The sequence below is a fragment of the Streptomyces sp. 11x1 genome (assembly GCF_032598905.1).
Taxonomy (GTDB): Bacteria; Actinomycetota; Actinomycetes; order Streptomycetales; family Streptomycetaceae; genus Streptomyces.
The window spans coordinates 9,982,534-10,038,270 of the sequence record NZ_CP122458.1 but is presented as its reverse complement, the minus strand read 5'-3'; the positions used below and the strand labels follow the sequence as shown (position 1 = coordinate 10,038,270).

Here is a 55,737-nt window from a genome sequence, read left to right as displayed (position 1 = left end):
CGAGAACACCCTGCCGGCCGGGCTGACCGACTCGCTGGAGGGCCAGCTCACGCCGCACCGGATCCTGCTGTGGCGCGACGCGCTCGTCCTGGTCCACGACGACGCGTTGCTCGGCGCGGGACCGGGCCGCTTCGGGGAGCTCAGCCCGACGGTCGCCGAGTCGCTGTCGGCCGACGACCGGCCCCATTCGGCGCCCCTGCAGCTGGCCGCCGAGCAGGGACTCGTCGGTGTGGCGCTGCTCGCCGCCGTGTTCGGCTGGGTTCTGTACGTCCTGTGGCGGACCCCGCGCCCCACGCCGGTGGTGCTCACCGCGGGCGCCGCCCTGACGGCGGTGGCCGCGATCGCCGCCGTGGGCAACGCGCTGAGCTTCGCCACGGTGACGGCGGGCGCGGGCCTGCTCGCGGGCATGGCGACGGCGCGGCCTCTGCCGGAAGGGGAGACGGCGGGGCCGCCGGACCTCGACGACCGCTAGAAGCGTCCTGAAGATCTTGAAAATGCGCCCGGCTTGCCCTACTTGATGGCGATTGACATTTACCGGCGATCCAGGGTGAGTCGGGCGGCCAGAGCAAGATCTTCAGCGGTCTCCTAGGCGCTGTCGTCACCTTCCGGCCCGCCTCGCGACGCCACCCACACAGACTCTGCGCGACCGGAGCGGAGGTAGAGGGTGTCAGTGCGCGGCGTCGGTCGCCTTGGGGGTGAGCCGGGCGCGGATGACATCCACGGCCGTCTCCGCGTTGTCCACGGTGATCGTGAACGTGTGGCCGTCCCAGAGGCTCAGCACCACGGCCTCGCCACGTCGTACGACGACGGCGGTGCCCTTCTCGGGCCGCCAGCGGTAGCCCCAGCCACCCCACTGGTGGGGCGTGACGCACGGGGCGAAGGCGGCGTCGGCGACCTCGGACAGGGGAATACGACGGCGCGGCACACCGATGTGGCCGCAGCGGACCTCCAGGCAGTCCTCGTCGACCTTCACGGAGACGTGCACGAACGCGAGCGTGCCGAAGAGGACGAGCAGACCGGCCGCGATGCAGCCGACGACGGACATGACGAGCGGGGCGACACCGGACGCCCACGCGGAGTCGACCGCGAGTTCGACGCCCAGTGCCATGCAGGCGGCGCCGCCGAGTGCCAGCAGCCACTGGCCGCGGTTGGTCGCACGGCCGGTCCATACCTCGGGGTGCGGGCCCGCGGGGGTGCCCGGCTCGCCGTGGGGGTGGTCCCTCATGGCTTTGAGAGTACTCAGGTTCCGCTGCGCGGGCACCTGGTCGCGGAGCGTTACCGTTCGGCGATGACGGCCGTCGTCGCGCCGGCGGTCCTGAGGAGCCGGCCCTCCTCGTAGGCCAGTGCGGGGGCGGGCAGCGAGCCCTCGCGGCCACTGAGGATGACGGTCAGCGTCGACCCGGTCCAGTCGGCCTCGGGCTTGGGCAGTTCACCGATGCGGCGCAGTGCCTGCGCGGCCACCGCGCCGGCGGAGCCGTGCAGGACGAGGGGCGGCAGGCCGGGCTGCTGGACGGCCGCGCGGATGCGTTCGGCGACCAGTTCGTAGTGGGTGCAGCCCAGGACGACGGTCGTCACATCGGTGGGCGTCAGCGCGGCCGCCGCCGCGATGGCGGCGTCGATCGCGGCGTCGTCGGCGTGCTCCACCGCTTCGGCCAGTCCCCAGCAGGGCACCTCGGTGACCGGGACGCCGTCGGCGAACTCCTCGATGAGGCCGCGCTGGTAGGGGCTGCCGGTGGTGGCGGGTGTCGCCCAGATGGTGAAGGGACCGCCGCCGGACGCGGCCGGCTTGATCGCCGGGACGGTGCCGATCACCGGCAGACCGGGTTCGAGGAGGGCGCGCAGGGCGGGCAGGGCGTGCACGGAGGCGGTGTTGCAGCCGACGATCAGCGCGTCGGGCCGGTGGGCGGCGGCCGCCTCGGCGACGGCGAGCGCACGCTCGGTGAGGTCCTGGGGGGTGCGCGGTCCCCAGGGCATGCCGTCGGGGTCGGAGGAGATCACGAGGTCCGTGTCGGGCCGTAGCCGCCGTACCGCCGCGGCGGCGGGCAGCAGGCCGATACCGGAGTCCATGAGCGCGATCTTCACCCGGCCACGATAGACGATGGCCTCGGTACGGCCGCTGCCGTGGGGCAGACTGCGGGCGTGAGCGCCATCGCCTGGACCGCCGTCGGATCACTCGCCGCCTGGCTGTGGCTGCTGCTCGGCCAGGGTTTCTTCTGGCGCACGGATGTGCGCCTGCCGCCCCGCCGGGACCCCGGCGCATGGCCGGGGGTCTGTATCGTCGTCCCCGCTCGTGACGAGGCCGCCGTCCTCCCTGAGAGCCTGCCGTCGCTGCTGGGCCAGGACTATCCGGGCCGGGCCGAGGTCTTTCTGGTCGACGACGGCAGTTCGGACGGCACCGGCGAGCTGGCCCGTGAACTGTCCCGCCGGTTCGGCGGCCTGCCGCTGACCGTGTCCTCGCCCGGGGAGCCGCCCGCGGGCTGGACCGGCAAGCTCTGGGCCGTACGCCACGGCATCACGCTGGCACGCGCGCGGGAACCCGAGTTCCTGCTGCTGACGGACGCGGACATCGCGCATCGCCCGGACAGCCTGCGCGCGCTGGTGGCGGCCGCCCGGACCGGCGGGTTCGACCTGGTCTCGCAGATGGCCCGGCTGCGCACCGAGAGCGGGTGGGAGAGGCTCGTCGTGCCCGCCTTCGTGTACTTCTTCGCCCAGCTCTATCCGTTCCGGCGGATCGCCGTACGGGGCTCGCGGACGGCGGCAGCGGCGGGCGGCTGTGTGCTGCTGAGCGCCGGGGCCGCCGAGCGGGCGCGGATCCCGGACGCGATCCGGCAGTCCGTCATCGACGACGTGGCGCTGGCCGCCGCGGTCAAGAGGAGCGGCGGCCACATCTGGCTCGGGCTGGCGGAGCGCGTGGAGAGTGTGCGGCCCTACCCACGGCTGCGCGACCTGTGGCACATGGTGGCGCGCAGCGCCTACGCCCAGCTGCTGCACAGTCCGCTGCTGCTCGCGGGCACGGTCCTCGGCCTGGCCCTGGTCTATCTCGTCCCGCCGCTCGCGCTCGTGGCGGGCCTGGTCATGGCGGACCCGGCGACGGCGCTGCCCGGCGGGCTCGCCTGGCTGGTGATGACGGTGACGTACGTGCCGATGCTCCGTCATTACGGACAGCCGCCGGGCCTCGCTCTCCTGCTGCCGTTCACCGCGTTCCTGTATCTGCTGATGACGGTCGACTCTGCGGTGCGGCACCACCGGGGGCGCGGCGCGGCCTGGAAGGGCCGCACCTACGCGCGCCCGGACCCGGTGCCGGACGAGGGTTAGGGGTCCGACCGGAACCCGCCTCGTGTGCGGAACCCTTTCCTCACATGCGGACGGCTACTTCCGGCCGGGTGTCCAGTTCATGCCCCACCCGTAGGCGTAGTCGACCGTGCGCTGCGGGCTCACCCCGCGCTCGGGGACGAGGTAGCGGGCCTCGCGCTGGACGATGAGGTCGCCGCCCTGGTTGGTGATGAGGGCGAGGGCGCAGACGGTGGAGGGGACCGTGCACTCGTCGAGCGAGAAGTCGATGGGTGCGCCGTGCTGCGGCTGGAGGGTGACCGTGGCGTGCAGGTCGGCGAAGGAGCGGGCGCCCTCGTAGATGGTGACGAAGATGAGAATGCGCCGGAAGTACTGCTTGTGGTCGAGGTTGACGGTGAGGTTCTCGCCGCTGCTGACGGCACCGGTGCGGTCGTCGCCGTCGAGGTGGATGAAGGGCGGCTGGTGCAGGGAGCCGAAGGCATTGCCGAGTGCCTGGACGACGCCCTTGCTGCCGTCGGAGAGTTCGAACAGGGCGCACAGGTCGAGGTCGAGGTCCGCGTGCATGGCGACGGCCCGGCCCAGTTTGCTGCCCCACCCCTTGAACTGCTTGCGCACCTCCCAGTTGAGGTTCACGCGCATGGCGCCGGATGTGCCGCCCTGTTTGGCCAGGGAGACCGCCGGAGCTTCCTTGGTGAGCGTCACCTTGGTCAGACGGACCGGGGCCGGGGGCGCCACGGGCGGGGCGGGAGGCGGGGGCGGGGCGGTCGTCACGGGCGGCGGCACGGTGACGGGAGCGACGGGCGCGGGCGTGGGCGTCGGTGCCGCCGCCTGCTGGGGCTCGTCCACCGTGATGCCGTAGTCGGTGGCGAGGCCTTCGAGCCCGGTGCTGTAGCCCTGGCCGACGGCGCGGAACTTCCAGGCGCCCTGGCGACGGTAGAACTCCCCGAGGACGAAAGCGGTTTCGACGCCGGCGTCCGCGCTGTCGTAGCGGGCCACCTCGGTGCCCGCCCGCTCGTCGAGCACGCGAATGTGCAGTCCGGGCACCTGTCCGAAGGTGCCGCCGTCCGCCGAGGCGACCAGCACCACGGTCTCGATGGCGGGCTCCACGCGCGCGAGGTCGACGAGGAGCGCGTCGGTCACCTGTCCCCCGGCGTCGCGCTTGCCCTCGTGCCGGACCGCGCCGGAGGAGTGCGCGGGCTGGTTGTAGAAGACGAAGTCGGCGTCCGAGCGCACCTTCCCGCCGACGAGCAGCAGCGCCGAGGCGTCCGCGTCGGGCACACCCGGTCCGGAGCGCCAGCCCAGTTCCACGCGCAGCGCGGTCGTCGGCACCGCCGTGTTCGATCCTTTCGGCATTGACATGTCCGCCCCCATCAGATGGTCATCCAGAAGGTCGTCACCGGGCCGCGTCCCACACAGTCCGTCGGATCCGGCCGGATCCGTTGTCGGCCCAACCTATTCCCCCGGGGCCCGGATGCCCCAGGACCCGTACCGAAAGATCCTTGGTCAACCGCCGGTAACCGGCCGGGAACTCGGCCTTTACACGATCAGAACGCGCTTTGCTGCCCTTTTTCGCCGAGTTCGCTCGCATTGGGGATCCGGCGTCACTGCCGACACGGAAAACAACCCTCTTATCGGTCTCCCCAACCAGCACATCGTGGGCTTAACTTATGTGCCATGACCTCCCCCCGCTCCACCTACGGCGGCGGTTACTACTCCGCCTCGTCCTTCGCGGACACCCCGATCTACGACTCTCTCGTCGCCGAGCGGGGAACCCCTCAGATCGCCCCGATCCGGGTACCCGCCGCGTACGACACGCCGGGCAGCAACCTGCCCGCCCTCCCGTCCGCGCTGCCCGCGCTGCCGGCCGGCCCCTCCCAGCCCGCCTACGGTTATCCGCAGGCCCAGCAGCCTTCGCCGCTCCAGCAGGCGCCGAACGCGTACATCCCGCAGCAGGCCGCCGGCCCGCGCGGCTACCCCGGCGCCCAGCCGCCGCCGCAGCAGCAACGTCCGATGGCGGGCTACGAGGCCATGCGCCCGGCGGCCCCCCGCCCGGCCCCCGCGGTCCCGTACCAGCAGGACCCGTACAACGGCCAGCAGTACCGCGGGTACTGACGCATCTGGAACCTTTCGCGTGGGGTTGTCACAGCCTGCTGGCAGGATGACCCCATGGGGAATCCGTCACTGCACTCGATCCATGTCCACCCGCTGAAGGCGGCCCGGGGCTTCGCCCCCGACGAGGCCGTCGTGGAGCCTTGGGGGCTGGCGGGCGACCGCCGTTGGGTGCTGGTCGACGACTCGGGCAAGGTCATCACTCAACGTCCGCATCCGCGTATGGCGTTGGCCGCCGCCGGGCAGCAGCCCGGCGGCGGCCTCTTGCTGTCCGCGCCCGGCCGCGGGCCCCTCACCGTCCCGGTGCCCTCCCCCGCCGACACGACCACCGTGGAGATCTGGCGGGACAAGGTGGAGGGCGTCCCCGCCGACGCGGCGGCGCACACCTGGTTCAGCGACTACCTGGACCTCCCGGTCCGGCTCGTGCACCTCGACGACCCGGCGACCCGCCGACCGATCGACCCGGAGTACGCCCGCCCCGGCGAGACCGTCAGCTTCGCCGACGGATATCCGCTGCTGCTCACCACGCTCGCCTCGCTGGACGCGCTCAACGACCTGATCGCCCGGGGCGACCACGCCGAGGAGGGCCCGCTGCCGATGAGCCGCTTCCGGCCGAACGCCGTCGTCGACGGCACGGACGCCTGGGCCGAGGACGGATGGCGGCGGGTCGCCATCGGCGAAGTGAGCTTCCGGGTCGCCAAGATGTGCGGCCGGTGCGTGGTGACCACCACCGACCAGGACACCGCCGAGCGCGGCCGTGAGCCGCTGCGGACCCTGGCCCGCCACCGCCGCTTCGGCGACAAGCTGGTCTTCGGACAGAACCTCGTCCCGGAATCCCCGGGCACGGTACGGGTCGGCGATCCGGTCCGGGTGCTCGAATAGCGAGTTCGATCCCGATGGGTTCTGGGCGGTCGTGAGAGAACCCCCGATCTCCCCTTGAAAATTCAATCTCCTACGATTCGGCCTACGATTCGGTTCGTGCGGGGAACACACGCCGCGGGTCCGGCCGTTGGGTCATTGTGAGAAGTTCATGAGAAGGCCGGTCGGAGGGTGATTTCCCTTCTCTTGACCGGGATCGCGCGTGGACGGCTCCGCCCGGGGCTATCACGGACGCGTAAGGGGGTGTGGGGCGAGTGCGGGCAATCGGTGGACTACGGGCGTTCGGCGGGCTGTGGCGCTGGCGTCACAACCCACTGCGACGGCCGACCGATCTGGTCGAGGCCTGGCTGGCGTTCGCCGCCCTCGTACTGATCCTGGTCGCTGCGCCGCTGATCGGCGCCGTCGTCGGCACCAGCGCCCAGAGCGCCCTGCAGCAGTCCGTGCGGGACCAGCAGCTGAGCCGCCACCGGGTCACGGCCACGGTCGTCAAGAAGGTCGACGGCTCCCCGCTGGACCCGGATCCGGAGACCGCGACGACCCGGGACCGGCAGAGCCGGGTCGTCGCCGACTGGACCGGCCCGGACGGCACCGCCCGGCACGGCACGGTCATGGCGAACCTCAAAACCCCTCGGCCCGGCGACCACTTCACGCTGTGGACCGACGGCCAGGGCCGCACGGTGGGCCGCCCCCTGGACACCGCCACCGCGACCACCCACGCGGTGCTGGCCGGATTCGGCTCCACCGTGCTCGCCGCGGGACTCGTCGAGGGGATCCGACGGCTGATCGTCTGGCGCATGATCCGCCATCGCTACACCCGTTGGGACCAGGCATGGGACAAGGCCGGGCCGGACTGGGGCAGGACGGGCACGGGCAGCTGACCGCCTTCTCACTCCGGTCAACTCCCCCTGCCCGCGCACGCTACGGTGGACCGACCAGCCGAACTGTTCGGCATCGACCCGCGTTCCACGAGGTGGGGGCACAGCAACGCCATGGCACAGGGCACGGTCCAGGTGACGCACACCGGTACATCGCGGTGGCGGCGCCGCACGGGTGAGTACTCGTCGCTCGCCGCGGCCCTGGAGGCCGCGAGCGACGGCGACGTGCTCACCGTCGCTCCGGGCACGTACCGGGAGAACCTCGTGGTGCGGCGCGGGGTCACGCTGCGCGGCCCGGAGGGTTCGCCGGGCTCGGTGCGCATCGCGCCCGTGGACGGTGTACCGCTGACCGTCTCCGCCTCGGCCGTCGTGCAGGACCTGCATGTGGAGGGGCAGGACGCGGCGGCGCCCGCGCTACTCGTCGAGGACGGCACCCCCGAGCTGCTGGACCTGCGGATCGTCACCCGCTCCGCCGCGGGTATCGAGGTGCGCGGCGGCGCCCGCCCCACGGCCCGGCGCTGCACGGTCGACAACCCGGCCGGCATCGGCATCGCCGTGGTCGACGGCGGCGGGGGCGTGTTCGAGGAGTGCGAGGTCGTCGCGGCCGGCCAGGCCGGGGTCGCGGTGCGCGGCGGCGGCCACCCCCGGCTGGAGCGCTGCCGCATCCACCACGCCTCGGGCTCCGGCCTGACGGCGACCGGGGAGAACTCCGCGCTGGAGGCGGTCGGTTGCGAGATCTACGAGGTCCGCGGCAGCGGCGTACAGATCACCGGGCGGGCCACGGCCCATCTCACCGACTGCGATGTGCACCGGACCACGGCCGACGGGGTCACCCTCGACACCGACGCCGTGCTCACCCTCGCGGACTGCCGCATCCACGACATCCCCGAGAACGCGGTGGACCTCCGCTCCCGCTCGGTCCTCACCCTGACCCGTACATCGGTCCGGCAGTTCGGCCGCAACGGCCTGTCGGTGTGGGACCCGGGCACCCGGGTGGACGCCAACCAGTGCGAGATCTTCGACAGCACCGGCGACTACCCGGCGGTCTGGGTCAGCGACGGCGCGACGGCGGTGCTGGAGTCCTGCCGGGTGCACGACGTACCGGACGCGCTGTTCGTGCTGGACCGTGGCTCCCGCGCGGACGTCGTCGACAGCGACCTGTCGCAGGTGCGCAACACGGCGGTGTCGGTGAGCGACGGAGCCATCGCGCAGCTCGACGACTGCCGTATCCGGGACGCCGCCACGGGTGCCTGGTTCCGCGACCACGGCAGCGGCGGCACTCTCAACAACTGCACGGTGGACGGCACCCAGACCGGTGTGATCGTCACCAAGGGCGCCGACCCGACCATCGAGCGCTGTACGGTGACCTCGCCCGCCGAGGCGGGCTTCTACGTCTCCGCCGAGGGTCGGGGCAGCTTCCTCGACTGCCGGGTGACCGGCAGCGGGGGCTACGGCTTCCACGTCATCGACGGCTGCCGGGCGACACTGCGCAAGTGCCGTACGGAGCGCTGCGCGCGCGGTGGCTACGAGTTCGCGGACGGTGGCCCCGGCACGGCCGGCGGTGGGCCGGTGGTCGAGGACTGCACCAGCGACGAGAGCGCGGGCGTGCGCACCCCCGCCGCGCAGGAGACGGCCACCCGGACCACCGCTCGGACGACCGGCGTGCTGGGCTCGATCCCGGCTCAACGCCCCGCCGAGCAGCCGCCGACCGCCGTGCCCGCCATGGCGCCCGAGCCGCCGGCGCGGACCTCGAAGGCCGTCCTCGGCGAACTCGACGCACTGGTCGGCCTGGACAGCGTCAAGCGCGAGGTCCGCGCCCTCACCGACATGATCGAGGTGGGCCGCCGCCGTCAGCAGGCCGGCCTCAAGGCTGCCTCGGTCAAACGGCACCTGGTGTTCACGGGCTCCCCCGGCACCGGCAAGACCACGGTCGCCCGTCTCTACGGCGAGATCCTGGCCTCGCTCGGTGTCCTGGAGAAGGGGCATCTCGTCGAGGTGTCCCGGGTGGACCTGGTCGGTGAGCACATCGGCTCCACCGCGATCCGCACCCAGGAGGCGTTCGAACGGGCCCGCGGCGGTGTGCTGTTCATCGACGAGGCGTACGCGCTGTCGCCGGAGGACTCGGGCAGGGACTTCGGCAAGGAGGCCATCGACACCCTGGTGAAGCTGATGGAGGACCACCGCGACGCGGTCGTGGTCATCGTCGCGGGCTACACGGCCGAGATGGAGCGGTTCCTCACCGTCAACCCCGGTGTGGCGTCCCGTTTCTCACGGACCATCACCTTCGACGACTACGTCCCCGACGAGCTGTTGCGGATCGTGGAGCAGCAGGCCGAGGAGCACGAGTACCGGCTGGCGCCGGGCGCGGGCGACGCCCTGCTGAAGTACTTCACCGCCCTCCCCAAGGGCCCGGCCTTCGGCAACGGCCGTACCGCTCGCCAGACCTTCGAGGCGATGGTGGAGCGGCACGCGAGCCGAGTGGCCCAGGTCGACGAACCGAGCACGGACGACCTGACGTTGCTCTACGCGGAGGACCTGCCGGAGCTGCCGTAGGCCGCGGGCCGGGGGTTCGCGGGCCGATGGCTGGGGGGCAAACCCCACCCCCGGGTGACCTGGCTGCCGGATGGGGCGGCAGTGGCCCCTCGGACAGCATGGGGCCATGACAGCTCGCACCCGGAACGCCCTGGTCCTCGCTCTCACCGCCTCGGTCGTCGGCGCCGTGCTGACGGCCACGCCCCCGGCCCTCGCCTCCTCGTCCTCACCGTCGCTCGACTGGCGCCCGTGCGCGCAGCCCGGCGGTCCGGCCGGGCAGGAGTGCGCCGAGCTGGCCGTACCGATCGACCACCGGGCCCCCGACGGCCCCCGGTTGAGCCTCGCCGTGTCCCGGCTGCCCAGTGAGCGCCCCGAGGCACGGCGGGGCACCCTGCTGGTGCTGCCCGGCGGCCCCGGCGGCTCCGGCATCGCCCGACTCACGCGGCAGGGCGAGGCGCTGCGCCGGGAACTCGGCGGCACGTACGACATCGTGAGCCTCGACCCGCGCGGGGTGGGCGCCAGCACCCGGGCATCCTGCCGACTCCCCGCCGCCGACCGGCACTTGGTGACCCTCCGGCCCTGGCCCGCGCCGGACGGCACCATCGCGGAGAACGTCGCCCGCTCCCGCCGCACCGCCGAGTCGTGCGCCCGCAACGGCGGTGCGCTGCTGCGCAGCTTCAGCACCGCCAACGAGGTACGCGACGTCGACCTCCTGCGCCGGGCCCTCGGCGAGGAGAAGCTGTCGGCGTACGGCGTCTCGTACGGGTCCTATGTCGGCGCCGTGTACGCGCAGAAGTACCCGGAACGCACGGACCGTTGGGTGCTGGACAGCAACGACGACCCCGATCCTCGCCGGGTCGAGAGGGCCTGGGTGGCGAACATGGCCGTCGGCGCGGAGGACCGCTTCCCGGACTTCGCGGCCTGGGCCGCCGATCCTGCCCGGGACGCGGAGGGCCTGCGGCTCGCCGCGCGGACCGAGGAGATCCGGCCGCTGTTCCTCTCCCTGGCGTCGGCGCTGGATCGCACCCCGAAGGAGTCGACGACACCCGGTGTGCCGCTCACCGGCAACTTGCTGCGGCAGGTCATGTACGACTCCCTCTACAACGACGCCGCCTTCCCCCGGCTGGCGGGACTGATGCGGGCGGCCCTGACGCCGGGTGCGACTCCGGTGCTGCCGCCGGAGGTCGCCGGACCGCTGAGTGACGAGGACGCCGCGGTCACGCTGGCCGTGATCTGCAACGATGTCCGCTGGCCGAAGTCGGTGGCCGGGTACGAGCGGGCGGTGGCCGCGAACCGGGCGCGGTACCCGCTCACGGCCGGGCTGCCGGGGAACATCTTCCCCTGCGCCTTCTGGAAGGACGCCCCCGCCGACAAGCCCACCCGGCTCACCGACCGGGGCCCGTCCAACATCCTGATGATCCAGAACCGGCGGGACCCGGCGACCCCGTACGTCGGCGCGCTGCGGATGCGTACGGCCTTCGGTGACCGGGCGCGGTTCGTCACCGTCGAGCGGGGCGGTCACGGCGTCTACCTGGGTACGGGCAACGCCTGCGGCGACCGTGCCGTGACCGCGTTCCTGACCACGGGCGAGCGTCCCGCGCGGGATGTCAGCTGTCGGGACTAGGCGAGGTCCGGGGCCCCGGCAGCTCCGTGCCGAGCCGGTCCAGCAGGTGCTTGCGTTCGGCCACGAAGGCCGGGTCGGCCTGGTAGTCGGAGTGGCCGAGGATCGGGGCGGGCAGCGGGTGGGCGCCGGTGCGGCCGTAGGCGAGCGGGTCCGAGAAGGGCTCGGCGTCGACCTGCGGTCCGTGCCGGCTCGTCAGCCGCACGGGGCCGCCGATGGGGTCGGTGCGGCGGTACAGGTTGCGCCAGCAGTCGACCTCGCGGTGCAGGGCGGCGAGCGACTCCGGGCCGAAGTGGGCCGGGAACCAGCGCCCGTACAGCCGCTCCAGCGGTGATCCGTAGGTGAGCAGCGCGACGCGTCGGCGCACCGACGGGGTGAGCTGCCATGCGGCGGCCGCCGCGAGGACGCTGCCCTGGGAGTGGCCGGAGATGACGAGCCGGCCGCCGGTGGAGCGGGTCCAGGTGGCCATGCGCCAGGTCAGGTCGGGTACGGCCCGCTCGGCGTAGCAGGGCGGTGCGAACGGGTGTGCGGCTCGGGGCCAGAAGGTGCCCACGTCCCAGAGGATGCCGATCGTGCGCCGCGCGGAGGCGTCCTTGTAGGCCCGGCGGCCCCAGGTGACGAACAGCAGGAAGCCCACGCCGATCAGCCAGGATCCCAGTGCCTGCGCGGTCTCGGCGGCGCCCGCGACGATGTCGTACGAGCCGTGCGCCGCCCCCGCCGGTGTCTCGCCCGTCACCAGGGCACCGGTGAGGGCCGCCGCGCCGAGCAGCAGAGTCACGGTGGAGGTGACGGCGACGATTCGGGGCGCCCGGTCGGTGAGGGCCGCCATGGCGCGGGTCCGCGCGATACGACGGGTGCGACCGGCGTCCTGTGCCTCGTGCTCCCCGTTCAGCGCCGGGCCGGAAGCTCCGGGTGCCGAGGGCTGCTGCGGCTCCTGTGGCTCCTGTGGCGGTTCTCCCAGCAGGCCGTACTCGCGCTCCACCGCCGTCGTCTCCGCCTCGCGCAGGACCCAGGTGCGGCGGGTCAGCCAGGCCAGGAGGGCGAGGAGGACCAGGAGGAGGGGCGGGATGACGGAGGCCTGCCAGGTCAGAAGGACGGGCGGGCCGGAGAGGGCGTCCTCCGTGCCGCCCAGCCAGTCGGCAACCCGCTGGGCGACACCGGCGGACATCACGCCCCCGAGGGCACAGGCGAGCATCGCGACGGCGGGGCCGGCCAGGCCGTACATGGCGGTGCGCGGGTCGGGGCGGGAGCGGTGGAGGGCGTGGGCGACCACGCCGAGCGCGACGACGAGGAGGCCCTGCACCAGGGTGATCCCGCCGAAGGCCAGGTCGCCCGGCAGTCGGCCCGTCGACCTCCAGCCGGGGCGCGACCACCCGGCGTACACCACGGCGAGGACGAGCACGGCGATCGAGCAGGCCGGGAGGAGACGGACCAGGTTCTCGTCGAGTTCCTTGTCGAGGCGCCGCTCGCTGCGGCCTCTGCGGCAGACCACCCAGACCACGCTCACCGCCAGCAGCACGAGCGCCGAGTTCAGCAGCCAGCCCAGGAGCTCCAGGAGGGCCGGTCCGCCCGCTCGGCGGTCGTGGCGGGCCGCCGAGGTGCCGACGGCCGCCGCGACGGTGAGGAACCCGGCCGCCGCGTGGGCGGCGCGCAGCCTGGCGACGAGACGGCGCCCGTACCAGAACCCGGGCCGGCCGAGCGCGATACGGGCCGTGTCCTCGGCATCGGCTGCGCTGTGGGTCGCGGCGTCGCCCTCGGCTGCGCTGTGGGTCGCGGCCTCGCCCTCGGCTGCGTCCGGGGCCGGCTTCTCGTCCTCGGCGCGGCCACCGCGGTCCATGGGGCGCTGGGACTCGTACGCGCTCCAGGTGCGGTGGGAGAGGTACCACAGCAGGCCGGTCAGCGCGGCGGGCACCACGGCCGCCACGCCGAGGCGGCGGCCGGGCCGGCTCCACCAGCCGTCGTCCGAGACGGCGGGAGAGAGGAAGCCGAGCCAGGTGTGCGCCTCCGCGCACGCGCGTGCGCCGGCGCACTGCCAGGCGGTCAGGTCGAGCGCGACCTCACAGGCCGCCGCGACGAGCAGCACGGTCAGGGTGAGGCCGACCAGCCGGACGAGGAGCCCGTAGAGGCGTACCGTGCGTCGGCGGCCGCGGGTGCTGGGGCGCATCCAGTGCGCGAGGTTGACGACCATGAACGGCAGCAACAGCAGCCACAGGGCCCGTGAGCTGTTCCCGGAGGTGAGGTTGCACCAGACATAGGCCTCGGGGACGGGCTTGCCGCGATAGTCGGCGGGACGTTTCTCCGCGTCGGCGTCGTCGATGCGCCGGAAGACCGCGGCCGTGTCGTCGCCGGTGACACGGACCGTGCGCGGATCGTCGAGCATGTGTTCGGGGGTGGTGCCGCCGACGCCGTGGACCAGGAGTTCGAGGGCGGTCCCGTCCGTCGTGGAACGGCCGGAACAGGGGTGTCGGCCCCCGTCCCGCGATGCCGGCTGTTCCCTGGGTTCCGTATGTGTCGTATGTTCCCTCGCACGATCCACTGTTCCGCTTCCCCCGTGACGCGCCACAAGTCGGTGTGATGTGCAGGCACTGATGATCGCCCCAGATCGGACGTCATACACCTGTGATCACCGAATCTCCCCGATCCATGTGATAGTGGCGGGCGCGAGGAACGCAGCGTGACGTGCACGCGACTGTGCGGGGAATGGCGTCACCTGTGGTGGAGCGTGCGAATATGGAACGTCCTCGGGACCGGGGACGGGGGAATGTCCTCGTCAAAGGGGGTAGGGAAGGCGTGTCGGGCGTGATGGGGCGAGAGGACCGGAGCGAACGTGAGTGAGAACCAGAACCTCCTCGCGGAGCAGCGCCGAGCCCTGATCCTCGACGAGGTACGACGGCGGGGCGGGGTCCGGGTCAACGAGCTGACGCGGAAACTCGGTGTCTCGGACATGACCGTCCGCCGCGATCTGGACGCGCTGGCCCGTCAGGGCGCGGTGGAGAAGGTGCACGGCGGCGCCGTGCCGGTGGCCGAGGCGAGCACCCACGAGCCGGGGTTCGAGGCGAAGTCCGGGCTGGAGCTGACCGCCAAGGAGGACATCGCACGGGCGGCCGCGGAGCTGGTGGCGCCGGGCTCGGCGATCGCCCTGTCGGGCGGCACGACGACATACGCCCTCGCGCACCGGCTCGTGGACGTGCCGGATCTGACCGTGGTCACCAACTCGGTGCGGGTGGCCGACGTCTTCCACGCCGCCCAGCGCACGACCGGCCCCCGGCAGGGTGCGGCGACCGTCGTGCTCACCGGTGGGGTGCGGACGCCGTCCGACTCGCTGGTGGGGCCGGTGGCCGATCAGGCGATCGCTGCGCTCCACTTCGATGTGCTGTTCCTCGGCGTGCACGGGATATCGGTCGAGGCGGGCCTGTCGACGCCGAACCTGGCGGAGGCCGAGACGAACCGGCGTCTGGTGCAGTCGGCGCGGCGGGTCGTGGTGGTGGCCGACCACACCAAGTGGGGGACGGTGGGGTTGAGTTCGTTCGCCGCGTTGGAGCAGGTCGACACGTTGGTGACCGACGCGGGGCTGCCCGCGCAGGCGCGGGCCGAGATTTCCGAGCATCTGCGGCGGCTGGTGGTGGCCGGGGAGGACGAGGACGACGGCGCGGACGTCTGAGCGCGCGGACCTTCTGAGCACCGCCACGGATGAGGTCGGTTCGAGGCTGGGGGTCGTTCGTGGCTGGTCGCGCAGTTCCCCGCGCCCCTGACGGGGCGCGGACGTGCACGGCGGGGACAAGCGCGCCTCAGTCCGTCCAGACGCCCGTCGTCAGCAGCCTCTCGATCGCCACCGCGTACGGCTCGATGTCCAGGCCCTGCCGCCGGAGCCACTCGTCGGAGTAGTACTTGTCGAGGTAGCGGTCGCCCGGGTCGCACAGGAGGGTGACCACGCTGCCCTGACGGCCCTCGGCCACCATCTCGGCGACGATCTTGAGGGCGCTCCACAGGCCCGTGCCGGTGGAGCCGCCGGCCTTGCGGCCGATCGCGTTCTCCAGGGCTCTGACGGCGGCGACGCTGGCGGCGTCGGGCACCTTCATCATGCGGTCGACGGCACCGGGGACGAAGCTGGGCTCCATGCGGGGGCGGCCGATGCCCTCGATGCGGGAGCCGCAGTCGCAGGTGACGTCGGGGTCGCCGGTGGTCCAGCCCTCGAAGAAACAGGAGTTCTCCGGGTCGGCGACACAGATGCGGGTGTCGTACTGCATGTAGTGGACGTAGCGGGCGATGGTCGCTGAGGTGCCGCCCGTCCCGGCAGTGGCGACGATCCAGGCGGGCTCGGGGAAGCGCTCCAGACGGAGCTGGCGGAAAACGGATTCGGCGATGTTGTTGTTGCCGCGCCAGTCCGTGGCCCGCTCGGCGTACGTGAACTGGTCCATGTAGTGGCCGCCGGTCTCCACCGCGAGGCGGGCCGACTCCTCGTACATCCTGCGTGAGTCGTCGACGAAGTGGCAGCGTCCGCCGTGGAACTCGATCAGACGGATCTTCTCGGCGCTGGTCGTGCGGGGCATGACGGCGATGAAGGGGACGCCGATCAGTTTGGCGAAGTACGCCTCGGAGACGGCCGTGGAACCGCTGGAGGCCTCGATGACGGGGCGGCCCGGCCGGATCCAGCCGTTGCACAGGCCGTAGAGGAACAGGGAGCGGGCGAGGCGGTGCTTCAGGCTGCCGGTGGGGTGGGTCGACTCGTCCTTGAGATACAGGTCGATCCCCCAGCTCTCGGGCAGCGGGAAGCGCAGCAGATGGGTGTCGGCCGAGCGGTTGGCGTCCGCCTGGACCTTGCGGACGGCCTCTTTGAGCCAGCCGCGGTACTCGGTGTCGCTGTGATCGACGTCGAGGGTGGCGCCAGGACGGGTGGGGTGGGCGGTGCTCACGGCGTGCTCCTCACGCATTGCGCCGACGGCGGATCGCGGCGTCGGACGTCCCGATGATAGACACCTTCCGCACGCTTCTCACCTGCATAAACATGCCTTTGAGTCCCTCAAAGAGACTCCTGTGGCAAGGATGCGCGGGGCGCATGGGGGGCGCATGCCGCGCATGCGCCGGAACCCCGCCCCCCGTCCACCGTGCGCACTGGTGCTCGACGCGGGGGACGGGCAGACTTCACCGCACGGGCCGGGTCGACACCGCCGGAGCCGTCCAGGGGGAGACGATCTCGGGCACACTGGATCACGGTCCGCGACGGATCAGACGACAGGGCACAGTCGGAGCGCACGAGGGGGCGGGGTACATGGCCGAGCCGGAGTTCACGGCCACGGGCGTGCGGATCGGGAAGAGGTTGCGGCAGCTCACCCGGGCGGGGCAGGTCCGGATCGAGGACGGCCGACTGCAACTGCTCACCAGTTACGGCAGCGAGATCGACAGCGCGCCGGTGCAGGCGGTGCGGGCCTCGAAGCCCTGGTTCGCCAACGAGGACCGGGCGTTGGCCGATGTGAACGGCACCCGCTACACGCTCACGCTGAACGAGCACGACCCCGCTCCGGGCAAGCCCGGTCCACCGTCCGCGCGCCGGTTCATAGAGGCGGTGCGCAGGGCGGCCGGTCGCAGCGGCTGACGAACCGCGAGTTGCGGGACCGGGCCCCCTGGGTCACTCTGGTGTCACGTCACTCTGGGTTTACCGGCGATAACGCTGCGAACCAGCCCGCCGGCCACGTCAGCGGGCGGCGGTCGTCGACAGCCACCCCACGAGCAGGCGGCGGCTCATGCCTCCGCCCCAGGCGGCAGTCGTAGGCGGCCGCACCTCAGCAGGCGGCGTTTTTCGCCCAGCCACCTCGCTGGATCCGTACTCCGATCTTCTTCCGGACTCAATTCGGGGAGTCGCAGCCGTGATCAGCCAGCAAAGCAGGCACTGCACGGTGGAGCTCCAAGCCCTGCCGTCGCGGATCGGCCAGGTCCGCAGAATCGTATCTGCGCAATTGCGCTACTGGCATCTGGATCCCTTGATAGAGCGGGCCGCACTCGGGGTTACCGAGCTGCTGTCCAACGTCCACCGGCACGCGGAACCGGACAAGACATGCACCGTGGAGATGGAATTGCTCCTCGACCGGCTCACGGTCTCGGTGCACGACCACGACCCCCGTCTCCCGGTCGTCCAGGACGCGGACCCCTTCGCCACCTGCGGCCGAGGGCTCGCGATGGTCGCCGCGGTGAGCGAGAGCTGGGGTGTGCGGCCGCACAGCGAGACGGGGAAGGTCGTGTGGTTCACCCTGCCGGCATCCTCGGCCGCGGTACCGAAGATCTCACCGTACGACACTGGCCTGACGCTCGACACCGGGCTGACGCTCGACACCGCTCCGCCGTACGACACCGGACGCAGGCCCGCCGCGCGTGGGCACAGGCCCGAACACGCTCCCGCCCGGTCGGCCGTCGCAGGCTGACCGGGCGGTGACCACCCTTCAGGCCCTTCAGACCACCGAGATGTCCACCGGCGGCCGGAGCTTCGCCGCCGCCGCCAGGGCGCGGTGCACGGGGTGGGCGGTGAAGGAAGCCAACAGAGCCTCGTCGGCGGGGTGTTCGGCGGCGGGGTAGGCGATCTGCGTGTAGGCGGCCTCGAAGCGGGGGCCCCAGCGGCGGGCACCGAGGCGGGCCGTGCGGGAGCAGTTGTCGACCATGTGGGCGACGTCCCGGGCACGCATGTAGGGCAGGAGGGAGTCGACGGCCTCGATGACGGACTCGTTGACGATCTCCGACCAGGGGTGGCCGCGCTCGACGAACTCGTCGATCTGCGCGGTCATCGTGGCGATGAAAACCCCTGCGGTGAACGGGTCGACGGGCAGGTCGCATTCTCCCCGGCGGGCGTGTGCCCGGGCGCTCACCGACCACATCGGTGAACCGCCGATCTCGCTCATCGGGCGGGCACCGAGGCGGCGTTCGGCCAGGACGACGCTGCGCAGCTCGGTGCCGTCGGCCACCTCGTCGTAGATCTCCGCGACGATCTCCCGGGCGGGCCCGTAGGTGGCGGTGTAGGCCCGGTCGAAGACGCCCCGTCCGTCCGTGTCGAGGTTCTCACGGACCGCGCGCAGGCCGGCACCGGAGATGGTGCGGGCGATCGGACCGGTGATGTTCTCGCAGGAACGCTCGTACGCGGTCACCTCGTCGTCGTCGGCGAGCCGGTGGCGGGTGTAGAGGCTCTCCACGATGCCGTGCACGGCGCCGAGCAGGATGGCACGCTCGCCGACGATGTCGGAGAGGTACTCGCTCTCCAGGGTTGTGCGGAAGGTGTACGGGGAGCCGAGGGCGACCGACCAGGCGAGGGCGCGGTCGGTCGCGTGGCCGTCGGGATCGGCGTGGACGGCGTAACTGCTGTTGATCCCGGCGCCGTTGATCTCGGCCCCCTGCTCGTAGAGGCGGCGGACCGAGTCGCCCATCCCCTTCGGGCAGACGGCGATGACACCGTGGCCGGGCGGGAAGTCGCCGCCGGTCGCCCGGAGGTGGCCGAGCAGGAAGCCGTGGGAGAGGCCGATGGTGGCGCCGGGCTTCAGGGCGGCGAAGATCTCCCGGCGGTGGGCGGCGAGTGCCGCGTCGGCGATCAGCAGGATGACGAGGTCGCTCTCGGCGGTGACGGCGAGCCAGTCGCCGAGGGTGCCGTCCGCCTCGGTGAAACCGTGGGCACGGGCGTCGGCGGCCGAGGCCGAGCCGGGGCGCAGGCCGACCGAGACGGTGATCCCGGTGCCGGAGAGGGAGTCGCGCAGGTTGCGGGCCTGGGCCCGGCCCTGCGGTCCCCAGCCGACGACCCCGATGCGCCGGACCCCGGCGAAGGCCCGCGGTAACAGGGGGAAGAGGTGGCGGCCGCCACGCAGGACGGTCTCGGTACCGCCGGGCACGTCCATGGTTTCGAGGGAGAAGACAGTGGAGGTGGTCATGGTGGAGTTGTAGGGTCCCGGCGAGCGTTGCGACAAGCGCAACCTTCGCAGCGGGGCGTTGCAGAAAGCGAAAGGCACAGGTGGCAGTGTGCGGGACGACCATCGCGAGCTTCGGCTCTTCCTCCATCTGGCCGGGACGCTGAACTTCGGGCGGACCAGCCTGGACTGCCATGTCAGCCCGGCGACCCTGACCCGGACCGTGCAGCGGCTGGAATCCGACCTCGGGCACCGGCTCCTCGACCGGGGGCCGAGGAGTGTCGCACTGACGGCCGAGGGGCATCGCTTCCGCGAATACGCCGCCCAGGCGCTGGAGTTGTGGCGGGCGTACCGGGAGGAGCACCCGGACCCTGCCGAACTCACCGGGCGGCTGACCGTGTTCGCGACGGTGACCGCGTGTCAGGCGCTGCTGCCGAAGCTGCTGACGCCCTTCCGTGCGGCCCATCCCCAGGTCCGACTCGACCTGCGCACCGGAGACGCGGCGACCGCGCCGGCGCGGCTGGACGAGGGCGAGGTGGACGTGGCGGTCGCGGGCCTCCCGACGCGGTTGCCGGAGCCGCTGGTGAGCCGGACCGTGGCGACGACGGACCTGGTGTTCGTCACTGCGCACCACCGCCCCGACCCCGGCCTCGACGGGCCCTTCGTGCTTCCCCACCGAGGGGCGGTGCGCGACGCGGCCGACCGGTGGTTCCGCGCCCGCGGCACCGCCCCCGACCTGGCGGCCGAACCGGAGGGCCACGAGGCGCTGTTGACCCTCGTCGCGCTGGGCTGCGGCACGGGCGTGGTCCCCCGCCTGGTGCTGGACCACAGCGCCGTACGCGACCGGCTCACGGTGGTACCGACCCACACGCCTCCGCGGCCGTTCCTGATCGGGCTGTGCGTCCGGCGGGCGGATCTGCGGCGGCCCCAGGTGGCCGCGCTGTGGAGTCTCACGGCCGAGTTCACCCGTCGATCACCTGGATGACAACTCCCGTATCCATCAATTCAATTACCCCTCTCCCCTCCCCCGCGCCATTCGGAACTATCGCTTTCACTTTTCCTCGGCGGCACAACCTTCAACGAGCCACGAGCCTCAGATCCGGCGAACCGAAAGGAAGGTCCGTCGGAAAATGAAGTGGGTAGTTCAGCGGAACTCGGTGTGCCGAGCGGACAGGGTCGGGGTGTGAAACCGAAAACCCGTTCCGCGGCGGGAGTTCGACCGCGGAGAAAAGCCGCGCTGCTCGCCACCGCGTTCACCCTCGCCGTGCTCTACGCCGCCGATGTCGTGGCCCGCAGTCACCCCTTCGGCCGGCGCACCCGGAGCGGCCTGCTGCGCACCGCCGCCGCCCGCCTGTACCACCGGCTGGTGAACCGGCTCGTCGACGTGGAACTCGTCGACGGCGTGGGGGACTTCCGGCTGCTGTCACGCCGGGTCGTCGACGCCGTCCTGGACCTGACGGAGTACAACCACTTCTCCAAGGGGCTATTCGCCCGGGTCGGTTTCCCCGGGACGACCTTCGAGTACGAGAACGCCGCGCGCCGGCACGGGCGCAGCTCCTGGAGCTTCCGGTCGCTCCTGAACTACGGACTGGACGGGCTGCCCTCTTTCAACAACCGTCCGCTGCCTGCTGCCCTCCACCTCGGTCTGTGGCTGCTGGTGTGCACGGGGCTCCACGCGGCCTGGATCGTGGGTGACGACTCGTCAACGACGTGGAGACGCCGGGCTATGTCACCATCGTCATGGCCGTGACCGCCCTCGCCGGAGGACAGATGATCATGCTCGGGGTGATCGGGGAGTACACCGGCCGGATCTATTACGAGGTGAAGGGGCGCCCGCACTTCCTGGTGCAGGCGACCAACGCGGAACAGACGGAGGGGCACGCCGCGTGCGGCACGACGAAGGACCTCATTCGCTGATGGGGACGGCGACGCGTACACCGCCGCACCCCGCGGCCCGCCCGGCACCCGAGCGTCGCATATCGAGACAGATCATGGCCTTCGCCCTGGTCGGAGTCGTCAACACCGGGGTCTATTACGGCCTTTATCTGTTGTTCCTCAATGCGCTCCCCTATCTCGCCGCGCATGTTCTCGCATTCGCCCTGAGCATGACGGGCTCTTTTTTCCTCAACGCGCGGTTCACTTATCGCACCCGTCCGACCTGGCGTAAATTCCTGTTGTTCCCGCTGACCAACGCCACGAATTTCCTGCTCACGACGGCGGGTGTGTACGTGATCGTGGGCGTGCTGCACGCGGGCAACAGGTTCGCGCCCCTACTGGCGTCCGGGGCGGCGATCCCGGTGACGTTCCTGGTGTCCCGCATGATCATGCTGCGGGGTTCCGGGCCCGGCTGAGTCCCCTCAGGCCAGCGCGCCCAGCGGGTCGTCGAGCACCGGCTGCCACGCCAACTCGGCCGCTCCGACCAGGCTGTTGTGATCCAGGGTGCAGGCCAGGATCGGGGCGACCCCGCTCTGCCGTCCCCACAGACTGCGCTCGGCGACGACCGCCCGCAGCCGGTCGGGGTCGGCGTCGAGCAGGGCGCGGTGCATGCCGCCGAGGATGATGCGGTCGGGGTTGAGGATGTTGACGAGCCCGGCGAGCCCGAGGCCGAGGCGGTCGATGACGGCCTCGGCGGCCGTACGGACACCGGGGTCACCGTACTGGGTGCGGATCAGTTCGTTCGCCTGTTGCAGCAGCGAACCCTCGGGGCCCGGATCGCGGCCCACGGCGGACAGGAAGGCACGCGGGTCGGCCTCGACGTCGAGGCAGCCTCGGCTGCCGCAGTGGCAGGGGCGGCCCTCGGGGTTGACGGTGAGGTGACCGACCTCCAGGGCCAGGCCCGAACTGCCCGTGTGCAGACGGCCGTCGAGGACCAGCGCGCCGCCGACGCCCCGGTGCCCGGTCGCCACGCACAGCAGATCGTGGGAACCGCGCCCGGCGCCGTGCCGGTGTTCGGCGAGGGCGGCGAGGTTGACGTCGTTCGCCGCGAACGCGGGTCCCGCGATCCCGGCCGCGCGGACCCGCTCGGCGAAGATCTGCCGGACCGGCGCCCCGGCCGGCCACGCAAGGTGCAGCGGGTTCAGGGCCAGCCCCGCCGGCTCGGCGACGGCCGACGGCACGGCCAGGCCCGACCCCACGCACCGGCGCCCGGTCTCCGCCAGCAGCTCGGCGCCCGCGTCGACGACCGAGCCGAGCACCTTCGCCGGGTCGGCGTCCACGATCTCGCAGGCGGGTGTGGTGGCGACGATCCGCCCGCCGAGCCCGACCAGCGCGGCGCGCCAGCCGTCGGAGTGCACCTGGGCGGCGAGCGCGACGGGTCCCTCCTCGTCGACTTCCAGGCGGTGGGAGGGCCGGCCCTGGGAGCCGGCTGCGGCCCCCGGGTGCGCGTCGACCCGGATCAGCCCCAACGCCTCCAGCTCGACGGCCACGGCACCGGCGGTGGCCCGGGTGACGCCCAGTTCGGCGGTGAGCACGGCCCTCGTCGGGGCCCGCCCGGTGTGCACCAGCTCCAGCGCCGGACCGAGCGCGCCCCTGCCCCGGTCCAGCCGCGTCCGTGCCGTCGTCCCTTCGCCCGCCGCCTTGGGGGCCGCCTTCCCGTCCATGAGGGCGAGTCTCCCATGATCCGCTCGGCGTCGAACCCCGCCCGGCGGGCCTCAGCCGTCGTCGAAGCCGCCGACCCGCAGGGTGATGTTCAGCCGCCCGACCAGCCCCAGCCCGGCCGGCGCGGTCCCCGCATACACCCGGGGCACCCCGTGGTGGGCGGACCGGGCCGGCCCGCCGAACACGAAGAGGTCACCGCTGCGCAGCTCCACGTCCGTGTAGGGCCGGGTCCGTGTCCGCGTGTTGCCGAAGCGGAAGAGACAGCTGTCACCGAGGCTCAGCGACACCACCGGCGCGTCCGACTTCTCGTCGGCGTCGCGGTGCATCCCCATGCGCGCGTCACCGTCGTAGAAGTTGATCAGGGCGATGTCGTACGCGGCGGTCGCCGCCTCCGCTCCGAGGGTGTCCTCGACGGCGCGCCGGCCCAGCTCCCCCAGCCAGTCCGGGAACGGCTTCACGGGCGCGCCGTCGCCGTCGACGACGGTCCTGGCGTAGGCGTACGGGTACCAGTGCCGGCCGAGGCAGACCTGCCGGGCGGTCATCGTGCCGCCGCCCGGGGTGCGGACGGTGCGGAGCCCGGCGGGCGGGCGGGCCCACACGCGGCAGGCGTCCAGGAGGTGGCGCTGCTGTTCGGCGTCCAGCCACTCGGGCACATGGACCGCGCCGGGCGCGACCTCCGTCCGGCTCCGGGGGAACAGCTCGGCGTCCATGCAACCATCGTCCCGCACGGCGGCCCGGTGCCGGCGGGGCCCTCGCCCCCACGGCTGCTCGGCGGCCGGGAGCGGGGCCGTGCTCGGTTAGCCTGGGCGCACGATGAGCGACCGTATGACCGCGCCCGAGGGCGAGTACGACCTGGCCCGCTTTCCCGAGGACCCCCGTGACCCGCTGCGCGCCTGGGACGCGTCCGACGCGTATCTGCTGCGCCACCTCGCGGAGAGCGGGACGCGGCTGGACGGGACGGTCGTGGTCGTCGGGGACCGCTGGGGCGCGCTGACCACCGCGCTCGCCGCGCACCGGCCGACGCAGATCACCGACTCGTTCCTGGGCCGGCAGGCGACGCGGGCCAACCTGGAACGCAACGGCGTCGAGGCGGACGCCCTGCGGCTGCTCACCACCCGGGACACTCCGCCGGACCGCGTCGACGTGCTCCTCGTACGGGTCCCCAAGAGCCTCGCGCTCCTGGAGGACCAGCTGCACCGGCTCGCGCCCGCCGTGCACGAGGGCACGGTCGTGATCGGCACCGGGATGGTCAAGGAGATCCACACCTCGACGCTGAAGCTCTTCGAGCGGATCCTCGGCCCGACCCGCACCTCGCTCGCCCGGCAGAAGGCGCGGCTGATCCACTGCGCCCCGGACGCGGCGACGCTCAAGGCCCGGGGGGACGATCCGTGGCCGTACACCTACCGGCTGCCGGACGACATCGGTGTGCTGGCCGGACGCCCCGTCGTCAACCACGCGGGCGTGTTCTGTGCCGACCGGCTCGACATCGGCACCCGGTTCTTCCTGCGGCAGCTGCCGCAGGCGCCGCGTGGCGGGCGGGTCGTGGATCTGGGGTGCGGCAACGGGGTGGTCGGTACGGCGATCGCGCTGGCCGATCCGGGCGCCGAGGTGGTGTTCGTCGACGAGTCCTACCAGGCGGTCGCCTCGGCGGAGGCAACGTACCGGGCGAATCTGCCGGACGCCGACGGGAAGGGCGGCACAGCGGTGCGTCGTACGGCACCCGGTGCGGCCGAGGGAAGGGCCGGCGGGTCGGCCGAGTTCCTGGTCGGTGACGGGCTGGAGGGGTTCGCGCCGGGCAGTGTCGATCTGGTCCTGAACAACCCGCCGTTCCACTCGCACCAGGCGACGAGCGACGCCACGGCGCGGCGGATGTTCACCGGGGCACGGCGGGCGCTGCGGCCCGGTGGCGAGCTCTGGGTGGTCGGGAACCGTCATCTGGGCTATCACGTGACGCTGCGGCGGATCTTCGGCAACAGCGAACTCGTCGCGAGCGACGCCAAGTTCGTGGTGCTCAAGGCGGTCAGGCGGACTTAGCGACACCCGCCGCGAAGGTCGCCCCGCGCAGGGCGCGCGGCGAGGCGCCCAGTTCACGGCGGCAGGCCTTGTTGAAGGCCTGGAGGTCGGGGATGCCGACGGAGGCGGCCACGGCGGGGATGGAGAGGGTCGTGGCGCGCAGCAGATGGTGGGCGCGTTCGAGTCTGCGGCGGCGGATGTAGGCGACGACGGTGCCGCCCGTCTCGGCGTGGAACAGCCGGGTCAGGTGGTTGTGGGAGACGCCGGCCACGCGTGCCACCTCCGGGATGGTGAGCGGAGCGGCCAGGTGGGCCTCGATGTGGGCGATGGCGGTGGTGACCGCCGGGTGCGGTCCGGGAGCGGCCGCGACGGGCGGGGTCAGCTGGGCCACCCGCCACAGGGCGGTCCACAGTTCGGCCCGGGTGCGGTCCGGCTCGCTCGGCGCGGCGGCCACCGCCTGGAGCAACAGGTCGGTGAGCGCAGGGAGTTCGGCGCCGGCGTCCTGGACGACCGGCACCGTGCGGCGCGGTCCGGACGGGGCGATGCGCAGATGGGCGAAGAGGTGTTCGGAGCGGCCCCGGTAGCGGTAGCGGACGGTGGTGTCGGGCGGGACGAGGCTGACCCGGCCGGGGCGGATGGTGTGGGTGGTGCCGTCGACGGTCAGTTCGGCCTCGTACTGGTAGAGGTGCAGCTGCCACAGCTCCGGCAGCCGGAACACGTCCGTGCGGCTCGCGACGCCGTGCACGCCGACACCGGTGAGGGCGACGTGCGGTGGCTCACCGAGGTGGATCTCCGTCTCCCGCATGACCGGAAACGTACCAGTGACGGGCGTCACACTTCGCTCCCGGGGAGGGGCGCTACGCGAGACGGTCACATTCCCACGCGGGACGGACGCGTACGGGCCCTGCTACGCGGGCGGAAGCGTCTCTTCCGTCCGCAGGACGCCGATCAGCCGGGCCACCGTGTCCGCCATTGCCGTCCGGCCCGCCGTGAGGTACGTGCGCGGGTCCACCGCGTCGGGGCGGGCGGCGAGGTGGTCCCGGATCGCGCCGGTCAGGGCGATGTTGAGCGCGGTGCCGATGTTGACCTTGGCGATGCCGCCCGCCACGGCCGCGCGCAGTTCGCCGTCCGGGACTCCGGAGGAGCCGTGCAGGACGAGGGGGACGTCGAGGGCGGCGGCCAGCCGTTTCAGCAGGACGTGGTCGAGGGCGGCGGTGCGGGTGGTCATCGCGTGGGAGCTGCCGATGGCGACGGCGAGCGCATCCACACCGGAGTCCGCCACGAAGGCCCGCGCCTCCTCGGCGTCGGTGCGCGCGCCGGGCGCGTGCGCGTCGAGCGGCGGGGCACCGTTCTTGCCCCCGACCTGCCCCAACTCGGCCTCGATCCAGAGCCCTTGGCCGTGCGCCCACTGAACGGCGGCGTGGGTCGCGGCGAGGTTGTCCAGGTAGGGCAGGCGGGAGGCGTCGTACATCACGGAGCTGAAGCCGGCGTCGGCCGCCCGGCGCAGCAGATCCTCGCTCCGGATGTGGTCGAGGTGGAGCGCGACGGGCACGGCCGCCCGCTCGGCGGCCGCGGACGCGGCGCGGGCCAGCGGCAGCAGGTCCCCGTCGTGGAACTTGACGGCGTTCTCGCTGACCTGGACGACCACGGGCGCGGCGACGGACTCGGCGCCCGCGACGATCGCCTCGACGTGCTCCAGGGTGATGGCGTTGAACGCGGCCACGGCGGAGTGCGCGGCGGCCGCCTCGGTGATCAGCGCACCGGTCGTCGTCAGGGGCACGGCTCCTCCTGGTTCAGCGGTCGTTCGCGTCGAGGATCACCGAACGCGTCAGGTGGCGCGGGCGGTCGGGGTCGAGGCCGCGGGCGGCGGCCACGGCGACGGCGAGCCGCTGGGCGCGGACCAGTTCGGCCAGCGGATCCAGCCCGCCGGCCACCCAGGTCGCGCCGGTCTCCCGCACCTGCGCGGCCAGGCCGTCGGGCGCCTCGCCGAACATCCAGGTCACCGTGGAGCGGGTGGTGATGCTGATGGGGCCGTGCCGGTACTCCATCGCCGGGTAGGCCTCGCTCCACGCCAGGGCGGCCTCGCGCATCTTCAGGGCGGCCTCGTGGGCGAGGCCCACGGTCCAGCCCCGGCCGAGGAAGGTGAACTGGGCGCTGTCGACAAGCCCTTCGGGCAGCGGCGCCTCCAGCGCGGCACGCGCGTCGGCGACGGCGGCCTCGGGGTGCAGGCCGAGGTGGGCGCGCAGGAGGGTGAGGGCGGTGGTGGCGAAGCGGGTCTGGACCACGGACTTCTCGTCGGCGAAGTCCAGCACGACCAGGTCGTCCGCGGCCGTCATGGCGGGGGTGTCCGGGTCGGCGGTGACCGCCGTGGTGCGGGTACGGCCGCGCAGCGCACCCAGCAGGTCCAGCACCTCGGTGGTGGTGCCCGAGCGGGTGAGGGCGACGACGCGGTCGTAGGCCCGCCCGCGGGGGAACTCCGAGGCCGGAAAGGCGTCGGTCTCGCCCTGCCCGGCCCGCTCGCGCAAGCCGGCGGCGGCCCGCGCCATGAAGTACGAGGTTCCGCAGCCGACGAGCGCCACCCGCTCCCCCGGTGCCGGCAGGGCCTCGGCGTGTCCGGGCGCGTCGGCGGCGACGCGGGCCCAGCACTCGGGCTGGCTGTGAAGCTCGTCCTCGACATGGGTCATGCGGGAACCCTCCCCTGGATACGCGAGGCTCATGCTTACTTCTGCACGATAGAGTCATCTTTCGAGCATCTTCAAGCACGAGGAGACGGATGTCCCGCGACGAACGCTGGCAGACACTGCTCGAACTGCTCGTCGAACGGGGGCGGCTGGACGTCGAGGAGGCGGCCGCCGAGCTGGGGGTGTCCGCCGCGACCATCCGGCGTGACCTCGACGGGCTCGCGGAGCAGCAGATGCTCGTGCGCACCCGGGGCGGGGCGGTCGTGCACGGCGTCTCGTACGAGCTGCCGCTGCGCTACAAGACGGCCCGGCGTGCCACCGAGAAGCAGCGCATCGCGAAGGCGGTGGCGGATCTCGTCGCGCCCGGCGAGGCGGTGGGGCTGACCGGTGGCACGACGACCACGGAGGTGGCGCGGGCCCTGGCCGTGCGGGGCGATCTGGCGTCCGGCGCGCCCGCGCTGACCGTCGTCACGAACGCGCTCAACATCGCGAGCGAGCTGGCGGTGCGCCCCCAGTTCAAGATCGTGGTGACGGGCGGGGTGGCCCGCGCCCAGTCGTACGAGCTCGTGGGCCCGCTCGCCGACGGGGTGCTGGACCGGATCACCCTGGACATGGCCGTGCTCGGTGTCGTCGCCCTCGACGTGTCCCATGGTGCGGCCGCGCACGACGAGGCGGAGGCCGCCGTCAACCGGCTGCTGTGCGAGCGTGCCGAGCGGGTCGTCGTCGCGGCCGACTCCAGCAAGCTGGGTCGGCGGGCCTTCGCCTGGATCTGTGCGACGGAGGCCGTGGACACGCTGGTCACGGACTCGGCCGCCGCGCCCGCGACGGTGCGCCGCTTCGAGGAGGCCGGGATACGGGTCGTCACCGTATGAGGGCCGTCACCGTCTGAAGGCCGTCACCGTCTGAGGGCCGCCGCTCTCTCCCCGGCACGGCGTCGGGTCAGTCCTGGAGCCAGGGGGCCGGCATGCCGCCGCGTTTGAGGGTGGTGAGGACCAGGGAGACGTCGATGGACGCCACGTCGGGGAGCCACGGGGAGCGGGTGACGAAGGCGTGGAGGGCGTCCTCGTCGGGGAAGGCGGTGAGGACGAGGAGTTGACGCGCGCCGGTGACGAAACTCGCGTAGCGGACGTGGGCGGACCCGGCGAGTGCCGCCGTCACGGTGTCGACCCGGGCCGGGGGCGTGCGGACCCAGAGGACGGCCTCGACGGGGAGCCCGAGCACCGCGGGCTCGATCACGGCCCGGATGCGGACCTTGCCCTCGCGCCGCAGCGCGCCGAGGCGTCGTCTCGCGGTGGCCTCCGACACGCCCGAGACGCGCGCGAGTTCGTCGTAGGTGCGGCGCCCGTCGTCGGCGAGGGCATGGAGCAACAGCCGGTCGGCGCGGGAGAGTTCCGGGGGTGTCTCGCCGGTCGGCAGGGGATCGGTGACCGGCCCTGACGCGCCGTCGGCGCCGGCCTCACCCCTCAGGGCGGCGATCTCGGCCTCGGTGAGCAGGCCCGCGTGCCACTCACGGATGGTGCGGACATGCCGCAGCACGGCGAGGGTCCGGATCTCCACCACCCCCGGCAGACCGGCGAGTTCGTCGAGCACCAGTCCCGCCAGCCGTTCACGGGGCCACCGTAGTTCCGCGAGGCAGTCCAGGGTTCCGGTGAGCACGTGGGCGAAGACGCAGTCGGGCCTGCGAGCCAGCGCGGTGGCGGTGATCCGGGCCTGGCCGGGGGCGCAGCGCACACCGACCACCACACTGCGGCCGCGCATCGGCAGCGCGCCGATCCGTACGAGGCCGGACTCCAGCAGCCGGGTGCCGCGGCGGACGACGGTGCGTTCGGGCTCGCCGAGGGCCGCCGCGATGCGGTGCCAGGCGGCCCGGCCGTCGATCTGCAGCGCGCTGATGATGCGCCGGTCCAGTGAATCCGTCACGGGGCCGGTCCGCGGTGCGTCCATCGGCCCCAGACTATGGCGGATTCCGTCAATTCCGCAGGGGTTCTTGTTCCCTTCCGTCGCCGTGGCCCAGCCTGCCGGGAAGCGGAATCGCTCGGTCCCACGCGGTCTCCCCGCTGCGCGGGCCACGCCCCGTCCCCCTCGGCCCGCACGGGCCGCGCGCACCGTGACTCCCGTGACTCCCGTGACTCCCCGATCTACGGAGATGGTCGACGTGACCGTGACTCCCGGCAGTCCCCCACGTTCCCCGGCCGCCGACGCCGCCCCACAGGTGCCGCCGCGTCCCGGCGGCTCCCGCCGGGGTCGGTCGGCGCTCCTGGGTCCCGGGCTGGTGCTTGCGGCCGCCAGTGTGGGCGCCGGGGACATGGTGACCTCGCTCGCGGGCGCGGCCGGGTACGGGATGGCGCTGATGTGGGCCATCGTCATCGGGGTCGTCCTGAAGTACGCGCTCACCGAGGCGGTCGGCCGGCTGTACCTGGCCACCGGACAGACCGTGATCGCGGGTCTGCGGTCGGCCGCCCGCTGGCTTCCGGCGGCGTTCATGCTCTTCGTCCTGGTCATCGGGCTGCTCTACGGGGCGGCGCTCGGCTCGGTGGCGTCCTTGGCGCTGTCCACGCTGTTCCCCGTGCTGCCCGTCCGGCCCGTGGCCGTCGCCATCGCGCTCTCGGCGGCGGCGCTCGTGTACGTCGGGCGGTACGCGCTGTTCGAGCGGGTGATGAGTGTCTTCCTGCTCGCCAAGTTCCTCGGCATGGCCGTCCTGGCGGTGCTCATCCTCGCGACCGCCGACGATCTGTCCGGCCTGCTCGGCACGCTGCGGCCGAGGCTGCCGGAGGGCGACGTGGTGACGGTGCTGGCTCTCATCGGCGGCGTGGGCGGGACGGCCGGGATCGCCTCGTACAGCTACTGGGTGCGGGAGAAGGGCTGGGCGGACCGGAGCCGACTGCGGCTGATGCGTACGGACTCGGCGGTGAGTTACGGAGTCACCCTGCTGTTCGTGCTGTGCACGACGGTGGTGGGCACGGGCCTGCTGTACGGCACGGGCGGCAGCATCACCGGCAACGACGGGCTGGCCGCGCTCGCCGATCCGCTCGGCGCCGATCTGGGGTCCGTGGCCCGGGTGCTGTTCCTGGGCACGTTCTTCCTGGTGACGCTGAGCGCACTGGTCGGCGGCTTCAACGGCCTGTGCTATCTGCTCGCCGACTCGCTGCGGGCGCTGCGGGGCGTCCCGGACGCCGAGGCGGAACCGCACATCGCGCAGCACGGCCGTCCGTTCCGGCTGTTCGTCCTCTACTGCGCCGTCGCCTCGGTCGCCGTCGTCTTCCTGGGGCGGCCGGTGCCCCTGGTGCTCACCTACGCCGCGGTCGGCTCGCTGATCCTGCCGCTGCTCTCCGGCGCGCTGCTGGTGCTCCTCAACCGCCGGAGCATGGAGCCGGCGCTGCGCAACCGGACCGTCTCGAACACGCTGCTGGGCGGCTCCTTCGTGCTCTTCGGAGTGCTCGCTGTCGTCCAGCTCAAGGAGTCCCTGGGAGGGGCGTGAACCACCTCGTGCGTCAACTCGTCGACCACCCCGCCAAGTACCCCGTGAACCCGACGGGCGACACGGACCCGTCGGACGACCTGTGCTTCCGGACCGCGTACGAACTCGCCGTCGCGCTGGCGCGCCGGGAGATCTCGGCGCGGGAGGTGGTGACCGCGCATCTGGAACGCGTCGAGCGGGTCGATCCGGCGGTGAACGCGATCGTGACGCTCGTGGCCGACCGGGCGCTGGAGCAGGCCACCCGGGCGGACGACCGGATGGCGGCCGGGGAGCCGGTCGGCCCGCTGCACGGGCTGCCCGTCGCGCACAAGGACCTGCACGACACAGCGGGCATCCGCACGACCTCCGGTTCGCCGGTCTTCGCCGAGCGGGTGCCCGACCGTGACCACTTGGTCGTCGAGCGGCTGCGGAAGGCGGGCGCGATCACGCTCGGCAAGACCAACGTCCCCGAACTGGGCCTGGGTTCGCACACCGTCAATCCCGTCTTCGGGGCCACCCGCAACCCCTACGACCTCTCCCGCAGCGCGGGCGGCAGCAGTGGTGGGGCGGGCGCGGCCCTGGCGTGCGGGATGCAGCCCATCGCCGACGGCAGCGACACCGGCGGCTCGCTGCGCAATCCCGCCTCCTTCAACAACGTCGTCGGACTGCGCCCGTCGCCGGGCCGGGTGCCGTCCTGGCCCGACAAGGCGCCCTGGGGACAGCTGTCGGTGAAGGGGCCGATGGCCCGGACCGTGGCGGACGTCGCGCTGACCCTGTCCGTGCTGGCGGGCCCGGATCCCCGCGATCCGCGCTCCCTGCAGACGCCGGGCTCCACCTTCGCCTGGCAACTCGACGGGAATCTGCGGGGGTTGCGGGTCGCCTTCTCGCCCGATCTCGGTGGGGCCGTGCCCGTCGATCCGGAGGTACGGGAGGCGCTGCGGCCGGCGCCCGAGGTGTTCGCCGCGCTGGGCTGCGAAGTGGAGGAGGCCTGCCCGGATCTGCGCGGCGCGGACGAGGTGTTCCTCACCCAGCGCGCCTGGCAGATGGAGCTCTCCTACGGGAAGCTGCTCGACGAGCACCGCGACCTGCTGGCCCCGGACGTCGTCTGGAACATCGAGGAGGGCCGCAGGCTCGGCGGCCCCGACCTCGGACGGGCCCAGACACTGCACGGCGCGCTCTTCCACCGGGTCCGCGAGTTCTTCGAGCGGTACGACCTGCTGTTGCTGCCGGTCAGCCAGGTCGCGCCCTTCGACATCGGGCTGGCGCACCCGACGGTCGTGGACGGCACCCCGATGGAGACCTATCTCGACTGGATGCGCTCGGCGTACCTGATCTCCGTGACGGGCTGTCCGGCCCTGTCCGTCCCGGCCGGGTTCACTCCGGGAGGGCTGCCGGTCGGGCTGCAGATCGTGGGCCCGCACCGGCGGGACTGGTCGGTCCTGAAGGCCGGGTACGCCTTCGAGCGGGCGACGCGGGTCGGGGAGCGGCGGCCTCCGGTGGTGACGGCCGCCGGCTGAGAGCCGGGCCGCGGCGTCAGTGCGTGTGTTCGGCCGGCGGTTCCTCCGCCGGGCTCGGTGCGGCCGCTCCCCCGGCCTCGACCGTGAACGCCGCCGTGTGGACCCTGCCGTCGTGCTTGAAGTCCAGGAAGAGCCGGTAGCTGGGGGCGGTGGCCGTGAAGGAGATGTCCGGGCCGGGAGCGGTCGTGCCGTCGCCGGGCTCGCCGTTCGGGTGGACGTGCAGGTAGGCGAGGTCACCGGAGCGCAGGGCCACCAGGTGGCCGTACGCGCCGAGGTAGGGCTGCAGATCGGTGACGGGCCTGCCGTCCCGGGAGACCTTCAGTTCCAGCTCGCTCGCGGCGCCCGGGCGCAGGCCGCCCTCCAGTTCGACCTCGTAGCCGTTGACCTCGGCGGTGTCGGCCGGTGCCGGGAGCTCGCGCGGCTTGTACGTCCCCGAGACGGCGAGGTCGGCGCCGAGGGTGAGGTTCTCGGCGTCCGCGCCGGCCGGGGTGAAGTCGGCGAAGGCGCGGTAGTCACCGGCCTCGGGCAGGTCCACGGGGGTGCTCCAGGTTCCGTCGGCGGCACGGGTGGGGTGCAGATCGCGATAGGTGACCAGGTCGCGCGAGGCGAGGATCAGGTGGAGTTCCTTGTCGTGCTCGCGCTGGTACGCGGTGACGGCGCGGCCCTTCGCGTCCCTGATCACGAAGCGCAGGTCGGAGCGGTCTTGGGCGGTGACGCTCGGGGTGCGCAGGTCGAGGCTGTAGCCGCCCTCGGAGATCTGCAGTCCGCCGGCCGGGGCGGCCGCGTGCGCACCGGCGCCCTCTCCGGGCTCCGGTGACTTCCCGGTGTGGCCGTCGCGGCGCGCGGGCTCTTTCTTCGCCGTGTCCGAGACGACGGGTTCGACGCCCTTGCCCACGCCGTAGGCGGCGCCGAACGTCGCGGCCAGCGCGGCGGCGAACGCGGTGATCCTCAGTCCGGTGTTCATGGCCGTCTCCTTCGAGGTTCAGGTCTTCACACAGATACCCCTAGGGGGTATGTAGGCAGCAGTGGGCAAGGATACCCCCGCCCTGTATCCGAGAAGATCGCTACCCATCACGTACGAGGGAGCAGCCATGACCGTCACCACCACCGGTACCGGGACCGCCGCGGAGGTGGAGCTCACCATCGGCGGCATGACCTGCGCCTCCCCGTGACCCTCGTACGGGGCGACCTGCGCGCGGCGGCCGACGCCATCCGCCCCGCCCGCCGGACCCTCGGCACGATCCGGTCCAACCTGTTCTGGGCGTTCGCCTACAACGTGGCCGCCGTGCCGCTCGCGGCGGCCGACTGAATCGACCGGCCCGGGCCGTGGGGCCGTTCCCCCGCCGGGCGTGACCTCGCCGAATTCGCGACCTTCGCCAATTCACCGAGGTCACGCCCGGACGGGGTCGCCGAGCGATTCAAGGCGACGCCCGCGCCCCTTCGACGAAATCGCCGCCGAATTACCGGCTCCGGTTCAACCGGGCGGCAAATCGCGGAACTGTGCCGTGAATCACAGCGGTTAGGGCCGGGAGATCACGCTCGAATACCACGCCCTTGCCGAATTCCCCGCCGGGGCCACGGAAAGCCGTCAGGACCGCTGATCGAATTCGACGCGAGCGATCACTGAGGGTGACGGGCGCCAAGCCAGGCGAGGGTGGCGTCACGGCCGGGGTGTTCTCCCGGAGGGCGCATGCCATGCGGCATGCGGCGGGTGCCCACCCTGATCGGGCGGGCCCCCGCCTTCGGAGTCGCGGGACGACCGCCCCGGGTCAGCCCGCCCGCGGACCGTCGAGCATGGCTCGGTGAGTGAGGGGTTCACGCAGGCCGAGTGTTCGCGGAGCCTCGTCCCCGTGTACGCGGTGCGGTAGACGCCGCGTTCCTGCAGTTCCGGGATGAGCAGATCGACGATGTCGTCCAGCCCGTCGGGGATCAGGTACGGCGTGACGTTGAACCCGTCGACGGCACCGTGCCGCACCCAGGGGGCGAACCGGTCGGCGAGGCCGGCGGGGGGTGCCGGCACGGCCGCACTGCGGGCCGAGCGCGATGACGGTCTCGCGCAGCGACCAGCCGTCCGCCTCGGCCTTCTCCCGCCAGCCGGCGACCACCTTGTGCGGATCGGCGACGCGGCCGGGCGCCGAAGGAACCGTCGTTCTCGACCACGACCGGGTCCTCCTTCGGCAGCGGCCCGTCCACGTCCCGGTCGGAGAGGTCCCGGTTCCACAGAAGCCCGGCGATACCCAACGCCGAGGCGGGGGTGACCTGTTGGCGGCGGATCCAGCGCTTCTTCTCCTGTGCCTCCTCCTCGGTGGCCCCGATGATGATCTCGGTGCCGGGGAGGATGCGCAGATCGCCCTCGGGCCGTCCGGCGGCCGCCAGGCGGGCCCGGACGTCCTCGGCGAAGGCGAGCGCGTCGTCGGAGTCCTCGCCGTGCGCGGAGAAGATGACATCGGCGTCGCGGGCGGCGAAGTCCCGCCTCTCGGCCGAGTCTCCGGCCTGGAAGATCACCGGATGCCCCTGGGCGCTGCGCGGCAGGGTGGGCACCAGGTCGACGTCGAACTGCCGTCCCCGGTGGCTCAGTCGGCGTACGGCACCGGGCGCCGCAGGTGGAAAGGCACCGGGCGAGCCGGAGGCGGCGCCGTCCATCCAGCCGTCCCAGAGGGCCCGGGCGACGGTCAGCGGAACAACGGGAGCGACGCCGACGACGACGGCGGTCGACGCGGCGACGAACGCGGCCCGTTCCACCGCGCCGATCCGGCCGACCGTGTCGGGCGCGGCGGCGGGTGGGAGCAGGCCGTCGTCCCGGGTGAGCGGGGTGAACCCGGCGCTCTCCGCGGCGACGGCCACCCGGGCCACGCCTCGCGGGGTGAGCACTTGGTCGGGAGCGTGGGCGGCGCGGCGCCAGGCCGCCGGGGGGCGCCTCGCCGTCGAGTTCGACGGCGAGGCGCAGGGCGGAGCCGGACATGGGGGTTCCTTCCGAGGACACGACGAGAGGTCCGGCCCTAGTGATGTAGCCACTGGGTGCCGGCCGGGGGTCAGAGGCGTGCGGAAGGACAGACGGCGGAGGCGGTACGGCAGTAGTCCACGTGCCGTCGGGTGATCAGCCGCGCACCGGCGCCGGCACCGTGTGGTGCCGCGTCACGTACGCGCATCAGGGCCTCCACCCGTTCAGTACCGGCCGCTTCAACCTACGTCGTCCGCACGGGAAGACGGCAAGCACATTAGTTGTACACGCATATGAAATCATCGAGCACGAGCGGGAGCGGCGCCCTGCTTTCGTACGCGAGTCGCAGTTCAGGGCGCCGCCACCTTGCCCACGGGCACCGCTTCCGGGCGCCGCCCCCCTCCCCCGCCCCACCGGCTCAGGGCGCCGCCCCGCCCCGCGGACCACCTTGTCCCAGCCTCGGCCCCCACTTAGCCTCGTTTTGTGCCGCGAATAAACAAAACCCGATCGCACAACGCCGTGCCGGGCCACCCCGCCGGACCCTCACACCTGCGAACCCTCCGTATCGCCATCACCGCCTTCTTCGCCCTCGACGGCTTCGTCTTCGCCGGCTGGGTGGTCAGAATCCCCGCGATCAAGGAGCAGACCGGCGCCTCGCCCGGCGCCCTGGGGCTCGCCCTGCTGGGCGTGTCCGCCGGAGCGGTGATCACGATGATGCTCACCGGCCGCCTCTGCCGCCGCTTCGGCAGCCACCCGGTGACGGTCGCCTGCGCCGTGCTGCTGTCCCTCAGCGTGGCCCTGCCCCCGCTCACCCACTCGGCGCTCGCCCTGGGCGCGGTGCTCCTGGTGTTCGGCGCGGCCTTCGGCGGGATCAACGTCGCCTTCAACAGCGCCGCCGTCGACCTGGTGGCCGCGCTGGGGCGGCCCGTCATGCCCGGTTTCCACGCCGCGTTCAGCCTCGGCGGCATGGTCGGGGCCGGGCTCGGCAGCCTCGTCGCGGGCTCACTCTCCCCCACCCGCCATCTGCTCGGCATCACCGTGATCGGCCTCCTGGTGACCGCCGTCGCCGCGCCCGCCCTGCTGCGCCACGAACCCCCCGCACCCCTCGACCGCGCTCCTGGCCTGCCCGCCCGGGAGACCGGCCCGCGGGTCCCCGGCCGCCTGGACGGCCGTACGCGCGCGCTGGTGGTCGTCCTCGGCCTGATCGCCGGCTGCACGGCCTACGGCGAGGGGGCGCTGGCCGACTGGGGCGCCCTGCACCTGGAGGCGGACCTGGACGCCTCACCCGGTGTCGCGGCGATCGGTTACTCGTGTTTCGCGCTCGCCATGACCGTCGGCCGACTCACCGGAACCACCCTGCTCGAACGTCTGGGCAGGTCCACCGTGCTCGTGGCCGGCGGGGCCACCGCGACGGCCGGCATGCTGCTCGGCTCCCTCGCCCCCTCGGTCTGGGCGACCCTCCTCGGCTTCGCGGTCACCGGTCTCGGCCTCGCCAACATCTTCCCGGTGGCCATCGAACGGGCCGGCGCGATGGCCGGTCCGGGCGGTGTCGCGACCGCCTCCACGCTCGGCTACCTCGGCATGCTCCTCGGCCCGCCCGCGATCGGTTTCATGGCCGAGTGGTTCTCGCTGCCCTCCGCACTCACCAGCGTCGCCGTACTCGCCGCGTTCGCCTCCGTCATCGCCTTCGCCACGCGCCACTCGGCCGCGAGTTGACCACTCACCGTTGCCTCTTGACCCCTCGCGGTGCATGAAGTCAGCCCTCCGAGAAGATGAGGCAACCATTCAGTCGTTCGATTCGTATAACTCCCTGGAGACACTGCGACCCGGCCGAACAGAGGGAGGCCGGAGCGTCACCATCCGCTTTCCGGATGGTCCCGAACAAGGAGAAACGATGCGACTGTTCGTGCTCAACTACGCTCGCTCCACTGAGCAGTTGGAGTTCAGCGCTCCGTACACCTACGACTCCGGGCTGCAGTTGAACGTGCTCGCCGATGGGCGGATAGCCGCTCACGACCAGGGTCTTATGCGGGAATTGGGGGCGACGACGTCCACCGCGGGTTCGAAGACCCATTTCGACGACTGAACGCGGACCAGCGACGATGACGGTGCTGATCCTCACCAGCGAACAGGATGTGACGGCGGACCTGGTGGTGGCACAACTGAACAGGACCGGCGTCCCGGTGGTCCGGCTCGACCCCGCCGACCTCCCAGGCGGGGTGGCCCTCTCCGGCGAGTATGTGCACGGCGCCTTCCGCGGACATCTGTCCGCCGGCGGACGCCTGGTGAGCATGAGCGGGCTGCGCTCCATCTGGCTGCGCCGGCCGGGCGTCCCGGCCAGCCGGGTCGGCGAGCCGTCCGCCTGGCTGACCGAGGAGTCCTCGCAGGCCCTGTACGGCATGCTGCGCGGCACGGGGGTCCGCTGGATGAACGACCCGGACGCGGCCCGGCGGGCCCGCCACAAGCCGTGGCAGCTGCGGCACGCCCAGCGCTGCGGCCTCCCCGTCCCGGCCACGCTCATCACCACGTTCCCGCAGGCCGCCCGCGACTTCGCCGAACGCTTCCCGGACCTGGTGGTCAAGCCGGTCTCCGGCACCCACCCGCAGGAGCCGGCCCGCACAGTCCCCACGAGTCGGGTCGCGCCCGGCACCGACTTCACCGCCGTGGCGTTCGGACCGACGCTGCTGCAGCGCCGGATCGCCAAGGCGGCGGACATCAGGCTCACCGTCGTCGGCGACCGCATGCTGGCGGCCCGCAAGGCGGTCGCCCCGGACGCGCATCCCGAGGAAGTCGACGTCCGCTTCGCGGCCTCCACCGCGCCCTGGCGGCCGGTGGAGGTCCCGGCGCGCACCGCCGCCGCCGCGCGCGCCTATCTGCGGGACGCCGAACTCGCCTACGGTGCCTTCGACTTCGCTGAGGACGCGGACGGGATCTGGTGGTTCCTGGAGTGCAATCAGTCCGGCCAGTTCGGGTTCGTGGAGATGGACACCGGCCAGCCGATCGCCCACAGCGTCGCCGAGTGGCTGGCCGAGGAGGACCCGGGGGCGAGGACACGCCACCACGGGCGCATCCGCTCGGCCCCCTGACCCCACCGGCGACCCAGTCGCGCCCCGAGCGCCGACCCGACTGGGGCTTGCGCTCAGCCCGGTGACGGCCACGCGGGGCCAGGCATGCGCGTCGGCCCGGGCGTGCCATCGGCCCGGGCATCACGTCGGCCCTGGCAGGCACGCCGGCGTGAGCTTTGCGTCGGCCCGGGCCACACGCGTCGGCTCGGCAACAGCGTCGGCCCTGGCAGGCACGCAGGCTTGGGCATCGCGTCAGCCAAGGCACACACGTCGGCTCGGCATGTGCGTCGGCCCGGGCGTACCATCGGCCCGGGCACGCGCCGGCCGGAGCACACACGTGGGCTCGGCAACTGCGTCGGCCCGGGCACGCAGGCTCGGGCATGGCCTCGGCACCGGCACGCACGCCGGCTCGGGCATTGCGTGCCGGGGCAGGTACGTCGGCTCGGCACGTACATCGGCCCGTAACAGGCGCTGCACGCGCGGTTCGTCCGGCAGACTCCTCCCATGGAGACCGCTGAGCACATCAGAGCCCTGGACGAGGAAGGCCGACTGCTCGCCACGGCCGCCCGCAAGGCCGGTACGGACGCCGAGGTCCCGACCTGTCCGTCATGGCGGGTACGGGACCTGGTACGCCACACGGGAGCCGTGCACCGCTGGGCCACGGCCTTCGTCGCCGAGGGACAACCCACGCCCCGCCCCCTCCCGGACGGGCCGGGAGAACTGGACGGTGACACACTGTTGACCTGGTTCGAGGACGGCCACCGACGTCTCCTCGACACCCTGCGCGCCGCCCCTGCCGACCTCGACTGCTGGAGCTTTCTGCCCGCCCCCTCCCCCCTGGCCTTCTGGGCACGCCGCCAGGCCCACGAGACGGCCGTGCACCGCGCCGACGCGGAGTCCGCCCTCGGCGACGCGCGCGGCGCCCACCTCACCGAGGCCGTCCTGGACCCCACCCCGACCCTCACCTCCGACTTCGCCGTCGACTTCGCGGTCGACGGCATCGACGAACTGCTGCTCTGCTTCCACGCCCGCCCCAAGAGCCGGGTGCGCACCGAAACACCACGTGTCCTACGGGTGCGCGCGACCGACACGGACGCCGCCTGGACCGTACGGCTGTCGTCCCAACCACCGGCGGCGGAACGCGTGGACGTCTCACACGCCCCGGACGCGGACTGCGAGATCACGGGCCCGGCGTCCCGGCTCTACCTGGCTCTGTGGAACCGGATCCCCCTCCCCTCCGTCACCGGCGACCCCGCACTCGCCGAGCTGTGGCGGGAAGCCTCGGGCATCGTCTGAAACCGAACCGGCGGGCGCGCCGACCTTCTTGTCCGGTACGCCCGCCGCCCCCACACTCGGTCCATGGGGAGACGGACGCAGGCCGAGCGGGACGCGATGACGACGGAGATCGGGTTCGCCCTCTTCGCGGGGGCGGTGATGGCGGGCGCGGCCTATTTCGGGGTGACCGAGTTCCTGCCGGACGTCGTCGGCTCCCTGCGCGGCCGGGAGGACCTGCTCCGTCACCTCTCGGCCGCCGCCACCGTCGTGGTTTTCGTCGCGGTCGTCACGATCGTGCTGACCCGCTTCAGGCACGCCCTCCGGGCGGACCGGCGGGCTCCCGCACCGCCCGACGGACCGGGCGAGGCGCGGCCCAGCCGACCCGGCCGCGACAACCCGAACTCGCAGTCCCCGTAGGCCAGGACGACGATCCGCGCGCGGTCGCGGGCGCCCGGCCGCCGCCCGCCCAGTCGGTGATCACGTCTGCTCCGGGCGGACCACACCGGCCAGTCCCACATGGCGGGCGAGCCCGTGCGCCGCGTACCGGAAGAACATCTCGCGGTCCTCGACCACCTTGTTGAACTGCCCGAACACCTCGAAGTTGACCAGCCCGAACAACTGGGCCCACGCCCCGACCAGCACCGCGAGCGCCTCCGGCGGCAGATCGGGAGCGAAGTCCTCAGCCATCCGCACCGCCTCGGGCCGCAGCTCGGCGGGCAGCTCCCGCAACGCCATCGCGTCGGCCAGATGCGCGTCCCGCAGGATCCGGATGAGCACCTGCCCCGTCCGGGAGGCGGCCGGCACCGTCGTCTCGGGCGCGCTGTACCCGGGCACCGGCGAGCCGTAGATCAACGCGTACTCGTGCGGCCGCGCCAGCGCCCACGCCCGCACCCCCTCGCACACGGCGACCCACTGCCCGGCCGGGCTCTCCCCGGCGGCCTTCGCGTGCGCGGCCTCGGCGGCCCCGCCCAGGGACTCGTACGCGTCGATGATCAGCGCGGTGAGCAACTCGTCACGGCTCGGGAAGTAGCGGTACAACGCGGAGGAGACCATGCCGAGTTCGCGTGCGACGGCCCGCAGCGACAGCTTGGCGGCACCCTCCGCCGCGAGCTGTCTGCGCGCCTCGTCCTTGATGGCGGCGGTGACCTCGATCCGGGCACGGGCGCGAACCCCTCGTGCAGTGCTCATGAAGAGGAGTGTGCCACAGATTCAGAGCACTGCACACAAACAAGAGCACTGCTCTTGCTGCAGAGCACCAATCTCGTGCACACTGCTCTCAAGTGAGAGCAGTGCTCTCCGGACGCATCGCCCGGAGACCCGCTCGCCCGCCCACGGGAGGAACCCCATGTCGTCGTCGCCCCACTACATCAAGGCCAACCGCGTCGACCGCGCGCTCAACGGCATCATCGGCTGGCTCGCCCGCCACGGCGTCAGCCTCCTCGGCACGGCCGAACTCTCCGTGCGCGGCCGCAGGAGCGGCGAGTGGCGTCGGCTTCCGGTCAACCCGTTGCCGTACGAGGGCGGCCCCTACCTCGTCTCGGCGCGCGGCCACTCGGAGTGGGTGCGCAACATGCGGGCGGCCGGCGGCGGACGGCTCCAGGTGGGCCGCCGGGTGCGGGAGTTCACGGCGGTCGAGCTGCCCGACGAGGAGAAGCCCGCCGTGCTGCGCTCCTACCTGAAGAAGTGGGGCTGGGAAGTGGGCCGGTTCTTCGGTGACGTCGACGCCGACTCCACCGACGCCGAATTGCTCGCCGCCGCGCCGAAGCACCCCGTCTTCCGGATCACCGTCCAGCGGTGACCGGCCGGGGTGCCGGTGGCGACACGGGCGACGGCCTGGTCCTACTTGTCGAACGCGGTCAGCGCGCGCTGGGCGATCGGGTGGCTGCGGACGATCTCCCCCAGGGAGGTCGACCCGCGCGTGATGTCGACGAACGCCCGCCACGCGGGCCGGAATCCGGTGAGGGCCGCGTGGAAGAGCCCCGGCCGCCGCTCGAAGGCGATCAGCAGCCGCTTGCCGACGCTCATCTCGACACCGAGCCCGGCCTTCACGGCGAACGCGTAGTTCAGGGCCTGGCGGCGGGTGTCCACCGCGTCGTGGGCCTCGGCGATCCGCACCGCCCACTCACCGGCCAGCCGCCCCGAGCGCAGCGCGAAGGAGATGCCCTCCCGGGTCCACGGCTCCAACAGCCCCGCCGCGTCCCCGCAGACCAGCACCCGGCCCCGCGACAGCGGCGAATCGTCGGCCCGGCAACGCGTCAAGTGCCCGGAGGAGACGCTCGGTTCGAAGCCGGCGAGGCCGAGCCGTCCGATGAAGTCCTCCAGGTAACGCTTGGTGGCGGCACCTTCACCGCGCGCGGAGATCACCCCGACGGTCAGGGTGTCGCCCTTGGGGAAGACCCACCCGTAACTGCCGGGCATCGGGCCCCAGTCGATGAGGACGCGCCCCTTCCAGTCCTCGGCGACCGTCTCCGGAACGGGGATCTCCGCCTCCAGGCCGAGGTCGACCTGGTCGAGCTTCACCCCGACATGTGCCCCTATGCGGCTGGCGCTGCCGTCCGCGCCGACGACGGCCCGCGCGAGCAGCGTCTCACCGCCCTGGAGGACGACGGCGACGGTACGCCGGTCGGGCACCGCCGAGCCGTGCTGCTCGACACGGGTGACCGTGACGCCCGTCCGCAGCTCGGCGCCCGCCTTCTGGGCGTGCTCGACGAGCTGCTGGTCGAACTCGGGCCGGTTGATCAGCCCGAAGAGCATCTGTTTCGACTTGCGTGTGCGGGCGTAGCGGCCGTCGAGGGAGAAGGTGACCGCGTGCACCCGGTCCTTGAAGGGCAGTTCGAAGCCGGGCGGCAGCGCGTCGCGCGAGGGACCGATGATGCCGCCGCCGCACGTCTTGTAGCGCGGCAGCTCCGCCTTCTCCAGCAACAGGACGCTGCGTCCCGCGACCGCCGCCGCGTAGGCGGCCGAAGCCCCTGCGGGGCCCGCGCCCACCACGACGACGTCCCACACCCGCTGCACGTCGTCCGCCGAAGAGTTCTCGCTGCTCACGATGGTCTACTGCTCCCGATCCAGCCGCCTGCCGCACCTGTCCCCCGCATCCTACGGCGGGTGACGCCCCAGGCCGCTGTGGGAGGATCGGCAGCGCATGCGCCCTACACCGACACACCGGGCAGGAGCGTGTGCGGCCCCGTACCCAGAAGGACAACGTCGCACCCACCAGGAGCGTGCCCATGCCGTCGAACCCGGTCGCCGAGACCGTCGCCTCGCTGATTCCCCGGGCGAAGCAGGAGCTCGCCGAACTGGTGGCCTTCAAGTCGGTGGCGGACTTCGACCAGTTCCCGAGGAGCGAGAGCGAGGGCGCCGCGCGCTGGGTCGCCGACGCGCTGCGCGCCGAGGGCTTCCAGGACGTGGCCCTGCTCGACACCCCCGACGGCACCCAGTCCGTGTACGGCTGCCTCCCGGGACCCGAGGGCGCGAGGACGGTCCTCCTCTACGCCCACTACGACGTGCAGCCGCCGCTCGACGAGGCCGCCTGGGTGTCGCCGCCGTTCGAGCTGACCGAGCGCGACGGCCGCTGGTACGGGCGGGGCGCCGCCGACTGCAAGGGCGGTGTGATCATGCACCTGCTGGCACTGCGGGCCCTGAAGGCCGACGGCGGGGTGCCGGTCACGGTCAAGGTGATCGTCGAGGGCTCCGAGGAGATGGGCACCGGCGGCCTCCAGCGGTACGCCGAGGCGCACCCCGAACTGCTCGCCGCCGACACCGTCGTGATCGGGGACGCGGGCAACTTCCGGGTGGGCCTGCCGACGGTCACCACCTCCCTGCGCGGCATGATCCTCATGCGGGTGCGCGTCGACGCCCTCGAAGGCAACCTGCACTCGGGGCAGTTCGGCGGCGCGGCCCCCGACGCGCTGGCCGCGCTGATCCGTGTCCTGGACTCCCTGCGCGCCGAGGACGGCACGACGACCGTCGAGGGGCTCGTGAGCGACGGGACGTGGGACGGCCTGCAGTACACCGACGCGCAGTTCCGCGAGGACGCCAAGGTGCTCGACGGTGTGGCGCTGGTCGGTGCCGACACCGTCGCCGACCGGATCTGGGCGCGGCCCGCCGCCACCGTGCTGGGCATCGACGCCCCGCCCGTGGTCGGCGCGACCCCGTCGATCCAGGCGAGCGCCCGCGCCCTGGTCGGGCTGCGCGTCCCGCCGGGCGTGGACGTCCAGCAGGCGATCAAGCTGCTCGAAGCGCATCTGGTGGCCCACACCCCGTGGAGCGCCCGGGTCGCTTGCGAACTCATCGGCCACGGCCAGGCGTTCCGCGCCGACACCTCCAGCCCGGCGTACGAGGCGATGGCGGCGGCGATGGCCGTCGCCCACCCGGGTCAGGAGATGCAGTACGCGGGGCACGGCGGATCCATCCCCCTCTGCAACGCCCTCGCCGCCCTCTACCCCGACGCCGAGATCCTCCTCATCGGCCTCAGCGAACCGGAGGCCCGGATCCACGCGGTCAACGAGAGCGTGTCCCCTGAGGAGTTGGAGCGCATGTCGGTGACGGAGGCCCTGTTCCTGCGGAACTACGCAGCCAACTGAGCGAGCCCGCGCCCCGAAAGGGGCGCGGGGAACTGCGCGAGCAACCACGATCCACCCGCACCCGCCCGACCACCGACCCGAAACGGCGGCGGCACGAACAGCCCCCTACACGGGAACCCCTGCCTCCAGGTACAGCGCAGCGCCCCGCTCCCGAGCCCGCAACGCCCACCGCAGCCGCTCGTAGCGCACCGGCGGCAGCAGATCCGCGGCCTGTTCCTCCGTGACGAACCGCCAGTCACGCAGCTCGGTCCCCGGCAGCACGGGCCGCTGCGGCCCACTGACGTCCAGCCGCCCGCCGTCGAACAGCAGCCGCAGCCCTCCGTACCTCGGTGCCACCGGCGCCTCCCAGTCGACGACCAGCAGCCGGGGCACCTCGTCGAGCCGTATCCCGGTCTCCTCCAGCACCTCCCGCACCCCCGCCCTGGCCGGTGCCTCCCCCGCCTCCACCACCCCTCCGGGGAACTCCCACCCGGGCTTGTAGGTCGGATCGACGAGCAGCACCCGGTCCTGCTCGTCGAACAACAGGACCCCCGCGGCGACCGTCTCGGCGGTCGGCTCGGGGGTCTGCACGATGTCGCACACGGGTACCCCGTCGGTGGCCACGGCATCGGCGATGCGCCGCGCGGTCTCGTACGGGGTGAGGGTGCCGGTGTCGACGAGATGGGCGTCCGAGGTGAGCCAGCCGCTCAGCGCGGCGCGGTACGGCGCGATGTGGTCGTACGCCCATTGACGCAGCCGCATCTCGCCCTCGGGGAGGTCGGGCGGGATCTCCCGCCCGGCTATTCGCTCCCGCAGTATCGTTTCAGCCGGGGCCAGGAGCAGGTGCCGTACAGGGATGCGGCGGGAGGCGAGGCCGCCGAAGATCTCGTCGCGGTACTCCTGGCGGAGCAGGGTCATGGGGACCACGAGGGTGCCGCCCAGCTCGGCGAGCAGTGCGGCGGCGGTCTCGACCACCAGCCGGCGCCAGCTCGGCAGGTCCTGGAAGTCGCCGACCTCGGCGAGGCGTTTGGCCGGCAGCATGTGCGTCAGGGCGCCGCCGATGACCTCGGGGTCGAAGAGCGTGCTGTTCGGGATCAGTTCGATCAGTTCCCGTGCGGTGGTGGTCTTCCCCGCACCGAACGCACCGTTGATCCAGACGATCACGGTTCCCCCTCTTCTGTTGACCCCCTGAGGCTTGCCCTCCACTCCGCCACGGAAACCAGCCGCTGATGAGGAGCCGGAATACGACGACGGCGGGCCCCGCCGAAGCGGGCCCGCCGTGCGCGGTGCGTGGGGAGGCGGACGGAGGATCCGTCACCCCCCACCAGGACGTCAGCCCTGCTTGCCGTCCTTGCCCTCCTGGCCCAGGCCTCCCAGGGCGTCGTCGTCGACCGCCAGGCTGTCGCTGGAGACCGTCTTGCCGACCTCGCCGAGCGTGTCCTCGACGTCCAGTTTACTCAGTGCGTCGGTCTTGCCGAGCGTGTCGGCGGCTTCCAGACCGTGCGACGGCGTGACGGCCGCGACGACGAAACCGGTGGCCAGGGAGGCGATGGCGAGCATGCTGCGCTTCTTCATGCCCCGCTCAACTGCGGAAGCCCCCGAGGGGTCACGCCCCGTTTCCGCGTTTCGTTCTCGCCCCGATCACTCCGTCCCGGATCCCGGCCCGCTCCGTCGTCCGGTCAGCGCCGCCGCGGCCGCGCCGACCAGGCCGGCGTCGGTCCCCATCACGGCGGGCGCGATCGTCAGGCCCTGGACGAAGGAGAGGGTGGCGTAGTTCTTGAGTGCGGTGCGGAGAGGGGCGAAGAGGACGTCACCGGCGTTCGCGACGCCGCCGCCGATGACCGCGAGATCGATCTCGACGAGGGCGGCGGTGGCCGCGATCCCGGCGGCGAGGGCCTGCGCGGCCCGTTCGAACGAGGCCACGGCGACCGGGTCGCCGGCCCGCGCCGCGGCGGCGACCGCGGCGGCGGAGGTGTCATCGTCGGGCCCGGGCCGCCAACCGTTCTCCAGGGCGCGCCGGGCGATGTTGGGCCCGCTGGCGATGCGCTCGACGCAGCCGCGGGCGCCGCACGGGCACGCGTCACCGTCGAGGTCGACGCTGATGTGGCCGATGTGGCCGGCGTTCCCGGTGGGGCCCGTGTGCAGTTTCCCGCCGAGGACGAGGCCGCCGCCGACGCCCGTCGACACGACCATGCACAGCGCGTTGTCGTGGCCGCGCGCCGCGCCCTGCCAGTGCTCGGCCGCCGTGATGGCCGCGCCGTCGCCGATCAGTTCGACGGGCAACCCGCCGGTGACGCCCCGGACCCGCTCGACGAGGGGGAAGCCGCGCCAGCCGTGGATGTTCACGGGGCTCACCGTTCCGGCGGAGGCGTCCACCGGTCCGGCGCTGCCGATCCCCACCGCCGTCGCCCCGCTCCACCGCGGATCGGCGGCCAGGTCGCCGAACACCTCCTCGACGGCCCGCATCACGGTGTCGCCGTCCTCCCGCGAGGGCGTCGGGCGCTGCGCGCGCACCAGGATCCGGCCGTGGCCGTCCACCAGCGCCCCGGCGATCTTGGTCCCGCCTATGTCGAGCGCGGCCACGAGGTCGGTCTGCATCAGTGTCAGTTCTCCCGCTGCGAGTCTCCTACCGGGCGCCCGAATCCAGCGACACCCGGATCTCCGGCCGGAAATCCGGCAGCACGACGCTCGCCTGGTGGGGGGCGCCGGCCAGAGAATGCGATAGACAGTCTCCCCCGGCTGTGACAACGTTGTCCAGGCTCTATGCTCGACGGCACATCCACAACAGCCGCACCATTTCGACACGGCACCACCGATCGCACGCACCCCGCACCACCGGCCGCACCCGCAGCAGCACCCGCGACCGCCCCCGTGGACGACAGGACAGGACAGCGCCCCGTGCCCGAGACCGCAGCCGGCATCAGCCGCCGCCCCGAGAACCGCTACGGCAACCGTCCCACGATGAAGGACGTCGCGGCCCGGGCCGGGGTGGGTCTGAAGACGGTCTCCCGGGTGGTGAACGGCGAGCCGGGCGTCACCCCGGACACCGAGCGCAGGGTCCAGGAGGCCATCGAGGCGCTCGGCTTCCGGCGCAACGACAGCGCCCGGGTGCTGCGCAAGGGCCGCACGGCCAGCATCGGCCTGGTCCTGGAGGATCTCGCCGACCCGTTCTACGGCCCGCTCAGCCGGGCGGTGGAGGAGGTGTCCCGCGCCCACGGCTCGCTACTGATCAACGGGTCCAGCGCGGAGGACCCGGGCCGCGAGCAGGAGTTGGCGCTGGCGCTGTGCGCCCGCCGGGTGGACGGGCTCGTGATCATTCCGGCCGGTGACGACCACCGGTATCTGGAACCCGAGATCAGGGCGGGAGTCGCCACGGTGTTCGTGGACCGCCCGGCCGGGCGGATCGACGCCGACGTGGTGCTCTCGGACAGCTTCGGCGGGGCCCGTGACGGCGTCACCCATCTCATCGCCCACGGCCACCGCCGGATCGGCTTCATCGGCGACATGCCCCGCATCCACACCGCCGCCGAGCGGCTGCGCGGCTACCGGGCGGCCATGGAGGACGCCGGCATACCCGTCGAGGACGCGTGGATGTCGCTGGGCGTCACCGATCCCGAGCGGGTCCGCAGGGCGGCCGAGGACATGCTGTCGGGCCCCTCGCCCGTGACGGCGGTCTTCGCGGGCAACAACCGGGTGACGGTCACGGTCGTACGGGTCCTCGCCGAGCACACCCGTCAGGTCGCCCTCGTGGGCTTCGACGACTTCGAGCTGGCCGATCTGCTCCGGCCGGGCATCACCGTCGTCGCCCAGGATCCCTCCCGGCTCGGCCGCACCGCCGCCGAACGCCTCTTCCAGCAGTTGGACGGCTCCCTCGTCGCCCCCGAGCGCATCGAGCTGCCGACCCGGCTGATCGCCCGCGGTTCGGGCGAACTCCCGCCCGCGGGCTGACCCTTGGACGCCCCCGCCCCTCGTACGCTCGAAGCGCTCGGCCTCGCCGTGGCGCCGCGCGAGGACCCGCTGAGCTATCCCGGCGCCTGGCCGGCCGAGTCCGCGCTCCTGGACGGCAACCGGATGCTGCCGCTGGACACGCTGGTCTTCGAGGACCGGCTGCCGGTGCTCTCCGTCGGCTCCAACGCCTGTCCGGCGCAGCTCGTCCACAAGATGGCGGAGCGCGGGGTCGCGTGCCGGATCCCCATGGTCAAGGCCCGGGTCACGGGCATCGGGATCGGGGTCTCCGCCCATGTGAGCCTGCTCGGCTACCTCTCGGCATCGCCGTTCCACTCCCCCGGCTCGACCGCCGACCTGTTCCTCACCTGGCTCGACGAGGCCCAGCTCGCCGTGGTCGACACCAGCGAGGGCGTCGACTCGCCGACCGGCAACTTCCAGCGGGCCGCCCTGCCGGCCGCCGACTTCCGGGTCGAGCTGGAGTCGGGCCAGGTCCTCGACCACGCCTGGATCTACGTCAACCGGTGGGGCGTGCTGCGCGACGGCGGCCCGGACCCCCGGCCCCATCCCGGCCGTCAGCGCCCGCTGCTCACCGAACTCCTCGCCGCCTCGGCCGAGTTGCGCGAACTGTTCGGCACCACACCCGACGAGTTCGCCGCCCGGGCTCGCGGCAACCGGGAACTGTGCGTCCGGGGCAGGGAGTTGTTCGCCGAGCGGAGGTGGACGACGGTGTCGGGCCTGGAACAGTACGTACGGCCGCACCCGGGGGCCCGGGGGCGGCCGTGACGGCGCGTACCGGCCTCAGCAGACCGGGAGGCCGGGCACCGGGGCGTCGTTGTCGCCGCCCTGGATGTAGACGTCGCTGACCCAGACATCGGTGTTGCCGCTGTCGTCGTCGGTCTTGGCCCACCAGACGTTGGTCCACTCGCCGGAGGTCTCGCGGCGGCCCAGGTTCGACTGACAGTAGAAGTAGTTGGTGCCCTGGTTGAGGACGCCGACCTTCGTACCGGATGCGGTGTAGGAGTCGGCGGTGCGCCAGACCGTGCAGTTGTACTTGCCGCCGCCGATGGAGTGGCAGACCGGTTCCTCGGTGGTCCCGCCGCCGGTGGTGCCCCCGGTCGTGCTGCCGCCGGTGGTGCCACCCGAGGTGTCAGAGCCTCCCGTGCCGCCGCCCGTGGTGCCGCCGCTCGCGTTCTTCGTCGGCGACGCGGACGCCTCCGGCGCCTTGCCGTCGTCCTTCTCGGCGTCGTCGGTCTTCTCGTCCGGGCTCGCGGACTCCTTGGCGTCCTTCTCCTTCGCGGCCGAGTCGTCGGTGAGGTCGACCGTGCCCCGGCTGCGGCCCGGGGAAGGGGTGCCGCTGCTCGCCGCGTCGACGGACGTCCGGGCGCCTGTCTCCTTGCCGTCGTCCCCGTTCAGCAGGGCGACCGTGACGCCCGTGGCCGCGAGCACGACGGTGACGGCCACGGCGGCGAGCAGGGCGCGGCCCTTGCGCGGCCGGCCTCCGGTCGAGGAGACGGTGGTGACGGGGCCCGAGGGGGGCGCGGGCGTGCCCGCGACGGGGCTCCCGACGGCCGGGGAGGCCCCGGTGCCGGGCCCGGCGGGCGGCCGGGGAGGGCCGAAGCCGGGGGTCGGCGCGGCAGCCGGGGTCTCCGCGGTCGGCGGCCCGAAGCCGGGCGGCACCGAGGGGACACTGTGCTGGGCCTCCGCCCTCGGCTGCGGCGCGGGCCCTGTGGCCCCGGTCATCGAGGGGTCGAGCGGGCCGCCGGAGGCCACTGCCTCCAGCAGTGCGCGGGCCGCGTCGGCGTCCGGACGGAACTCCGGCCGCTTGTCCATGAGTTGCCGCAGCACCGGCCCGAGGGGCCCGGCCCGCCGGGGTTCGGGCAGCGCGTCGGTCACGATCGCGGTGAGCGTCGACCAGGTGGACGTACGCCGGAACGGGGACGAGCCCTCCACGGCCGCGTACAGAGTGGCGCCGAGCGCCCAGACGTCGGAGGCGGGGCCGGGGTCGTTGCCCTGGGCGCGTTCGGGGGCCAGGTAGTCGAGGGAGCCGACGAGTTCGCCGCTGCGGGTGAGGTGGGTGGCGGAGCCGTCGCCCGGGTTCTCCATGGTGGCGATGCCGAAGTCGGTGAGGACGACGCGGCCCGAGCGGTCCAGGAGGATGTTGCCGGGTTTGACGTCGCGGTGCAGCACACCGACCCGGTGGGCGGCGGCGAGGGCGTCCACGACCTTGGCGCCGATGGCGGCGGCCTCGCGTGGGTCGAGCAGGCCCCGGTCGTTCAGGACGTCGTCGAGTGACGGCCCGTCGACCAGTTCCATGACGATCAGCGGGCGGCCGTCGACCTCGGCCACGTCGTGCACGGCGACGACTCCGGGGTGCCGGACGCGGGCGGCGGCCCGGGCCTCGCGCTGCATCCGCAGCCCCAGGTCGGCCAGTTCGGGCGCGCCGGCGTCCGTGTAGGTGCGCAGCTCCTTGAGGGCGACCTCGCGGTGGAGCACCTCGTCCACGGCCCGCCAGACGACGCCCATGCCGCCGCGTCCGAGCTGCTCCACGACCCGGTACCGCCCGGCGAGGATCCGCCCGGCACCGTCCGTCTGTTCGTTCGCCCCCGAAGACACCCGCGCCTCGTTCCTGTGACACACCGATGAATGGCGCAAGCCTAAGCCGTGGTCGGGGGCCCTCCCGACCGTAGGCAGCGGCTGTCACAGGACCGCTACGCACCCTGCCGCCGGCCCACCCGTCCGTACCGTCCCGTACCGGTTCCTACTTGCCGGAGACGGTCAGATCCGCCCGCCTCGGCGCGGCGAAACCCTCCAGATCGGCGCGGGTCAGGCCCGTCGCGCCGGAGACCTCGTCGAGGTCGAGGGCGCCGCAGTCCAGGCCGCGCAGCAGATAGCCGCTGAGCGCCTTGGCGGTCGCCGGCTCGTCCATCACGTCGCCGCCCGCGCGGTTGGCGTAGCGGGAGAGGCGGGCGGCGGCCTGCGCGTACCCCTCACGGTAGAAGGCGAAGACGGCCGCGTAGCGGGTCGGGATGTGGCCCGGGTGCATGTCCCAGCCCTGGTAGTAGGCGCGGGCCAGGGCGCGGCGGGTGAGGCCGTAGTGCAGTCGCCAGGCGTCGTGGACCTGGGCGCTCGGGCCGACGGGCAGGACGTTCGTCGAGCCGTCCGAGACGCGTACGCCGGTGCCGGCGGCCGCGACCTGCATGATCGCCTTGGCGTGGTCGGCGGCCGGGTGGTCGCTGGCCTGGTGGGCGGCGGAGACGCCGAGGCAGGCGCTGTAGTCGAAGGTGCCGTAGTGCAACCCGGTGGCGCGGCCCTCGGCGGCTCCGATCATCCGGGCGACGGTGGCGGTGCCGTCGGCGGCGAGGATGGACTGGCTGGTCTCGATCTGGATCTCGAAGCCGATCCGGCCGGGTTCCAGGCCGCGTGCCTTCTCGAAGGCCTCCAGCAGCCGGACCATGGCGGTGACCTGCTCGGCGTACGTCACCTTGGGCAGGGTCAGGAGCAGTCCGTCGGGCAGGCCGCCGGCCTCCAGCAGGCCCGTGAGGAAGATGTCGAGGGTGCGGATCCCCCGGTCGCGGACCGGGGCCTCCATGCACTTCATGCGGATGCCCATGTACGGGGCGGCCGTGCCGTCGGCGTACGCCCGGGCGATCAGCCGGGCGGCGTGGGCGGCGGCCTGGTCCTCCTCGGCGTCGGGGCGGGCCCCGTAGCCGTCCTCGAAGTCGACCCGGAGGTCCTCGATCGGTTCGCGCTCCAGCTTGGCGCGGACGCGGTCGTACACGGGTTCGGCGAGGTCGTCGCCGAGGCCGAGGACGGCGGCGAAGGACGCCGCGTCGGGGGCGTGCTCGTCGAGGGCGGCGAGGGCCCGGTCGCCCCAGGTGCGCAGGGTGTCGGCGGCGAAGACGTCGCCGGGGACGTAGACGGTGTGCACGGGCTGGCGGGTGCCGGGGTCGCCCGGGTAGCGGCGCTCCAACTCCGCGTCGACGGGGGCGAGGGAGGCGCTGATCTCCTCGCTGACGGCGCCCGCGAGACTTGTCGCCACGTTCTCCTGTCGGCCCTGCCCCATTCCACAACCCTCCATTTTTCCGCACTACGGAATTAATAGTCCGCATGTCGAAGCTAACGGTCGATCTTCGCCTCGGTCAACACCCTCTCGACGTGGGATTCCCCATGCTCTTCGCCTGGTCACCATCGATCCGGCCTCTTCATCCGTATCCATAGGCAAGCTTCATGGTGACTCGCAAGGGGAGGACATCGCGTGCCGAAAGAGGTCGGAGTGACGCGCCGCCAGGGACTCAGGTCCGCGGCGGCCGCCGCCATCGCCGTGCCACTGCTGACGACGGCGGGCTCGTCACAACCGGCGTCCGCCGGTGAGTACGCGGGAGCGCTGAACGTCATGACGTTCAATGTGCGCTTCGCGACCGTCGTCGACAGCACACCGCGCTGGACCGTCCGCCGGCCGGTGATGCGGGAGCTGCTGCGTCGCGAGCGACCGCACGTCATCGGCACCCAGGAAGGGCTCTACCAGCAGCTGCGCATGATCGAGAAGGATCTCGACGGGCACTACGACTGGATCGGCACCGGCCGAGGGGGCGGCAGCAAGGACGAGTTCATGGCGATCTTCTACGACACCCGCAGACTCGACCCGATCGAGTTCGACCACTTCTGGCTGTCGGACACCCCGTACACGATCGCCTCCAACACCTGGGGCGCGGACTGGCTGCGCATGGTGACCTGGGTGAAATTCGCCGATCTCGCCGACGGAGGCCGGGAGTTCTACGTCCTGAACACCCATCTGGACAGCGTCAGCCAGTACGCCCGGGAGCGTTCGGCGGGGCTGATCGGCGAGACGATCGCCGGGTGGGACCGCTCGGCGCCGGTCGTCGTCACCGGTGACTTCAACGCCGCCGCACACGACAACCGGGTCTACGACCTGATGCTGGGCAACGGTCTCGTGGACGCCTGGGACGCAGCCGCCTCGCGCACCGAGGCGTACGGGACGTACCACGGCTACCGGGAGCCCAGGCCCGGGGGCAGACGCATCGACTGGATCCTCACCTCGCCCGGGGTGACGACGCACTGGGCGGCGATGAACACCTTCTCGAGGGGCGGGATGTACCCGAGCGACCATCTGCCGGTGCAGGCCTCGCTGACCCTGGGATGAGCCGAGGCCCCCACGACCGTACGAACGGTCGTGGGGGCCTCGGCGAGACCGGTGAGGCTCAGCCCTTGCGGGCCTTGATCTCCTCGGTGAGCTGGGGGACGACGTCGAAGAGGTCGCCGACCACGCCGTAGTCGACGAGGTCGAAGATCGGGGCCTCGGCGTCCTTGTTGACGGCCACGATGGTCTTCGAGGTCTGCATGCCGGCGCGGTGCTGGATGGCGCCGGAGATGCCGTTGGCGATGTACAGCTGCGGGGAGACCGACTTGCCGGTCTGGCCGACCTGGTTGGTGTGCGGGTACCAGCCGGCGTCCACCGCGGCGCGGGAGGCGCCGACGGCCGCGCCGAGGGAGTCGGCGAGGGCCTCGATGATGGCGAAGTTCTCGGTGCCGTTGACGCCACGGCCGCCGGAGACGACGATCGCGGCCTCGGTCAGCTCCGGGCGGCCGGTCGACTCGCGCGGGGTACGGCCGGTGACCTTGGTGCCGGTGGCCAGCGCGCCGAAGGTGACGTCCAGGGCCTCGACCGCGCCCGCGGCCGGGGCGGCCTCCACGGCGGCGGAGTTGGGCTTGACCGTGATGACCGGGGTGCCCTTGGAGACACGGGACTTGGTGGTGAAGGAGGCGGCGAACACCGACTGCGTGGCCACCGGGCCCTCGTCGGACGCCTCCAGGTCGACGGCGTCGGTGATGATGCCCGAGCCGATACGCAGCGCGAGACGGGCGGCGATCTCCTTGCCCTCGGCCGAGGAGGAGACCAGCACGGCAGCCGGGGAGACGGCGGCGACGGCGGCCTGCAGCGCGTCGACCTTGGGAACGACCAGGTAGTCGGCGTACTCGGCGGCGTCGTGGGTGAGGACCCGAGCCGCGCCGTGCTCGGCGAGGGCGGCGGCGGTGTCGGCGGCACCGGCACCGAGCGCGACGGCGACGGGCTCGCCGATCCGGCGGGCCAGGGTCAGCAGTTCCAGGGTGGGCTTGCGGACGGAACCGCCTGCGTGATCGACGTAGACGAGAACTTCAGCCATGGGATTGCTCTCCTGCTTGCGAAAGGGTGAGGGGGCGGTCGGCGACTGCGGGCCTTAGATGAACTTCTGGCCCGCGAGGAACTCGGCGAGCTGCTTGCCGCCCTCGCCCTCGTCCTTGACGATCGTGCCTGCGGTACGCGCCGGGCGCGCGGCGGCGGAGTCGACAGCCGTCCAGGCACCCTCCAGACCGACTTCCTCGGCCTCGATGTCGAGGTCGGACAGGTCCCAGGACTGAACCGGCTTCTTCTTCGCCGCCATGATGCCCTTGAAGGAGGGGTAACGCGCCTCGCCCGACTGGTCGGTGACCGACACGACCGCCGGCAGGGAGGCCTGAAGCTGCTCGGAGGCGGCGTCGCCGTCACGGCGGCCCTTGACCACACCGTCCTCGACGGACACCTCGGACAGCAGCGTCACCTGCGGAACACCCAGACGCTCCGCCAGCAGCGCCGGGACGACGCCCATCGTGCCGTCGGTGGACGCCATACCGGAGATCACCAGGTCGTAGCCGGCCTTCTCGATCGCCTTCGCCAGCACCAGCGAAGTACCGATCGCGTCGGTGCCGTGCACGTCGTCGTCCTCGACGTGGATCGCCTTGTCCGCACCCATCGACAGCGCCTTGCGCAGCGCGTCCTTGGCGTCCTCCGGACCCACGGTCAGCACGGTGATCTCGGCGTCGTCGGCCTCGTCGGCGATCTGCAGCGCCTGCTCGACCGCGTACTCGTCGAGCTCGGAGAGCAGACCGTCCACGTCGTCACGGTCGACGGTCAGGTCATCGGCGAAGTGCCGGTCGCCAGTGGCGTCGGGCACGTACTTCACAGTGACAACGATCCTCAAGCTCACGCCGGCTCTCCTACTGCATCGTCATTTCTGGGCTGCCTTCTTCCAGGCAGCATAGGCGCCTGAAGCGGCCGATCCCGATCGGGGCGACCTGCGCTCCGTTCGGAATATTACTCGCCAGTACGACATCTACGATCTCGCATTTCGTGCCCGCTAAGCAAGCGCTTTGAACTGTGAGTTAGGCAACCCTGCGTAATCGCGCGGGACTCAGTCTCGCAGACCGTTGAAGCGGCCCTGGTGATACAGCAGCGGCCTGCCGGCGCCCGAGGGATCGCCCACGACGACCTCGGCGAGGACGACGCGGTGCTCGCCGGCCGGGACGCGCGCCACCACCCGGCAGACCAGCCAGGCGAGCACGTCGTCGAGGACGGGAACTTCCTCCGGGCCGCTACGCCATCCGGTGGGCGCCCCGAACCGGTCGGCGCCGCTGCGCGCGAAGGTGGCCGCCAGCTCCCGTTGGTGCTCCCCGAGTATGTGC

The 55,737-nt window shown here is 72.5% G+C and carries 52 protein-coding genes and 1 pseudogene (2 of these 53 cut by a window edge); 29 read left to right on the top strand and 24 right to left on the bottom strand.

From position 1 onward, the window contains the following. A protein-coding gene (locus P8T65_RS44195; protein WP_316731926.1) for an O-antigen ligase family protein crosses the window boundary here: on the top strand, positions 1 to 472 show its 3' end. Its footprint begins 512 nt before the window's first position; the window shows 472 of its 984 coding nt (coding positions 513-984); its start codon lies beyond the left edge, outside the window; its stop codon occupies positions 470 to 472. A gap of 195 nt (positions 473 to 667) precedes the next feature. Here the strand turns inward: P8T65_RS44195 and P8T65_RS44190 are convergent, their stop codons facing one another. Next, a complete protein-coding gene (locus P8T65_RS44190; protein ID WP_316731060.1) occupies positions 668 to 1,225 on the bottom strand; it encodes a hypothetical protein in 558 nt (185 codons plus the stop codon). Between the two features lie 50 nt (positions 1,226 to 1,275). After that, on the bottom strand, positions 1,276 to 2,082 hold the full coding sequence (locus P8T65_RS44185) for an aspartate/glutamate racemase family protein (RefSeq protein WP_316731059.1): 807 nt from the start codon (positions 2,080 to 2,082) through the stop codon (positions 1,276 to 1,278). A gap of 39 nt (positions 2,083 to 2,121) precedes the next feature. On the opposite strand from P8T65_RS44185, the gene P8T65_RS44180 reads away from it, so the two are divergent. Further along, on the top strand, positions 2,122 to 3,315 hold the full coding sequence (locus P8T65_RS44180) for a glycosyltransferase (RefSeq protein ID WP_316731058.1): 1,194 nt from the start codon (positions 2,122 to 2,124) through the stop codon (positions 3,313 to 3,315). A gap of 54 nt (positions 3,316 to 3,369) precedes the next feature. Here P8T65_RS44180 and P8T65_RS44175 read toward each other — a convergent pair whose 3' ends face one another. Next, complete coding sequence (locus P8T65_RS44175) at positions 3,370 to 4,650, bottom strand: TerD family protein (protein WP_316731057.1); 1,281 nt, start codon at positions 4,648 to 4,650, stop codon at positions 3,370 to 3,372. 315 nt (positions 4,651 to 4,965) lie between these two features. Between P8T65_RS44175 and P8T65_RS44170 the strand changes: the two genes are divergently transcribed. The 5 genes from P8T65_RS44170 (at position 4,966) to P8T65_RS44150 (ending at position 11,310) form a co-directional block, all read left to right on the top strand. Further along, a complete protein-coding gene (locus P8T65_RS44170; RefSeq protein WP_316731056.1) occupies positions 4,966 to 5,403 on the top strand; it encodes a DUF6643 family protein in 438 nt (145 codons plus the stop codon). A gap of 54 nt (positions 5,404 to 5,457) precedes the next feature. Then, on the top strand, positions 5,458 to 6,282 hold the full coding sequence (locus P8T65_RS44165; protein ID WP_316731055.1) for an MOSC N-terminal beta barrel domain-containing protein: 825 nt from the start codon (positions 5,458 to 5,460) through the stop codon (positions 6,280 to 6,282). Positions 6,283 to 6,533: 251 nt separating this feature from the next. Beyond that, a complete protein-coding gene (locus P8T65_RS44160; protein WP_316731054.1) occupies positions 6,534 to 7,157 on the top strand; it encodes a hypothetical protein in 624 nt (207 codons plus the stop codon). 111 nt (positions 7,158 to 7,268) lie between these two features. Then, a complete protein-coding gene (locus tag P8T65_RS44155) occupies positions 7,269 to 9,707 on the top strand; it encodes a right-handed parallel beta-helix repeat-containing protein (RefSeq protein WP_316731053.1) in 2,439 nt (812 codons plus the stop codon). A gap of 106 nt (positions 9,708 to 9,813) precedes the next feature. Continuing rightward, positions 9,814 to 11,310 carry an alpha/beta hydrolase gene (locus P8T65_RS44150; protein WP_316731052.1) on the top strand — a complete coding sequence of 499 codons (1,497 nt, stop codon included), beginning with the start codon at positions 9,814 to 9,816 and terminating at the stop codon, positions 11,308 to 11,310. Here the strand turns inward: P8T65_RS44150 and P8T65_RS44145 are convergent. Continuing rightward, complete coding sequence (locus tag P8T65_RS44145) at positions 11,294 to 13,843, bottom strand: hypothetical protein (protein ID WP_399102669.1); 2,550 nt, start codon at positions 13,841 to 13,843, stop codon at positions 11,294 to 11,296. The two genes, P8T65_RS44150 and P8T65_RS44145, sit on opposite strands and share 17 nt — an antisense overlap. Before the next feature lie 291 nt (positions 13,844 to 14,134). Here P8T65_RS44145 and P8T65_RS44140 point away from each other — a divergent pair, with 291 nt between their 5' ends. Continuing rightward, a complete protein-coding gene (locus tag P8T65_RS44140) occupies positions 14,135 to 14,968 on the top strand; it encodes a DeoR/GlpR family DNA-binding transcription regulator (RefSeq protein ID WP_316731050.1) in 834 nt (277 codons plus the stop codon). A gap of 127 nt (positions 14,969 to 15,095) precedes the next feature. Here the strand turns inward: P8T65_RS44140 and P8T65_RS44135 are convergent, their stop codons facing one another. After that, on the bottom strand, positions 15,096 to 16,238 hold the full coding sequence (locus P8T65_RS44135) for a PLP-dependent cysteine synthase family protein (protein WP_399102666.1): 1,143 nt from the start codon (positions 16,236 to 16,238) through the stop codon (positions 15,096 to 15,098). A 338-nt stretch (positions 16,239 to 16,576) separates the two neighbouring features. Here P8T65_RS44135 and P8T65_RS44130 point away from each other — a divergent pair, with 338 nt between their 5' ends. Together P8T65_RS44130 and P8T65_RS44125 are read left to right on the top strand one after the other, a co-directional pair. Then, the gene (locus P8T65_RS44130) at positions 16,577 to 16,900 is read left to right on the top strand and encodes a hypothetical protein (RefSeq protein WP_184898104.1); all 324 of its coding nucleotides are present in this window, start codon (positions 16,577 to 16,579) and stop codon (positions 16,898 to 16,900) included. Between the two features lie 271 nt (positions 16,901 to 17,171). Continuing rightward, on the top strand, positions 17,172 to 17,723 hold the full coding sequence (locus tag P8T65_RS44125) for an ATP-binding protein (RefSeq protein WP_316731048.1): 552 nt from the start codon (positions 17,172 to 17,174) through the stop codon (positions 17,721 to 17,723). 27 nt (positions 17,724 to 17,750) lie between these two features. Here the strand turns inward: P8T65_RS44125 and P8T65_RS44120 are convergent, their stop codons facing one another. Further along, the gene (locus tag P8T65_RS44120; protein WP_316731047.1) at positions 17,751 to 19,208 is read right to left on the bottom strand and encodes a ketol-acid reductoisomerase; all 1,458 of its coding nucleotides are present in this window, start codon (positions 19,206 to 19,208) and stop codon (positions 17,751 to 17,753) included. A gap of 88 nt (positions 19,209 to 19,296) precedes the next feature. Between P8T65_RS44120 and ilvY the strand changes: the two genes are divergently transcribed. From ilvY to P8T65_RS44105, 3 genes and pseudogenes are all read left to right on the top strand, one after another. Then, positions 19,297 to 20,169, top strand: coding sequence for an HTH-type transcriptional activator IlvY (gene ilvY, locus P8T65_RS44115; protein WP_316731046.1), 873 nt, complete (start codon positions 19,297 to 19,299; stop codon positions 20,167 to 20,169). A 324-nt stretch (positions 20,170 to 20,493) separates the two neighbouring features. Next, a pseudogene (locus P8T65_RS44110) lies at positions 20,494 to 21,101 on the top strand (glycosyltransferase); the annotation flags it as partial. A gap of 74 nt (positions 21,102 to 21,175) precedes the next feature. Further along, positions 21,176 to 21,535: a GtrA family protein gene (locus P8T65_RS44105; RefSeq protein ID WP_316731045.1), complete on the top strand. Its 360-nt coding sequence runs from the start codon at positions 21,176 to 21,178 to the stop codon at positions 21,533 to 21,535. Positions 21,536 to 21,541: 6 nt separating this feature from the next. Here P8T65_RS44105 and P8T65_RS44100 read toward each other — a convergent pair whose 3' ends face one another. Beyond that, positions 21,542 to 22,783, bottom strand: coding sequence for an ROK family protein (locus P8T65_RS44100; protein WP_316731044.1), 1,242 nt, complete (start codon positions 22,781 to 22,783; stop codon positions 21,542 to 21,544). 51 nt (positions 22,784 to 22,834) lie between these two features. Beyond that, entirely contained in the window at positions 22,835 to 23,491 is a 657-nt protein-coding gene (locus P8T65_RS44095) for an alpha-ketoglutarate-dependent dioxygenase AlkB (protein ID WP_316731043.1), read from the bottom strand. A gap of 103 nt (positions 23,492 to 23,594) precedes the next feature. Here P8T65_RS44095 and P8T65_RS44090 point away from each other — a divergent pair, with 103 nt between their 5' ends. Next, entirely contained in the window at positions 23,595 to 24,815 is a 1,221-nt protein-coding gene (locus P8T65_RS44090; RefSeq protein ID WP_316731042.1) for a methyltransferase, read from the top strand. Here the strand turns inward: P8T65_RS44090 and P8T65_RS44085 are convergent. The 3 genes from P8T65_RS44085 to P8T65_RS44075 all read right to left on the bottom strand — a co-directional run bounded on the left by P8T65_RS44085 (position 24,802) and on the right by P8T65_RS44075 (position 27,478). Beyond that, complete coding sequence (locus P8T65_RS44085) at positions 24,802 to 25,599, bottom strand: AraC family transcriptional regulator (RefSeq protein ID WP_316731041.1); 798 nt, start codon at positions 25,597 to 25,599, stop codon at positions 24,802 to 24,804. The genes P8T65_RS44090 and P8T65_RS44085 overlap by 14 nt on opposite strands. Before the next feature lie 102 nt (positions 25,600 to 25,701). Beyond that, the gene (locus tag P8T65_RS44080) at positions 25,702 to 26,574 is read right to left on the bottom strand and encodes a class II fructose-bisphosphate aldolase (RefSeq protein ID WP_316731040.1); all 873 of its coding nucleotides are present in this window, start codon (positions 26,572 to 26,574) and stop codon (positions 25,702 to 25,704) included. Between the two features lie 13 nt (positions 26,575 to 26,587). After that, positions 26,588 to 27,478, bottom strand: coding sequence for a sugar isomerase (locus tag P8T65_RS44075; protein WP_316731039.1), 891 nt, complete (start codon positions 27,476 to 27,478; stop codon positions 26,588 to 26,590). Positions 27,479 to 27,567: 89 nt separating this feature from the next. On the opposite strand from P8T65_RS44075, the gene P8T65_RS44070 reads away from it, so the two are divergent. Then, the gene (locus P8T65_RS44070; RefSeq protein ID WP_316731038.1) at positions 27,568 to 28,347 is read left to right on the top strand and encodes a DeoR/GlpR family DNA-binding transcription regulator; all 780 of its coding nucleotides are present in this window, start codon (positions 27,568 to 27,570) and stop codon (positions 28,345 to 28,347) included. A gap of 67 nt (positions 28,348 to 28,414) precedes the next feature. Here the strand turns inward: P8T65_RS44070 and P8T65_RS44065 are convergent, their stop codons facing one another. After that, on the bottom strand, positions 28,415 to 29,419 hold the full coding sequence (locus P8T65_RS44065) for an Lrp/AsnC family transcriptional regulator (protein ID WP_316731037.1): 1,005 nt from the start codon (positions 29,417 to 29,419) through the stop codon (positions 28,415 to 28,417). Positions 29,420 to 29,621: 202 nt separating this feature from the next. Between P8T65_RS44065 and P8T65_RS44060 the strand changes: the two genes are divergently transcribed. After that, positions 29,622 to 30,953, top strand: a complete 1,332-nt coding sequence (locus tag P8T65_RS44060; RefSeq protein ID WP_316731925.1) for an Nramp family divalent metal transporter — start codon at positions 29,622 to 29,624, stop codon at positions 30,951 to 30,953. Continuing rightward, positions 30,950 to 32,449, top strand: coding sequence for an amidase (locus tag P8T65_RS44055; protein ID WP_316731036.1), 1,500 nt, complete (start codon positions 30,950 to 30,952; stop codon positions 32,447 to 32,449). Before P8T65_RS44060 ends, P8T65_RS44055 begins: the two co-directional genes overlap by 4 nt. Positions 32,450 to 32,465: 16 nt before the next feature. Here P8T65_RS44055 and P8T65_RS44050 read toward each other — a convergent pair whose 3' ends face one another. After that, positions 32,466 to 33,413 (bottom strand): hypothetical protein, encoded by a 948-nt coding sequence (locus P8T65_RS44050; RefSeq protein WP_316731035.1) that lies wholly within the window; start codon positions 33,411 to 33,413, stop codon positions 32,466 to 32,468. 61 nt (positions 33,414 to 33,474) lie between these two features. On the opposite strand from P8T65_RS44050, the gene P8T65_RS44045 reads away from it, so the two are divergent. Both P8T65_RS44045 and P8T65_RS44040 read left to right on the top strand, forming a co-directional pair. Then, positions 33,475 to 33,621, top strand: a complete 147-nt coding sequence (locus P8T65_RS44045; RefSeq protein WP_316731977.1) for a hypothetical protein — start codon at positions 33,475 to 33,477, stop codon at positions 33,619 to 33,621. Next, the gene (locus P8T65_RS44040; RefSeq protein ID WP_316731976.1) at positions 33,618 to 33,758 is read left to right on the top strand and encodes a hypothetical protein; all 141 of its coding nucleotides are present in this window, start codon (positions 33,618 to 33,620) and stop codon (positions 33,756 to 33,758) included. Before P8T65_RS44045 ends, P8T65_RS44040 begins: the two co-directional genes overlap by 4 nt. 620 nt (positions 33,759 to 34,378) lie before the next feature. On the opposite strand, the gene P8T65_RS44035 is transcribed toward P8T65_RS44040, so the two are convergent. After that, a complete protein-coding gene (locus tag P8T65_RS44035; RefSeq protein ID WP_316731034.1) occupies positions 34,379 to 35,320 on the bottom strand; it encodes an LLM class flavin-dependent oxidoreductase in 942 nt (313 codons plus the stop codon). Positions 35,321 to 35,909: 589 nt separating this feature from the next. Here P8T65_RS44035 and P8T65_RS44030 point away from each other — a divergent pair. The 5 genes from P8T65_RS44030 (at position 35,910) to P8T65_RS44010 (ending at position 40,147) form a co-directional block, all read left to right on the top strand. Further along, the gene (locus P8T65_RS44030; RefSeq protein ID WP_316731033.1) at positions 35,910 to 37,106 is read left to right on the top strand and encodes an MFS transporter; all 1,197 of its coding nucleotides are present in this window, start codon (positions 35,910 to 35,912) and stop codon (positions 37,104 to 37,106) included. Positions 37,107 to 37,284: 178 nt separating this feature from the next. After that, entirely contained in the window at positions 37,285 to 37,476 is a 192-nt protein-coding gene (gene tgmA / locus P8T65_RS44025) for a putative ATP-grasp-modified RiPP (protein WP_184898055.1), read from the top strand. Positions 37,477 to 37,492: 16 nt separating this feature from the next. After that, positions 37,493 to 38,476, top strand: coding sequence for an ATP-grasp ribosomal peptide maturase (gene tgmB / locus P8T65_RS44020; RefSeq protein ID WP_316731032.1), 984 nt, complete (start codon positions 37,493 to 37,495; stop codon positions 38,474 to 38,476). A gap of 483 nt (positions 38,477 to 38,959) precedes the next feature. Continuing rightward, the gene (locus P8T65_RS44015; RefSeq protein ID WP_316731031.1) at positions 38,960 to 39,751 is read left to right on the top strand and encodes a maleylpyruvate isomerase family mycothiol-dependent enzyme; all 792 of its coding nucleotides are present in this window, start codon (positions 38,960 to 38,962) and stop codon (positions 39,749 to 39,751) included. Positions 39,752 to 39,814: 63 nt separating this feature from the next. Next, positions 39,815 to 40,147: a DUF6332 family protein gene (locus P8T65_RS44010; protein ID WP_316731030.1), complete on the top strand. Its 333-nt coding sequence runs from the start codon at positions 39,815 to 39,817 to the stop codon at positions 40,145 to 40,147. Between the two features lie 60 nt (positions 40,148 to 40,207). On the opposite strand, the gene P8T65_RS44005 is transcribed toward P8T65_RS44010, so the two are convergent. Then, complete coding sequence (locus P8T65_RS44005) at positions 40,208 to 40,918, bottom strand: TetR/AcrR family transcriptional regulator (RefSeq protein WP_316731029.1); 711 nt, start codon at positions 40,916 to 40,918, stop codon at positions 40,208 to 40,210. 157 nt (positions 40,919 to 41,075) lie between these two features. Here P8T65_RS44005 and P8T65_RS44000 point away from each other — a divergent pair, with 157 nt between their 5' ends. After that, entirely contained in the window at positions 41,076 to 41,528 is a 453-nt protein-coding gene (locus P8T65_RS44000; RefSeq protein WP_316731028.1) for a nitroreductase family deazaflavin-dependent oxidoreductase, read from the top strand. A gap of 41 nt (positions 41,529 to 41,569) precedes the next feature. On the opposite strand, the gene P8T65_RS43995 is transcribed toward P8T65_RS44000, so the two are convergent. Continuing rightward, positions 41,570 to 42,775, bottom strand: coding sequence for a geranylgeranyl reductase family protein (locus P8T65_RS43995; protein ID WP_184898043.1), 1,206 nt, complete (start codon positions 42,773 to 42,775; stop codon positions 41,570 to 41,572). A gap of 182 nt (positions 42,776 to 42,957) precedes the next feature. Between P8T65_RS43995 and P8T65_RS43990 the strand changes: the two genes are divergently transcribed. After that, positions 42,958 to 44,313 carry a dipeptidase gene (locus tag P8T65_RS43990; RefSeq protein ID WP_316731027.1) on the top strand — a complete coding sequence of 452 codons (1,356 nt, stop codon included), beginning with the start codon at positions 42,958 to 42,960 and terminating at the stop codon, positions 44,311 to 44,313. A 105-nt stretch (positions 44,314 to 44,418) separates the two neighbouring features. On the opposite strand, the gene P8T65_RS43985 is transcribed toward P8T65_RS43990, so the two are convergent. From P8T65_RS43985 to P8T65_RS43975, 3 genes are all read right to left on the bottom strand, one after another. After that, positions 44,419 to 45,456, bottom strand: a complete 1,038-nt coding sequence (locus tag P8T65_RS43985) for an NUDIX domain-containing protein (protein ID WP_316731026.1) — start codon at positions 45,454 to 45,456, stop codon at positions 44,419 to 44,421. Positions 45,457 to 45,624: 168 nt separating this feature from the next. Continuing rightward, positions 45,625 to 45,867: a hypothetical protein gene (locus P8T65_RS43980; RefSeq protein WP_230216845.1), complete on the bottom strand. Its 243-nt coding sequence runs from the start codon at positions 45,865 to 45,867 to the stop codon at positions 45,625 to 45,627. Between the two features lie 66 nt (positions 45,868 to 45,933). Beyond that, positions 45,934 to 46,890, bottom strand: coding sequence for an ROK family protein (locus P8T65_RS43975; RefSeq protein ID WP_316731025.1), 957 nt, complete (start codon positions 46,888 to 46,890; stop codon positions 45,934 to 45,936). A 300-nt stretch (positions 46,891 to 47,190) separates the two neighbouring features. Between P8T65_RS43975 and P8T65_RS43970 the strand changes: the two genes are divergently transcribed. Further along, a complete protein-coding gene (locus P8T65_RS43970) occupies positions 47,191 to 48,240 on the top strand; it encodes a LacI family DNA-binding transcriptional regulator (RefSeq protein WP_316731024.1) in 1,050 nt (349 codons plus the stop codon). Between the two features lie 3 nt (positions 48,241 to 48,243). Beyond that, positions 48,244 to 49,023 carry a hypothetical protein gene (locus P8T65_RS43965; RefSeq protein WP_316731023.1) on the top strand — a complete coding sequence of 260 codons (780 nt, stop codon included), beginning with the start codon at positions 48,244 to 48,246 and terminating at the stop codon, positions 49,021 to 49,023. A 15-nt stretch (positions 49,024 to 49,038) separates the two neighbouring features. Here P8T65_RS43965 and P8T65_RS43960 read toward each other — a convergent pair whose 3' ends face one another. Continuing rightward, entirely contained in the window at positions 49,039 to 50,853 is a 1,815-nt protein-coding gene (locus P8T65_RS43960; protein WP_316731022.1) for a protein kinase domain-containing protein, read from the bottom strand. A 145-nt stretch (positions 50,854 to 50,998) separates the two neighbouring features. Continuing rightward, positions 50,999 to 52,303 (bottom strand): DUF6986 family protein, encoded by a 1,305-nt coding sequence (locus P8T65_RS43955; RefSeq protein WP_316731021.1) that lies wholly within the window; start codon positions 52,301 to 52,303, stop codon positions 50,999 to 51,001. A 192-nt stretch (positions 52,304 to 52,495) separates the two neighbouring features. On the opposite strand from P8T65_RS43955, the gene P8T65_RS43950 reads away from it, so the two are divergent. After that, entirely contained in the window at positions 52,496 to 53,401 is a 906-nt protein-coding gene (locus tag P8T65_RS43950; protein ID WP_316731020.1) for an endonuclease/exonuclease/phosphatase family protein, read from the top strand. 58 nt (positions 53,402 to 53,459) lie between these two features. Here the strand turns inward: P8T65_RS43950 and P8T65_RS43945 are convergent, their stop codons facing one another. The 3 genes from P8T65_RS43945 to P8T65_RS43935 form a co-directional block, all read right to left on the bottom strand. Then, the gene (locus tag P8T65_RS43945) at positions 53,460 to 54,422 is read right to left on the bottom strand and encodes an electron transfer flavoprotein subunit alpha/FixB family protein (RefSeq protein WP_316731019.1); all 963 of its coding nucleotides are present in this window, start codon (positions 54,420 to 54,422) and stop codon (positions 53,460 to 53,462) included. A gap of 54 nt (positions 54,423 to 54,476) precedes the next feature. Further along, the gene (locus tag P8T65_RS43940) at positions 54,477 to 55,262 is read right to left on the bottom strand and encodes an electron transfer flavoprotein subunit beta/FixA family protein (RefSeq protein ID WP_192365230.1); all 786 of its coding nucleotides are present in this window, start codon (positions 55,260 to 55,262) and stop codon (positions 54,477 to 54,479) included. A 204-nt stretch (positions 55,263 to 55,466) separates the two neighbouring features. Next, positions 55,467 to 55,737: the 3' portion of a flavin reductase family protein gene (locus tag P8T65_RS43935; protein ID WP_316731018.1), read on the bottom strand. The gene runs 239 nt beyond the window's last position; only the last 271 of its 510 coding nucleotides appear in the window; the start codon falls outside the window, past its right edge; its stop codon occupies positions 55,467 to 55,469.

What these genes read in the sequence shown, in the direction of transcription:
- P8T65_RS44120 (WP_316731047.1), bottom strand. Translation starts at nt 19,208, where the DNA reads ATGACCACCTCCACTGTCTTCTCCCTCGAAACCATGGACGTGCCCGGC.
- P8T65_RS44105 (WP_316731045.1), top strand. Translation starts at nt 21,176, where the DNA reads ATGGCCTTCGCCCTGGTCGGAGTCGTCAACACCGGGGTCTATTACGGC.
- P8T65_RS44150 (WP_316731052.1), top strand. Translation starts at nt 9,814, where the DNA reads ATGACAGCTCGCACCCGGAACGCCCTGGTCCTCGCTCTCACCGCCTCG.
- P8T65_RS44155 (WP_316731053.1), top strand. Translation starts at nt 7,269, where the DNA reads ATGGCACAGGGCACGGTCCAGGTGACGCACACCGGTACATCGCGGTGG.
- P8T65_RS43945 (WP_316731019.1), bottom strand. Translation starts at nt 54,422, where the DNA reads ATGGCTGAAGTTCTCGTCTACGTCGATCACGCAGGCGGTTCCGTCCGC.
- P8T65_RS44065 (WP_316731037.1), bottom strand. Translation starts at nt 29,419, where the DNA reads ATGGACGCACCGCGGACCGGCCCCGTGACGGATTCACTGGACCGGCGC.
- P8T65_RS44190 (WP_316731060.1), bottom strand. Translation starts at nt 1,225, where the DNA reads ATGAGGGACCACCCCCACGGCGAGCCGGGCACCCCCGCGGGCCCGCAC.
- P8T65_RS44075 (WP_316731039.1), bottom strand. Translation starts at nt 27,478, where the DNA reads ATGACCCATGTCGAGGACGAGCTTCACAGCCAGCCCGAGTGCTGGGCC.
- P8T65_RS44015 (WP_316731031.1), top strand. Translation starts at nt 38,960, where the DNA reads ATGGAGACCGCTGAGCACATCAGAGCCCTGGACGAGGAAGGCCGACTG.
- P8T65_RS44170 (WP_316731056.1), top strand. Translation starts at nt 4,966, where the DNA reads ATGACCTCCCCCCGCTCCACCTACGGCGGCGGTTACTACTCCGCCTCG.
- tgmB (WP_316731032.1), top strand. Translation starts at nt 37,493, where the DNA reads ATGACGGTGCTGATCCTCACCAGCGAACAGGATGTGACGGCGGACCTG.
- P8T65_RS44165 (WP_316731055.1), top strand. Translation starts at nt 5,458, where the DNA reads ATGGGGAATCCGTCACTGCACTCGATCCATGTCCACCCGCTGAAGGCG.
- P8T65_RS44085 (WP_316731041.1), bottom strand. Translation starts at nt 25,599, where the DNA reads ATGCGGGAGACGGAGATCCACCTCGGTGAGCCACCGCACGTCGCCCTC.
- P8T65_RS43990 (WP_316731027.1), top strand. Translation starts at nt 42,958, where the DNA reads ATGCCGTCGAACCCGGTCGCCGAGACCGTCGCCTCGCTGATTCCCCGG.
- P8T65_RS44100 (WP_316731044.1), bottom strand. Translation starts at nt 22,783, where the DNA reads ATGGACGGGAAGGCGGCCCCCAAGGCGGCGGGCGAAGGGACGACGGCA.
- P8T65_RS43955 (WP_316731021.1), bottom strand. Translation starts at nt 52,303, where the DNA reads ATGGGGCAGGGCCGACAGGAGAACGTGGCGACAAGTCTCGCGGGCGCC.
- P8T65_RS44095 (WP_316731043.1), bottom strand. Translation starts at nt 23,491, where the DNA reads ATGGACGCCGAGCTGTTCCCCCGGAGCCGGACGGAGGTCGCGCCCGGC.
- P8T65_RS44090 (WP_316731042.1), top strand. Translation starts at nt 23,595, where the DNA reads ATGAGCGACCGTATGACCGCGCCCGAGGGCGAGTACGACCTGGCCCGC.
- P8T65_RS44175 (WP_316731057.1), bottom strand. Translation starts at nt 4,650, where the DNA reads ATGTCAATGCCGAAAGGATCGAACACGGCGGTGCCGACGACCGCGCTG.
- P8T65_RS44070 (WP_316731038.1), top strand. Translation starts at nt 27,568, where the DNA reads ATGTCCCGCGACGAACGCTGGCAGACACTGCTCGAACTGCTCGTCGAA.
- P8T65_RS44130 (WP_184898104.1), top strand. Translation starts at nt 16,577, where the DNA reads ATGGCCGAGCCGGAGTTCACGGCCACGGGCGTGCGGATCGGGAAGAGG.
- P8T65_RS43975 (WP_316731025.1), bottom strand. Translation starts at nt 46,890, where the DNA reads ATGCAGACCGACCTCGTGGCCGCGCTCGACATAGGCGGGACCAAGATC.
- P8T65_RS44005 (WP_316731029.1), bottom strand. Translation starts at nt 40,918, where the DNA reads ATGAGCACTGCACGAGGGGTTCGCGCCCGTGCCCGGATCGAGGTCACC.
- P8T65_RS44050 (WP_316731035.1), bottom strand. Translation starts at nt 33,413, where the DNA reads ATGAACACCGGACTGAGGATCACCGCGTTCGCCGCCGCGCTGGCCGCG.
- P8T65_RS44000 (WP_316731028.1), top strand. Translation starts at nt 41,076, where the DNA reads ATGTCGTCGTCGCCCCACTACATCAAGGCCAACCGCGTCGACCGCGCG.
- P8T65_RS44135 (WP_399102666.1), bottom strand. Translation starts at nt 16,238, where the DNA reads ATGCGTGAGGAGCACGCCGTGAGCACCGCCCACCCCACCCGTCCTGGC.
- tgmA (WP_184898055.1), top strand. Translation starts at nt 37,285, where the DNA reads ATGCGACTGTTCGTGCTCAACTACGCTCGCTCCACTGAGCAGTTGGAG.
- P8T65_RS43980 (WP_230216845.1), bottom strand. Translation starts at nt 45,867, where the DNA reads ATGAAGAAGCGCAGCATGCTCGCCATCGCCTCCCTGGCCACCGGTTTC.
- P8T65_RS44010 (WP_316731030.1), top strand. Translation starts at nt 39,815, where the DNA reads ATGGGGAGACGGACGCAGGCCGAGCGGGACGCGATGACGACGGAGATC.
- P8T65_RS44060 (WP_316731925.1), top strand. Translation starts at nt 29,622, where the DNA reads ATGGTCGACGTGACCGTGACTCCCGGCAGTCCCCCACGTTCCCCGGCC.